Raw genomic sequence first — 57,671 nt, 5'->3', positions numbered from 1 at the left:
CAGTTGATCGGCATTCAAACCACCCGCTTCATCAGCAGCTTCTTCCAATAATGTTTCCAGGTCTGAGATGGCAAAGGGTTTGTGCAAAGATCCCGCCATCTCCAACTGAAATTCCCGGCCCAGCCGCATGGCGGACGCCACAACTTTATTGTCAAAACCACTGATAATGACAATGCGCGCCTGACAACCGCGCTGCCCCAGGAAGCGCAGGATTTCGACACCATCCCCGCCGGGCATCGCCAGATCCAGGGTGATGAAGTTGGGTTGGAATTCATCATAGACCGCCTGGAAATCAGAGACTTCATCGACCCTACGCACCTGATACCCCAGATCCTCTGCCAGGCCACCGATCAAATCCAGCATACCAACCGTATCATCCAGTACAATTAGGCGTTTCTGTTTCATCTCAATCGGCCTCCATCCGCTCTTCGACATCAGATTGCCCCAGCAATGACAGTAACTTTGAAACCAACAGATTGTCGGGACAGGGCTTTAATACCAGCTCAAAGGGCGCATCCTCCTCCAACACGGCGGCACGCGGATATCCTGACGCCAAAAGAATGGGCAGGCCTGGCCGCAATTTCACCGCCTCCCCCGCCAATTGTATCCCGCTAAGGCCCCCTGGCATCACCACATCACTGAACAGAATATCAATGGCCGCGTCCGATTTCAGAATCTCGATCGCCTCCGGCCCGTTGGCGGCCTGGATGATCTCGAAACCGCTATCCTCCAACAGCATCACATGCATTTGGCGCACTTCCGGCTCATCTTCGACCACCAAGACCGTCTGGCCGCTGCCCTGCAGGCGCTCGGGCGCTTCTTCAACCACCTTGGTCTCGGTCGCATCCCGGTTGACCGGCAAAAAGATCTGGAAGGTGGTGCCTTCATTCACTTCGCTATAGACCCTGACATGCCCCTTGGATTGGCGGACAAAGCCATAGACCATACTGAGGCCCAGCCCGGTACCTTTGCCGACATCCTTGGTGGTGAAGAAAGGATCGAATATCTGGGCCTGCACATCCTTCGGGATGCCCGGCCCGTTATCAGTCACAGATACAAGAATATACTCCCCAATCTCAACCTCTGGATGTTGCTTGGCATATCGTTCATCCAGCGAGGTATTTTCCGTGCTCAGCAATAGCTTGCCACCGTTTGGCATGGCATCGCGGGCATTGACTGCCAGATTGAGCAGGGCGGATTCCAACTGGGTTTGATCCACCAGGATCGGGGCGGCATTGTCACAAAGCGTGGTATCGATCTCGATATGTTCGCCCAAGGTGCGGCGGAACAGCGCGATCAATCCTTCCACCAGTTCATTGATGTCCGTCGCTACCGGGGTCAGTTGCTGTTTGCGGGCAAAAACCAGCAATTGCCGGGTCAGGTCCGCGCCCCGACCGGTGGCTTTAAGCGCGCTTTCAATCAGTGGCGAAACCCGTTCATTATCATTGGACCGGCGCTGGATCAGCTGCAAGTTGCCCATGATAACCGCCAACAGGTTATTGAAATCATGGGCAATGCCCCCGGTCAGCTGGCCAATGGCCTCCACTTTCTGGACCTGGAGAAGCTCATTTTCCACCCGCTTTTTATCCGTGATATCCAGCACCACGCCGAGAGAACGGAAATTCCCTTCTTCATCTTCATCCGACACGGCGGAAAGCGCCACATCCATGGCACTGCCGTCTTTTTTCAGGAAGGTATATTCAATATCGTCAATATACCCTTCCTGATAAAAACGCGGCAGGATCTCTTCTTCGGCTTTTTTCGCGGAATCCTGTTCCATGAAAGAGATCAGCCGGCGACCCAGCACCTCCTCTCGGCCAAATCCCATCGCGCGCAGCCAATAGTCACTGACCGAAATCAAACGCCCCTCTTCATTCACCGAATGCAGCATGACGGGGGTGGAATTATAAAGATGCCGAAACCGGGCCTCGCTACGGCGCAGGTTTTCAACAGAATTGATCTGCTCGGTCACGTCATTGATCACCCCAACGAAATTGATCAGGCGCCCACGGCTGTCCCGTACGGGCGAGATGGAAACCTCATTCCAGAACGGGACGCCGTCTTTCCGGTAATTCTGGAGACGGACCTTGACCGGCTCTTCATTCTTCACCGCTTTTTCCAGTACCATGACCATATCGGGATCGGTCTCATCCCCTTGCAGGAACCGGCAGTTCATCCCCAGCACCTCGGCCGCCTCGTAGCCGGTGATCCGCTCAAAGGCCGGATTGACATATTGCAAACCGTTATCGGCCGAAACCGCATCGGTGATGATGATACCGCAACTGGCGGATTCGATTGCCCGGGTCAGAAGATGCAGCCTTTCTTGCGCCTGTTTCCGCTCGGTGATCACTTCCGTATACATAATGATGCCGCCAATGGCGCCGTCGGATTCATACCAAGGATGGATTTCCCAGCGCAGCCAGACATCAACACCATTCTGGCGGATGAAATGATCCTCTTCACAGCGCTCCGTCGCGCCTTTCATACCTCTGGCGTGGCTTTCCTTCCATTCATCCGGCATATCGGGCAGCACATCATAATGGCATTGCCCGATGATGTTTTGATCGGTCAGGCCAAAATCGCGGCACCATCGGTCGCTGTGCAGGATATAGCGCATTTTGCGGTCGAACATAGCCACCGCCGCCGGGGTGTGGCGGACGAAACTGACCAGCTTTTCATGGCCGGCGGCGAGATCCCGTATCATTTGTTTGCGAGCGGAGATATCCCGGACTACGCCGATATAGACTTTTTCACCGCCCAGCATCATTTCACCGATAGCCAGATCCAGTGGCAAAGGCGCCCCGTTCGAATGCTGGCCGGTAATCTCGCGGGACCCTTTACCGATGATTTTGTTTTCCTTACCCGCGGCACGATTGCGCAAATAGCCATCATGCAAGGAGCGATGCGGGTCCGGCATCAGAACCTTCACATTCTGGCCGATCACCTGTATTTCCGAATAGCCGAAAATCTCCTCTGCCGCCTTGTTGAAGGTGCGGATGCTGCCATGCCTGTCAATCGTGATCACGCCATCGGGCACATTCCGGCTTATTCCTTCCAGGGCCTCCTGTTCGGTTTCAACCCGCTCGGCCAGCGGCCTCAGGCTAAAGCGCCAGACCAGCAAAAGAAGAGCCAGCAAAGCCCCCAGGGACAGCCATTCCCATCTCTTCATCCCCTGCACCAGGCGCTGGTTTTCCTGGGAAAATTCTCCGGTCAGGGCATCAAGCGCCCGGACCAGATGGTTCCGTTCCTGCCAGAGGCCGGTCAGCCGGGCCTGGATATCGGCCCGATCGATAGCGCCTTCCGCGATCATTTCCCGAATGGTGGCGAGATAGGTCTCGATGCGACGGTCCAGGTCGTGGGGGGCCTGGAAATAGATCTCCTTAACCTTGGGATTCTCGCTGGCCATGAGGTCGTATTTCCCGCCGCCATTCAGCAGGGCATCATGCACATGCCCCAATTCATCGGCCACATCCTTGATCTCGCTGACAACGGCGCGGCGGTCTGCCTCGGCCTGTTCAATGGCCAGCCTGGTCATCAACGCATCTATGCGGGTGGTCAGCATGCGTTGACGGCCGGAATAGTCGATGGTTTTTCCGGCTGTTTCCGCCTCGTTTAATATATATTCAAGGGTAAGTCCGCCCGCGAGCACGGGCACGAACAAAATGAAAAGAGATAATAATAACCGCGCGCGCAGCCATGACAGCATGACACAGACCTTTTTAAAGCCTGCCTCAAACCCGCAATGCATCGAACATCTCCGGATTCACCAATCCACTGGCTTAGAGATTACACGGGAAAATCTTGAAATTTCATTAACACCGGTGATCCGTCCGCCTCAGACCACCTGCAGATGGCCCATCATACCGGAAACCTGATGTTCGATGATATGACAATGGAACATCCAGTGACCCGGATTGTCGGCCACGAAGGCCGCCCGGACCCGTTCATCCGGGCGCAGCAACACTGTGTCCGTATGAAAGGGATCGACCGCCCGCTTGTTCGATTCCAGTATCTTAAAGGTCAGGCCATGAATATGAATGGGATGGGTATGGGGGGTATGATTGGCCAATTCGAAGATATAGCTCCGCCCCATTTCAAGAACATCCAACGGCGGCGGCAATATTGCATATTCCGGCCAAGCGATCCCGTTGATGGTCCAGAAGGTCGGCACCTTTTCGTGAATGCCGCCACAGATCGCATAACCGTCCCCCACACCGCTGTCGAAGCGATAGGTAATTTCCTTTGCCGCGGCCAGATCCGGTTCCGGGATCGGGTTCAAGGGCAGCCGGGGCATGGCGCGCCTGACATCCACATCATCCGCACGTTCCGCCTGGAAACGGCACATCTCCCAGGGTTTTGAAGAGGAGGTATTGCGGAAGGCAAAGACAGCACCAGGACGATCCGGCACTTTCACAGCAACATCCAGACGCTGTCCCGGACCGATATGTTCCCGCCCAAAGGGGCTGGGGCTGGCGATCGGATTGCCGTCAACCGCGATCACAAAGGCTTCGGGCATTTCCACCGCATCCAGGATGATCTTGTAGACCCGTGTCAGATCCACATTGATCAAACGAAGGCGCACCCAGCCACCGGCTGGAACATGATAGAGCGGGTTTATCTGGTGATTGACCGTCCGGATATTGCCGAACGTGCCGGCACGCGACATGCCGCGCTTGCTGGTGATCCGGCCAAATTCACCGGTATCCGTTAACACCCAATCCTTGAGCATCAAAGGTAAATCCAGGTCAAATCCAGGATCCTCGCGCTCTTCCACGATCAATACCCCGTTTAAGCCGCGCGCCATCTGATCCAGGCTGTCAAAATGCGGATGGAACCAAAAGGAACCAGCATCCGGCGGCGTGAATTCATAATGAAAACTGCTGCCCGGCGCCACCGGATCCTGGGTCAGGAAAGGCACGCCGTCCATGGCGTTATCGAGGCGTATTCCATGCCAATGAATGGTGGTCGGTTTTTCCAGATCATTGCGAAATCGAACCGTGAACCGCTCCCCCTGGCGGGCCCGCAAAATAACCGGCCCCGGACTATTGGCATAGTCAAAAACCTCGGTTACCGCCCCATTGGCCAGTAGCTGTTTCTTGGCGCTCCTTGCCGTCAAATCCACCACACGGGAATTCAGGCCGTTGGCATAACAGCCCCCCAGCAACGGCAAGACGCTGCCGGCGGCAAGTCCTTTAATAAACTGGCGACGGTTCGCAGGCATGATTTCCTTAGCCCCTTCTCAACAATGGAGGTTTGAGATAACTGATATAGATAATCAATTGCAAGAAATCGCTGATCTGAATCAAGCTTGACCTGGATGTTCGATCCACTAAGCTGAGGCTCTTCTGATATATCAAGCAGCGATACAATAAGGGGCCAGGGGCTTGGGCACGGAACAGATGCGCGGCATATTCTATATGCTCGCGGCGATGGCGGTGATCTCCGTCCAGGAAACATTGGCGAAATATCTTGGCCAGTATCTGCCGGTGATGATGGTGCTTTGGGCACGGTATCTGGGCCATCTGATCTTGATGGTGATCCTGCTGTGGCCCAAGCACGGCACCAGTCTGTTCCGCGCCAGCCGCCCGATGATGCAGGCCGGCCGATCCCTAATCCTCATGATTGACAGCCTGCTATTTTTTACCGGCCTGACCATGATCGGCCTGGCGGAGGCCACCGCCATTTTCTTTACCGTGCCCATGTTGGTGGTGGTGCTCTCGATCCCGATTCTGGGCGAGCGGGTTGGCTGGCGATCATTATGCGCGACCTTGGTCGGCTTCATCGGCACCCTGGTGATCGTGCGTCCCGATATCGGCGGTACTGACATGGAGGGGCTTGGCACCGGCGCGCTATTTATCCTGGCTGCCGCTTTTTGCATGGCGACCTTCAATGTCACGACACGGAAACTGGCGAACAGTGACCCGATGCCGGTGACCCTGTTTTATACCGCCTTGATCGGCGCCGTTGCCTCCAGCCTGGCGGTACCGTTTTTCTGGCAAATGCCGGAAGGAACCAATGTCTGGCTGGCGCTTGTTGCCATCGGCCTGTTTGGCGGGCTGGCCCACAGTCTGATCATCGCGGCCCATAAATATGCCGCAGCCACCACAGTGGCCCCCTTCATGTACAGCCAGATTTTCTGGGCGCTGCTGTTAGGCTGGGCGATGTTTGATTCGCTGCCCGATATCTATGCCTGGGTCGGTGGTGGCATCGTGATTTTGAGCGGGCTCTATCTGATCCACCGGGGGCGTGTGGATGGGAAATCACCGGCCCCCTGATCAGACCAGTTCCTGATAAAGCTCCATGGTCTCCGCCGCGATGATCGTATCGGCAAACTCAGTTTCTGCGGCATTCCGTGCGGCCGCCCCCATGGCGCGTCGCAGATCTGGGCTGTTCGCCAGTTTCTCCAGGGCGTCGGCCAGTTCCACCGTTGATTTTAGAGGCACCAGCAGGCCTGTTTCCCCTTCGCGGCAAACCTCGCGGCAGCCCGGCACATCGGTTGCCACCATCGGACGGCCGCAGGCCGCCGCCTCCAGCAAGGATTTAGGCAGCCCCTCCCGGTAGGAGGGCAGCACCGCGATATGGGCATCTGCGTAAACAGCGGCGATGTCATTGGATGGCCCCAACACCTCAACAACGCCTTCTGCGGCCCATCGGTCCAATACCCCTTGCGGGATCGATGCCGGGTTATCATCAGTTGGCCCGACGAGCCGGATGGTGACTGGCGCATTGCGTTTCCGGAGGATCCGGGCCGCCTCAACCAATTCCCCAATGCCTTTGTCCCACAGCATGCGGCTGACACAGACCGCAACCGGGGTACCGACCGGTTCAGGCCTGACCGAAAACCGGGCCAGATCCACACCGGACCCGCGAATGACGCGGATATGATCCGGCCTGACCCCCATTTCCCGCATGAACAGTTTTTTGTCATCGCCGTTCTGCAGGATCAGACGGCTGCATCTCCGATTATTGAGCAGGCGAAAAGCCAGCTTGATCACCGGGCGCAGGATTTTCACCTTCGGGCTGTCAGAAATGAACATAAAGCCCATGCCAGCCATGGCATTCACCACTGCAGGCACTCCGGCCCGCCAAGCAGCAATCGCGCCATAAAGTGCAGGTTTCAGCGCTACGTGATGCACCAGATTTGGTTGGACCTGCCGGTAGAGCCGCAAAACAGCCATGAGGGTTTTGGAATCCCTCACCGGGTTCAAACCGCTTCGGTCAAAGGGGATGTCGGCCAACTCAAATCCCTCTGCCCGGATGCGATCACCATGATCATTGACCCTGGTGGCAACAACAACCCGCGCACCAGCCTGCTTGGCCGCCCGGGCAACCGGCAGGCGATGGGACCAGAAATACCAGTCCTCGGTAACCAGATAAAGGATTGTCTTTCCACGTAAACTCACATTGTCACCCATGACATTTCAGACCCTGTAGATTGGTCCAGAAGATACCCTTCCCCCCCCCTTTCGTCACGGGTTCATTACCCAATAGCCGGGCAATTCATCTGCTTGGCACATCTGACAATTGTTCATCGGTGGTATTCTGATAATAATATTAACAAATGATTAACAATTGAACCTAATGTAGTATCATAGCGACCAAACCAATTGAACAGTTCTATCCATGATATTGGATCTTAGACTGATCTGTTCGGAAAATCGGCTTTGACGAAGGTGTTGTTGCAACCATGAATAATGCTTTTAATAGCTTTATCACATTTGTTTTTCTCTTTTAAGGAGAATCCCAGAGAAAAATCAGCATATTCCTGACCTGAGAGCGGTTTTTCACCGAGGCATGTGCTGATATAGTTGAATCAACCGGTGGATGGTTTCGATGAGGCGTATCGGAGCCACGGCTCGCAGGAAAAAGACAAGAGCTGGGGGCAGCTTTAATACTGATTGGGGACCTTAAGTTGAGCTATCCCATCTTCCAGCATTTCAGTCCTATTTGGAAAGAGTTGGTCACGGCAAACACGGTTGATGAAACTAAATCAGCCATTGTTCATATCTGTGAAACCCTTGGTGCTCTCAGAGTCAGCTGGACCGACAGGCATTTCAATTTGGGCGATAAAGGCAGCATGTCCGTTGTCCGGCACCATCACAATCATGCCTGCCTCGACAAAGAAACCGATGAAATGCTGGTGGAGCATTATATAGACTCCCCCCTGCCGCCACCCGACTATCGCAATCCAGACAATTATTACGGCCGGGCACTGCGCAAGGACAATCTCTTGCGCCACACACTCATGCCAACGGACAATCGGCATTTCCACGATCGTCTATTATATAACTATCAATCCATGGCGCATTGGAACGTCAAAGAAATGATCCTGGTGCCCCTGCCGGGGCTGGATCTTCAGGACAATATTTCGACGGTTAACTTCGTACTCGACAATGTACCGGAACCCGGCATGGAAGAGAGTTTCCGGCTGGCTTCGCAAATGCTGCGGACGGCCTGGAATCTTAATCATACCCAGCGGGTGAAACGGTCGGTTCAGCTATCCCAGAAGGAATGGCGCGTAGCGACATGGGCCATAGCCGGCAAGACTTTGGAAGAGATATCAATCATCACATCCATTCCAGCCCGAACCGTGCGGCATTATCTCTATAGCGTGCGGGACCGCTACGGATATGCCACCGTTCAACAGATGCTGATCCGGGTCGCCAAGGATTACAATATCGACCCCTGATATCTGCCTTTCGGAGCCAGACGCGCCGACGGTGCCCGAAAGGCGAGAGAATAACTCAGCCCAGGGAAAAGAACAGAATTGTCCCCCAGAAAATCACGGAAAAGAACAAGGCCACCAAAAGCCCCTTCATGACTTCAAAAGAGTTATCCTTTTCATCATGCTGCAGATGCCCCGAAGAAAGGCTCTGTTGTTCACGCCCATAGATATTCTGCCGGGGGTATTTGTCACATTTTGTCAGCCTAGACATAACTTTCTCCAAGCGCCCGCCATCCAGTATTGGAAAAAAACCTTCCTACCCCTCAGAAGGACTGGGAATTCTTGCCCGGAATTGCTCTGCGGTCCTGCAAATGCTCCAGCAGCCGGTAGAGCGCGTGTATCAAATCACCGTCAACGGGTTCACTCACCCGTTCGCGCTCATTGAGCATTTTGGAAAGCTTGTCCGGCTCCTGGCTGGCTTGCCGGCGGTCGTCGAAGGAACGGAACTGATAGCGGCGCTGGCTCCAGCCAACGGATTGGCGCCCTCCACCTTCACCACGCCGGTCGCGTCCACAGCGGCGGTCAATGAAAAGATTAGAGTTTTGAGCACAGAGGCCTGTAGCCAATAAGACAAGATCATCCTTGCGATTCATGATACATACCCTTTCACCGTGCATGCCCCGTTAATAACTTGTTAACAATACTGCCTCATCCCGCTTTCACCGGCAATTGTCATATCCGTCAAGGTGACTTCAAGTCATTGATATACAAACAACTAACGTCCATTTTATACTCACATCAGGACTCAAGAATCGTCACACTATCCCCTTCTTTGACACCTTCCATCACCACATAGGAATGCGTGGTCAACACGCCCGTCAGACTGGTCAATTGCTCGCCCAGGAAATGCCGGAAAGCGGTCATGTCCCGGACCCGGATCTTCAGCAGGTAATCAAAACCACCCGCCACCATATGGCACTCCACAACCTCTGGCAGTTCACGCACCTTATCCCGGAAGAGATCAAAGACATCAGGCGTGGTCCGGTCCAGGGTCATCTGAACAAAAACGGTGAGGGCCTGCCCCAGCTTGGCCGGCTCCAAGATGGCTTTATAACCTTTAATGAACCCATCACGCTCTAACCGTCGGACACGCTCTAAACAGGGCGTCGGGCTGAGATTCACCATCTTGGCCAAATCCACATTGGATAGCCGGCCGAAGTCCTGCAACGTGCGTAAAATCTTCCGGTCGATCCGGTCCAGTTCCCTTACTTCCGACGCCATAACAGAATATTCCACTATAGTTTTCAAAAATTGATGGCGATAATATCGTCAATTATCGCAAATCAGAAGCACATTCTGCTATTCATTTGATATCATCGCCCCGACAGCCAGTTTGCGCTGAATTGTTGTGGAGTGCTGCCACCGCATAGGGTCCAAGTCCCACAGTGGCATGTTTGGAGAGACAAAAATGATTTTCGATCAGCCCCTGAAAGAAGCCGGTGCGCTTCGTCAGAAAATCCGTGATGCCTATCGTATGGATGAAACGGAATGTTTGAAGGAACGCCTGGCCCAGGCTGACCTGCCCGCCGAACAGCGCGACAGGATCGAAGCCAAGGCCCGCAAACTGGTCACCACAGTCCGCAAGGACCGCGTAAAATCGTCGGGCATTGATGCCTTCATGCATGAATATGAGCTGAGCAGCCAGGAAGGCGTCGTCTTAATGTGCCTGGCAGAAGCCCTGTTGCGCATTCCCGATGCCGATACCGCAGACGCCTTGATCAAGGACAAGATCGGCGGCGCGAACTGGGAACAGCATCTTGGCCATTCGGAATCCTTGTTCGTCAACGCCTCCACATGGGCGCTGATGCTGACCGGGCGGGTTGTGAACCTGAATAAACAAGCGGAAGGCGGCGAATGGGGCGGTGTGCTGAAACGCCTCGTTCAGCGATCCGGCGAACCGGTGATCCGTCAGGCCGTGATGAAGGGCATGAAAATCCTCGGCCGCCAATTTGTCATGGGCCGGACCATCAATGAAGCCCTGAAACGCGCCAAGGACAAGGAAGCCCTCGGCTATCGCTATTCCTATGACATGCTGGGCGAGGCCGCCCGCACCATGGAGGACGCGGAACGCTATTTCGAGGAATATGCCAATGCGATCCATGCCATCGGCAAGGCCGCCAATGGCCGCGGCTGCATTGAGGCGCCGGGTGTTTCGGTCAAGCTTTCCGCCCTGCATCCGCGCTATGAATTCGGCCAGGAAGAACGGGTGCGCAAAGAATTGCTGCCGCGCCTGATCGAGCTGTGCCAGCTGGCGGCGGATTACGATATCGGCCTTTGTATTGATGCCGAGGAAGCGGACCGCCTTGACCTCTCCCTCGACCTGATCGAAGCGGTCGCGGAACATTCCTCGCTTAAAAACTGGCAGGGGTTGGGACTTGCCATCCAGGCCTATCAGAAGCGCTGTGCCCCGCTGATCGACTGGTTGACCGAACTGGCACGGCGAACCAAGCGGCGCCTGATGGTGCGCTTGGTGAAAGGGGCCTATTGGGATACCGAGATAAAGCGCGCCCAGGAAATGGGCCTGGACGGCTATCCGGTTTTCACACGCAAGGTGAACACGGATGTTTCCTACCTGGCCTGTGCCAAAAAACTTCTGTCCGCGCCGGAAGCTTTCTACCCCTGTTTTGCCACCCATAACGCCCATACCCTGGCCGCGATCATGGAAATGGCCGGTACCAACGGCGCCTTTGAATTCCAACGCCTGCACGGCATGGGCGATGCACTCTACGACCAGGTGGTGGGTAAGGAAGGCAAAGGCTATCCGGTACGTATTTATGCGCCGGTCGGCAGCCACGAGGACCTGCTGGCCTATCTGGTGCGCCGCCTGTTGGAAAACGGGGCCAACAGTTCTTTCGTCAACCGGATTGTGGACGAAAGCGCGCCGATCCGCGAAATCATCGCCGACCCGCTCGCCGAAGCGCCGCGCAACATGCCAAGCTATCATCCGCGCATTCCCCTGCCCGCCGATCTTTTTGGCAAGAACCGGCGCAATGCCGCAGGCTATGATGTAACCAGCCCGGATGAACTCTCCCCGCTGAAAGCGGAAATGGAGGAAGAAGTCGCCGAGACCTTCCGCGCCTGCCCGCTGATCGGCGGTGCGGAGATGCGTGGCCATGAAAGCAAGATCCTCAATCCGGCCAACCATGCGGAAGTGGTCGGCATCGTCCAGGAAGCGGATGCGGATCAGGCGGTCGACGCCCTGAACCGGGCCTTGAAGGCCAAACCGCATTGGGATGACAAAGGGGCGGACGCACGCGCCGACATCTTGAATACCGCGGCGGATCTGTTTGAAAAACAGGGACCGCGCCTGATGGCTCTGACCATGAAGGAAGCAGGCAAAACCCTGAATGACGCCGTGGCGGAACTGCGCGAAGCGGTCGACTTCCTGCGCTATTACGCCAACCGGGCGCGGGCCGATTTCGCTGCCCCCATGCCGCTTCCGGGACCAACCGGAGAAGAAAACCGCATCAGCCTGCATGGCCGCGGGGTCTTCCTGTGCATTTCGCCCTGGAACTTCCCGCTTGCGATTTTCACCGGCCAGGTCGCAGCCGCCCTGGCGGCTGGCAATGCGGTTCTCGCCAAGCCTGCGGAACAGACCCCGTTGATAGCCTATGAAGCGGTCAAGATCCTGTTGCAAGCCGGTGTGCCGGGCGAGATTTTGCACCTGTTGCCAGGTGATGGCCCGACCATCGGCAATGCCCTGCTCTCCGACCCGCGTCTGGGCGGTGTTGCTTTCACCGGCTCCACCGAGACCGCGCGTCTGATCAACCGCAAACTGGCCGAGCGGGACGGACCGATTGTGCCGCTGATCGCCGAAACCGGCGGCCAGAACGCCATGATCGTGGATTCCTCTGCCCTGCCGGAACAGGTGACCCGCGATGTTCTGATCTCATCCTTCCAAAGCGCGGGCCAACGTTGTTCGGCGCTGCGCATCCTCTTTGTCCAGGATGATATCGCCGACAAGCTGATCGAGATGATCAAGGGCGCCATGGAGGAGTTGCATGTCAATGACCCGCAATATCTGTCCAGCGATATCGGTCCGGTCATTGATGCCGATGCCCGGGACATCCTGGTCAAACATGCGGAACGGATGGACAAGGAAGCCAAACTGCTCAAGGCGGTTGCCGCGCCCAAGAATCGTCCAGAAGGCACCTATTTCGAGCCGCGCATGTATGAGATCGAAAGCCTGTCCCAACTGCAGCGGGAAGTATTCGGCCCGATCCTGCATGTGGTTCGCTTCAAGGCCAGCCAGCTGGACAAGGTCATTGAGGATATCAACGCCACCGGCTACGGCCTGACTTTTGCGATCCACAGCCGGATCGAGGAAAAGGTCGCCTATATCTGCAAGAATCTGCATGTGGGCAATGCCTATGTAAACCGGAACCAGATCGGCGCCATCGTCGGCGTTCAGCCCTTTGGTGGTGAAGGTCTGTCCGGCACCGGCCCGAAAGCAGGCGGCCCGCGCTATCTGCACCGTTTTGCGGCCGAACGCACCATCAGTATCGACACCACCGCCGCAGGCGGTAATGCCAGCCTGATGTCCCTGGAAGCTTAATACCTGCCTGCTTCACAAACTCTGTCCACCGTCATGGGTTCTCTGTCCCCATGACGGTGGTTTTTCCGGAATGAGTTCCACAATGACATTGACCATGCATAATCCGAGTCCGGACCCCGCTTTGACTATCGGCATCCTATTGCTGGACGGGTTCAATCTGACCTCTTTTTCCAACATCATCGATGTGTTGCGCCTGGCCGGTGACAAAGGTCTTGGCGGTCGTCAGCGCAATTGCCGCTGGACTCTTTTGGCCCCTGGAAACAGCCGCATCAGGTCCAGTTGCGGTATCGACATCGCCGTCGAGAAATATCCACCCGCCCCCACGCATTTCGATTACCTGATTGTCTTTGGCAATACGCCGGGCGAGGATTATTTTGTTGAGAAACAAGTCCGTGCCTATCTAAAGACAGCGCATGCCGAACGCGTGGTGCTGGCCGGCATTGGTGGCGGTGCAGCCGCCCTTGTGGCAACCGGGGTCACCGGCCGCATCCCTGTCTGCGTTCATTGGTATCATCAAGACGATTATCTGAGGACCTTCGGTGCCATACCAATTGACGCCGAGAGCCTCTTTCGGGAAGAAGCGGGTGTCATCACCTGTGCCGGAGGCGCCGCCGCCACGGACCTGGCAATATCGCTGGTTGGGCGGCATCTCGGACCGGCCTGGGCGGACAAATGCCAACGCATGATGTTGCTGGACCAGGTCCGAAAGCCCGATCATATCCAATCTGTGCCGGTCTACCAGGGGGAAATAGCCTGCCCGGTCACCAAACGGGCTGTTCGCAAAATCGAACATCAATTGACCATGCCGATCAATATTGATGACCTTGCCAAAAGTCTCAATATCGGACGACGGCAACTGGAACGGAAATTCCGCGCAATCCTGGGCAAAGGCATCCATGAATTGATCCGAGAAATGCGCCTTCATATGGCCATTGAAAACATCCGCAACAGTGATCGCACAATTTTAGATATCGCGCTCAGCTGCGGCTTTCCCACGGTTGAGCATTTCAACTCAGTCTTCAAGGCCCATTACGGCCATACACCGACCCAAATTCGCCAGCAAACCCTAGAACACCCCCCCTGCAAGAGCACAGAGGCATATCAAGGATTGACCCAGGCCTGATCCCACCCAATATTTGGTCGGGATCAGTATACTCAAGGCCAGGGGCAACAGAGATGCAAAACGCACAGAAATCCATTTTCACCGAAGGTTTCCGTCATCACTACGCATTGGAATTGAAACTGCGCCAGGGGGCTTCCGACCAGGATTTCCTGCTGGCCTTGAGAACAGCGCTTTCCAACGGTTTGGACAATCCGCCACAATGCGCAGTCGGCTTCGGGCCGGACCTCTGGAAACGCCTCTCCCCAGACCAGGTTCCGGCTGACCTGACCTCCTTCCAGGCAATCAAAAGTCCGGTCACGGTGGATGCGCCAGCATCCCAGGGTGATCTCTGGCTCTGGTTCAAGAATAACGATCCAAGCTCAGTCTTCGACGCGGCCTTGATCGCCCGCAATGCCCTGATCGATACCTGCGAGGTGATCCTCTCCCAACCAGGCTTCATCTATTATGAATCCATGGACCTGATGGGGTTTGAAGATGGCACCGCCAACCCGAAGGAAGACGACCGTTTCCCCGCTGCGCTGGTGGCATCGCACCAGCCCGGTGCTGATGGTTCCATCGTCTTCACCCAGAAATGGGTTCACAATCTGCCGAAATTCAACGCGCTTGATGACGATGAACAGGGCCGGGTAATCGGACGGACGAAATATGACAATGAAGAGCTGGAAGGCGATGACATGCCGGACGATTCCCATGTCAGCCGGACCGATGTGAAAATTGACGGTGTCGCCCAAAAAATCTGGCGTCAGAGCTTCCCCTTTGGCACGACGGAAGAACACGGTCTCTATTTCCTGAGCTTTGCCTGCGAGACCCAGCGCATCCAGGTCCAGCTGGACCGTATGTTCGGTATCGCAGATGACGGGCTCTATGACCGGATCACGGAATTTTCCACGCCCGTCACCGGAGCTTATTGGTTCGCGCCATCACAATCCGCTCTGGACCGCCTGATACGCCCATAATCAATAGAGGTAATTGCCTTTCAGAATGTCCTGCATACGGCCGCTGTCGCGCAGGATTTTCAAACCGGCATTAAAAGCCGCCACTTTAGCTTCCGGATCGTCGGTTTTCTTAGATACCGCCAGCCATTGCCCCTGAGTCACCAATGCAGGCTCCATGAACGTAATCTGGTCGCGCAGATCCACCAGATCACGGTTCAGCTGATATTCCGCGAAATACCGGTCGGACAGGATGACATCCGCCCGGTCGTCCGCCAGCATCCTGATCAACGCGATATCATTATTGGCGACCACGATGGATTGGAATTTTTCCTTCTGCTCGTCAAAACCGCCGCCATAGGCATACCCCCGCACGATCCCGATCCGATAGGGGAAGAGATCATCCATCTTTTGATAAGCGATGGGCCGATCCACCCGTCGGAAAAAACCCCATTCCAGAGAGGGAAGCGGATCGGAGATGACATAATCGCGCTCCCGTTCTTCATTGATCGTTCCGAAAGTGAAGATCCCGTCAAAACCCTGCGCGTCCTTGGCCAGAATCACCGCCCGCTTCCAAGGGAAGAACTTCACCTCCATCTGATAGCCTTGTGTCTTGTAGGCTTCCCGGATGATCTGGGTAAAAAAACCTCCGCCGGAGGATTGCTCATCCAGATAGGGGGGATAGTGGGTTGTTGTGAAACGGACAACCCGGGCATCCTGCGCCAGAGCAGATGTCAGCAAAGTCATCCAGAAGCCGAATGCCGCAATGAATGCAGACAATTTCATGGCAATCTCCCAATCGGCGATTTCCGGGCTCGATTGGGATCATTCTAGCATGAATACCTTCACATTGTGGCAACAAAGATAAAAGGGGATGGCGGAGCGCTTCCACACCATCCCCTTCACAGGCCAGATCCACCGGGAATAGGCGGCGATAATGTCGGTCAGGAACCATCATCGTATATCCGCCAAACAGATCCGGCCCCTGCCCCCACAGCAGTCAGGGACAAACCGTAAAAGGGAAATGCCGGAAGGGGTTCAGGTTACTTCCGGCATTTCCCGCAACCGAACCTTCTAGAGGAAAAGGTCCGGCAGCAACTTGTTGCCAGGCACCACCGCATATTGTTCAAAATCGGTGACTCCGGCCTCGCCCAGAACCTCTTCATCGATGAAGAAGTTGCCGCTGCAATCACGTGACGGACGGTTCAGAATCTCATAGGCCGCGTCCGCAACAATGGCCGGTGTGCGGCAATATTCAGGCTTCACGGCACCGCCCAGCATGGCCAGCGCAGCAGTGTGAATCACCGTTTTCGGCCAGAGCGCGTTGATCGCGATTCCCTCATCCTCGAACTCTTCCGCCATCCCCAAAACACACATGCTCATGCCATATTTCGCCATGGTGTAGGCCACATGGTTGCCAAACCAGTGGGGCTGCATGTTCAGGGGCGGCGACAGGGTCAGGATATGCGGGTTTTCCGCCTGTTTCAGGAAAGGAATACAGGCCTGGGACACACAGAAAGTTCCCCGGGCATTCACCCCATGCATCAGGTCAAACCGCTTCATCGGGGTTTCCAGCGTGCCGGTCAGGTTAATGGCACTGGCATTGTTGATCAGGATATCGATCCCACCGAAGGTGTCGGCGGTTTCCTTGACCGCGGCCGCCACCTGATCCTCGTCCCGGATATCCACCTGCAGGGCCAGGGCCTTGCCGCCTGCTTCCTCAATTTCGCCGGCTGCTGTATGAATGGTACCCGGCAGTTTCGGATGCGGTTCTGCGGTTTTTGCGGCTATGGCGATATTGGCGCCGTCCGCAGCCGCCCGCTTGGCAATCTCCAGACCGATGCCCCGGCTGCCGCCGGTGATAAAGATCGTCTTCCCGTTTAGATTTCCCATAAATCGCGCTCCTGTTATTCTTTGTAGATCTATTCTGCGGCAATCGCCGATTTCATGTCATGGCGCACGCCGTTTTCCAGTGCATTCCAATGATCGATATAGTCCGGCAGGGCCAGCAGGTCGAAACCGACGCCCAGCCCTTCCGTAATTTCCCGGATCGGCACTGTATGCCGGCCCAGCTTAAAGGCGCCCTTGGCCAGGGCAATGGCATAGACATCCCCTTTATGGATGAATTTCTGCTCCATATAGAACCATTTATCATCCCATCCCAGCAGCCGGCTGTGCAGTTCATATTTGGCAAAGGGCAGCAGCGACCGGCGGTAACGGATATTGGAGGAGGACAGAACCGGCATCCATTTATTCCTGAACACCAGTTTGCCCAGGCCCATCCGGATGGTGAGGTCGAACCGCCCCAGATCCATCATGGTCAGATAGCGCCCGTTATTCATATGAATGTTGGTATCCAGGTCGTTGGGCCAGACTCGGAAATGCAGGACGGATGTCTGATCCGGCTCCAAACGCTTTCCGAGCCAGCCCTTCGCCAGCACTTTGATCAGTCGGATAAAGGGATACATATTCAGTCCCCAGATCGATCCGAGCGAGACCCTGCGATAGCTTTCGTCCTGGACGAAATCCCAATCATCAGAAGGCATCCTCATCCATTGCCATCAGGGTGTCACCCCCAGCCATAAGGGTTGAGAACAAGGCCCCGGTCTGCGGTAGGATTTTGGCGGTGAAGAAGCGCGCCGTATCCAGCTTGGCCTGATAGAAGGCTTTATCCTCATCCAGCTTATCAAGCGCGACGGTTGCCGCCTTGCACCACATATAGCTCATCGCGACCAGGCCGAAGAGACGCAGGTAATCGGTTGCCGTGGAGGCGGCCTCTTCCTGATTGCTCATGCCTTTTTGCGCCAAAGCAGCGGTTGCCTGCTGCAGGCGGACGAAAGCCTTGGCCAGCGGCTGGACAAATTCGGCCAGACGCTCATCCGCAATATTGGCTTCGATATAGCTCTGCACCGGATGGAAGAAACGGCGCAAATAGCGGCCCGCATGGGCCGGCAGCTTGCGGCCAATCAAGTCCAGTGCTTGGATGCCGTTAGTGCCCTCATAAATCTGGGCGATGCGGCAGTCACGGACATATTGCTCCATGCCATGTTCGCGGATGAAACCATGGCCGCCCAGCACCTGCATGCCGATATTGGCGCTCTCGTAGCCCATATCGGTGAACAGCGCCTTGACGATCGGCGTCATCAGCTGGACAAAATCGTCCGCTTCCTCCCGGCGGGCCGCGTCAGAATGCTTATGCGAGATATCCAGCTCTTTCGCGACCCAGGCGCCCAGCGCCCGGCAGCCTTCCGCATAGGCACGTTGGGTCAACAGCATGCGCCGGACATCGGGGTGCACAATGATCGGATCGGCAGACTTATCCGGATGCTTGACCCCACTCAAAGAGCGGCCCTGGGTGCGTTCCTTGGCATATGCCACAGCGCCTTGATAAGAAACGCTCCCAAGGCCAAGTCCCTGAATGCCGACCAAAAGGCGGGCTTCGTTCATCATGGTGAACATGGCACGCATGCCTTTGTTCAGGCTGCCGACCAGCCAGCCTTTTGCCCCATCGAAATTCATCACACAGGTGGACGAGGCCTTGATGCCCATCTTATGTTCGATCGCACCGCACATGACGCCATTGCGCGCACCCGGCGTCCCATCCGGATTGGGCAGGAATTTAGGTACCAGGAAAAGGCTGATACCCTTAATGCCCTTTGGCGCATCCGGCGTGCGGGCCAGGACCAAATGCAGGATGTTATCCGTCAGGTCATGTTCACCGGCCGAGATGAAGATCTTGGTGCCGGTAATGTCATAGGATCCGTCTTCCAGCGGTTCTGCCTTGGTCCGGCAAAGGCCAAGGTCCGTGCCGCAATGAGGCTCGGTCAGGCACATGGTGCCAGACCAGGTCCCGTCCACCAGTTTCGGCAGATAGGTTTCCTTCAATTCATCCGTGCCATATTTGGCGAGTGCCGAATAGGCACCGTGGGAGAGGCCCGGATACATGCCAAAGGACAGGTTCGCCGAACAGATCATTTCACTGACCATCAGGCTCACCGTATGAGGCAGGCCCTGGCCGCCAAAGGCCGGATCACAATTCAGGCTGGGCCAACCGCCTTCAACAAAGGCACTGTAGGCTTCCTTGAAACCGCTGGGGGTGCGGACAACACCATTTTCATAAACGCAGCCTTCTTCATCGCCGGAGCGGTTCAGCGGGAAAAGCACGTTTTCAGTTACTTTTCCAGCCTCTTCCAACACCGCATCGATCAGGTCTGGCGTTGCATCCTCATAGCCTTCCAGTTTGGCCAGGTCTTCGACGGACATCAGCTCGTGCAGAACGAAGCGCATATCCCGAATCGGGGCTTGATAAACAGCCATTTCTCTTATTCCTCGCTTCCTTAGTTCCGCAGGGGTTTGCCTTTGAGCAGCATATGCTCGACCCGGGCCAGGGTGCCGGACTTGCGCGCAAGCCGCATGAAGGCGTCCCGCTCCAGTTCCAGCACATCATCTTCGGACAGTTCTTCGGTGACATCCGTGTCACCGCCTGAGAGAACAGCGCCCAGCTCCCCGGCAACCACGCGGTCATAATCCGTGGCCTTGCCCATCCGGTGGAACCCGTCGACCGCCATTTCAAAGGCAACCTTGGCGCTTTCACCCGGCAGGCGATAGGTGCTTTCCTCAGGTGCTTCATACCCGTCCACCAATTCCAGCGCATAGGCCTTGGCATCGGCCAACAGGCGATAGCGGTTCATGGTGATCCGGTCATGGTCGCGGAAGAAAAGATGGGTCTTGGCTTCTTCCGCCGATTTGGCAACAGTCGCGGTTGAGATGATCTCAAACGCCTTGCCAACCGGCGCCATGGCTCCATTGGGCCATTTCGGGTTCTTGGTCCAGCGGTCGATCAGCTCCTTGCAGCCGCCCCAGGCGGGCACCAGGCCGACACCGCATTCAACCAAGCCGATATAGGTTTCCAGATGGGCCTGGACCGCATCGCAATGGAGCAGGATCTCGCACCCGCCGCCCAGGGCCATGCCGCTTGGCGCACCGACCACAGGGAAGGGGGCGTATTTGAGCGCCTTATAAGCTTCCTGGCCGGTTTCCACGATATTCTCGATCTCCGGCCAGGCTGCGATATTGGCTGCAAACAATGCTAGGCCCAAATTGGCCCCTGCGGAGAAGTTGGAACCTTCGTTATAAACCACCAGCGCCTTATAATCTTTTTGCACCAGGCGCACCGTCTTTTTGATCAGGCCCAGGATCTCCGCATCCAGGGAATTCATCTTGGAGGTGAATTCGAAACAGAGCACCCCGTCGCCAATATCCCAAACACTGGCCGAACCGTTTTTCAAGACCGGTTGCTGGCCGCGTTTTATGTCTTCCAGCATGATCACACCTTCCGGGCGCGCCCGGTCGGCATAATCGCCATCAACGGTCAGGTATTGGACCTTGTTACCCTCAATCCGGTAGAAACTCTTGCCGGAGGCGATCTTCAAAAGTCCCGGCACATCCATGCCGTCTTTTTCCAGCGCTTCTGCAAACCAGTCCGCGCCCATCATATCGATCAGTTCGAACGGGCCAAATTTCCAGTTATAGCCAAGGCGCATGGCCTCATCGACGGCAACGATATCATCGGCGGCCTCCGGCACCAGGTTGGCGGCATAAGACAAGGTTTTGGCCAGAACCTTCCAGGCAAATTGGCCGCCCTTATCTTCATGGGTGACAAGGTCGCGCAGTTTCTGCGGTTTCAGCTTGGCACTTTCCAGGCTGGCCCGGATCGACGGGCGGAATTCACCGGTCTTAAGGTCAATGCCTTCCTTAACCTTCTGCCCGCCTTCCCGGTTCAGGCGATAGAAACCGCCCTTGCCTTTGCGACCGGTATAACCATCCGCGATCAGCTTTTCGATCAGCGGGTTGGGTTTATGACCGGTGACGAAGGGATCATCTTTCGGCAGGGCATCCAGCATGGAGCCCACCACATGGGGCATCAGGTCGAGGCCGACCAGATCCATCAATGCAAAGACACCGGTTTTCGGCACACCACACGGTCTGCCCGCAACCGCATCGGCCTCTTCAATGGTCAATCCCTGATCCATGGCTTCCTGGATCGCCGTTGCCACCCAATAGATGCCAAGACGGTTGGCGATGAAACCCGGACGGTCCTTGCAGGTCACAATGGACTTGCCCAATTTATGGTCCGAGAATGCGCTGACCCGCGCAACAGCATCGGCGGAGGTTTTCTCACCTGACACCACTTCCAGAAGGCGCATATAGCGCGGCGGGTTGAAGAAATGGGTGATCAGGAAATTTTCCTGCATGGAAGCCGACATTTTCGCGGTCAGCTGTTCCAGCGGAATGGTGGAGGTGTTGGAAGAAACCACCGCGTCCGGTTTGCGTACCGCGTCAATCTTCTCATAGAGCGATTGTTTGATATCCAGCCGCTCGATCACCGCTTCGATGATCCAGTCGCATTCAGACAGGGCATCGAGGTTATCCTCGATATTGCCCGGCATGATGCGTTTGGCATTGCGCTTATGGCTGAGCGGGGCCGGATCAGCCTTCAGCAATTTGGCAATCGCGCCCTTGGCAATACCGGACCTGTCTTCCGCACCGTCCGGCACAATGTCAAGCAGCAGCACCTCGTGGCCGGCATTGGCGACATGGGCGGCGATACCGGCCCCCATGACACCGGCACCGATCACGGCAACCTTGTTAATTTCCGCCATCAGATCGCCTCCAGGATCGTGGCAATACCCTGGCCGCCGCCGATGCACTGGCTGGCCAGCGCATATTTGCCGCCTTCCCGCTTAAGCAAGCTTGCCGCTTTGCCAACGATGCGCGCACCGGTCGCGCCCAACGGATGACCCAGCGCGATCGCGCCGCCGTCGAGATTAATCTTGCCCTGGTCCAAACCAAGGTCACTGATGCAGGCCAGTGCCTGGGAGGCAAAGGCTTCGTTCAATTCCACAACATCAAGATCCGCCGCCTTGATACCGGCACGCTCAAGCGCCTTTTTGGAGGCTCCGACCGGGCCGATCCCCATGACTTCCGGGGCACAGCCGGAAACGGCAACGGATTTGATCCGAGCGATCTTGTCCAGACCGTGTTTGTCCGCATAGTCTTCCGAACAAACCAGCACCGCGGAAGCACCGTCCGTCAGCGGCGAGGATGTGCCTGCCGTCACCGAACCGTTTTCATTAAATGCCGGCTTCAAATCAGCCAGGCCTTCCATGGAGGCATCGCCGCGAATACAGCCATCAGCCTCAACGCCTTCAATGGTGACGATTTCCGGCTTGAGCTTGCCATCCGCCTGGGCCTTGGCCGCTTTCTGATGGCTGGCGACGGCAAACTCTTCCATGGCTTTGCGCGAGATGCCGTACTTATCGGCAACATTCTCGGCCGTGTCGCCCATGCCGATATAGGCATTCGGGTTTGATTTATAGAGGCCCGGATGCGGCAGCGGGTTGAAGCCCATCATCGGAACCCGGCTCATGCTCTCAACACCGGCACAGATAAAGGCTTCGCCGGCATTCAGTTGAATGGCACCGGCCGCCTGATGAATGGATTGCATGGAGGAACCGCAGAACCGGTTGACAGTGACGCCGCCAATCGATTGCGGCAGATCGGCCAGAAAAGCGACCAGGCGGGCCATATTCAGCCCCTGCTCACCTTCCGGGAAAGCACAGCCCAGGATCAGGTCTTCCAGGTCATCCGGATTAACGCCTGTGCGTTCCACCAGGGATTTGACCACTTGGGCCGCCAATTCATCAGGACGCACCTTTGCCAAATCGCCTTTCTTGGCGAAATGGAAAGGGGACCGGGCATAGCCCGCAATAACCACATTCCGCATGTTCTGTTCGCTCCTTGTTTAACTCCGGAGCGCCCAGCATGCTTCCTGCGATACCACGCGCTCCAATTATGTCGTGGGGATTTCCGCCCCCTTCTCGCTCAGGGCATCGACACATTGCTGTTCGATATCCCTCAATTCCACTAGGACTGTCTCCAGTGCCTTGCGCTGCTCTTCCAGATCCGACACCCGTTCCCGGACTTTGGTGACCAGCATCTGAATTTGGCTGATTTGGGTGGTGTCCACGTCATAGAGCTCAAGAAATTCGGAGATTTCGGCGAGCGTGAAGCCCAACCTTTTCCCACGCAGGATCACGATCAGACGGGCACGATCCCGTTTGGTGTATATCCTCGTATTCCCTGCCCGCTGCGGCTGTAACAGTCCTTTCGTCTCATAAAACCGGATCGCCCTGGGGGTGATCCCGAATTCTTTCGCCAGTTCCGGCACCGTGTAAAAATCACTGCTGGAGTCGGCCATTATTTTTTGAACGCTCATCTAACCTAACCGTTATTGTAATTACGTATACGTCACTTTCAAGGAAAAAAGTCACTTTAATCTCGCACAGAGTGAACAATGACGCAAAGGTTAGATAATTATCAAAGGCGTTTTTTATGAAAAATCAGGCTGTTTGCTGATTTTTCCCGGCTTCCTCCTCGACAAGCTCCTTCTTGGACAGCTTCCCGATCAGGGTTTTCGGCAATTCATCTCTGAATTCGATATCGCTCGGCATTTCGATTCGCGAAATCTTATCCTTCAGGAAATCCTTTAGTTCTTCCTTGTTAAGCGACTTGCCATCCGCCAGCTTGATAAAGGCTTTAGGTGCCTGACCACGATAGTCATCGGGGATGCCGATCACCGTGACCTCGGCCACATTGGGATGCAGATAGATCGCCTCTTCGATATTGCGCGGATAGACGTTATAACCACCGCACAGGATAATATCCTTCATCCGGTCCACCAGATAAATATATCCTTCCGGATCCCGATAGCCGACATCACCGGTCCGCAAATAACCATCCGGTGTAAAGACATCAGCTGTAGCCTCGACATTATTCCAATAGCCCTGCATCACCTGCGGACCTTTTGCACAAACTTCACCCTTTTCGCCCTGCGCAACCTCCTCGGTGAGATTGTCAGGATTTCGGATCTGCACATCAGTCTCGCCCAGCTGCACACCAATGGACCCTGGATGGGGGGCCGCCAGAAACGGATTCGCGGTTAAAACAGGCGAGGATTCGCTCAAACCATAGCCTTCGACAAGCTTGCAGCCGGTATTCTCTTCAAATTCCTTCTTGACCTCCACCGGCAGCGGCGCCCCGCCCGACAAGCAGAATTTCAAGGAGGACAAATCAAATTTCTTGAGGTTTTCCGCACCATTGATCGCGGTATAGATGGTCGGCACACCGGGGAAGAAAGTGGGCTTCTTCTTGGCAATGACTTTCAGACATTGTTCAAGTTCAAACCGCGGCAGCAAAATCAGCTCCGCCCCGATCGCCAGGCCTACATTCATCACAACCGTCATCGCAAAAACATGGAAGAATGGCAGGATGGCCAACACCCGCTCATTGCCGAAATCCGTGCTCGGCTTCCAATTACAAAGCTGATTGGTATTGGCCGCCAAATTCCTGTGCGTCAGCATTGCGCCTTTAGGCACCCCTGTCGTGCCACCGGTATATTGTAACACCGCCAGGTCTTGTTCCGGATCAATGGATTCGGCTTTGAATTCCCCACTTGTATTGGTCAAACGGGTGAAGGACAAATGCTGGGGATCACGCGGAAAGTCGATCAATTCCGAGCGTTTTAAAACATTAAACAGAACACTTTTGACCGGTGGCAGAATCTCGTCCATCGCGCAAACCACAATGCGCTTAAGGCATGTGGTCTTCAGACAGCTGTTCACCTTAGGGAAAATCTGTTTCAGATCCAACGTCACCATGATCTCGGTACCGGAATCATTGATCTGATATTCCAATTCCCGCTCCGCATAGAGCGGATTGAAATTCACCAGAGTGGCGCCAATCTTCAACGCCGCAAAATAACAAATGACGTAGTATGGGGTATTCGGCAGGCAAAGACCTATCCGGCTGCCTTTGCCAAGCCCCAGTTGCTGAAATCCATGAGCGGCCCTTGCCACAAGCGCATCAATTTCCGCATATGTATATTTCTTGCCGAGGAAATCAACGCAGGGCCGGTCGGCATAATTCCGAACGGAGCAGTCAAACATCTCGATCAACGAAGTAAAATTCGCCCAATCACCCGGAGGATGAATACTGCCCAAAACGTCGTCACCTATGGTTGTGCTTTGATCCATAGGCAATTTTATCGCAGAACTACTCATGGCACACGACCCAATCTTTCATCAGTTTGAGAAACCGGCGAAGCGGTGCCAATTGGCCCGATCGCCCCGCCGGAAGCTAATTCAACGTCAGTGCAGACGTCAGAATTTCATTGCAAAATTCACAGCCAAAATATCAACAGAGGAATCATAGGTACCTGTCACCTGCCCATTGGGCACTGTCGAGGCATTTGTTTCATCCTCAGTCACGGTCACATCATCAGCAAAGATATGAGTGTAACCGAGATTCAAGGAGGTATCCTCCGAGAATTGATAACCAATACCGGCAGAAACCCAGAGACGGTCCGCATCAGGAATGCGGAAGGTCAGATCCTTTTGCGAAACAGCAGATTGGTCATATGCAACACCAAATTGCAAATTCAAGGCATCATTCACCTGATATTCCGTACCGATTGACAAAAAGAGGGTATCTTCCCAGTTTTCATCCACCAATTCACGCTGAGTGCCACTATCATCAATCACACGCAGCTCATTGAAAACGGACCAGTTAGTATAGGCCACATCCCCCATGACAGCCCACTGGTCGTTGACCTTGTGATAAACACCAAGAGACGCAATATCAGGCGTTTTCACATCCGCATGCGCGCGCGCATCCTTAAACTGTTGGGATGAGGAAAAGGCGCCGGGAACCGTCCCTTGAATATCGATATTCCCTTTCAGGCGATGGTCGACGCTAGAGCGATAGGAGAAACCGATTCGGGTGTCATTGGAATAATCATATTGGAAGCCTGCCGAAAACCCATATCCGATATCGTCCGCCGACAGGATAGACTTACCGTCACTGCCGCCAGCGACTGAAAAGTTGATATTCTTGGAAAGTTCACCTTCAATATACTGCACCAGCGGACCACCGCCGATTGAGAGCTTGTCATTCACTTTATAGGAGAAGACCGGATTGATGGTGACCGTCATCAATTCCGACTTCAAAGCGTGATAACGACCAACCCAGCCATCTTCATATTCGGTTTTAAGACCAAAAGGTGTATTGATCGCAATCCCGACATTCCATTCGTCATTGATATCCCACATGGCATAAGTTGACGGCACCACCGCAACATCACCGGCGTCACCACCATTGCCACTGGTCGACAACTGGCCGTTACCGCCACTCACCGACTCTAGCGAAAATTCCGCATGGGTGCTGATCACGCTGGCATTGACTTCAAACTGATTGCCCTCAAGTTGAGCCATACCGGCCGGATTGAAGAACAAAGTGCTCATATCCCCGCCTTTAGCCGTAGCACCGGCGAAAGACGTCCCCTGCAAAGCAGCTCCCTGTTCCTTCAGTTGGTAGCCCGCCGCATGGGCGAAATTTGACGCAACAAGAACAGCGCCGATGACGGCAGTGGCCGCCCCCCACTTCAACATATTTTGTGACATTTAACCCTCCCTAATTATAACCATCTCATCCCCACGGACTTGTTTTGACACAGATATATCCGTTGCCGACCGGCTTCACCGGCAGACCTAAACCACCCCGACTCCCGGCGGGCTGGCCTTCTGGGAAATCTATTTCTTGGGAACTATTCGAAGAATTTAGTTAGCTTCATCGCCACGCCCATATCACCCTTCACTTTGAGCTTCCCCATCGTGAAAGCGAGCATTGGATCCAGCTTGCCATCCATCATTTTTACAAGATCGGTTGACTTCACTTTGACCGTACAGTCAGCTGGACCATCTTCGTGGGCAATACCGGATACCTCTTCTGTTGACTCCACAACCAAAATGCCTCCGTCCTTGAACTCAAACTTTATCGTCGCGTTCAACGGCGCATTCTTGGCCATGAGATCCGAAATCCGGCTCTCTACAGACTCGATTGTCATTTTTTACTCGTCCCCTGTTCGTATGACAGTCCACTTATAACGTCATGTTACCTATAGGTAAACTAAAAACATCAAAGGTAACAATACCTTCCAATTGTGCAACGTAGCGAAAATGCAATCTTTGCGGATTATTCAATTTAATTTCAAAGTTTTATCTGAAGCCGACCTCTGGTTGTTCCATTGAATTTTTTCTGGAAATCAGCCCCTTTTCAGGGGCTTCGGACCACCATTCAACGGCAGTTGTTTCAAACTTCCGGATCATCAGAACAAAAAAACACCCCGGCAGATGCCAGGGTGCTTCACATATCGGATTGAGAGTCCCGATCGTTCGGGAAAACAGCCGGGTTCAGCCGACAAATGCCTTCTCAATGACGAATTGAGCAGGTGTCGCATTAGAACCTTCCGTCAACCCGGCCTTTTCAACCAGGTCTTTGGTATCCTGCAACATCGCGGTTGACCCGCAGATCATCACGCGGTCAGTTTCCGGGTTTAGTGCCGGAACACCTAACTCTTCAAACAGTCGCCCATTTTCAATCAAAGTCGTGATCCGCCCTTCAACCGGATGAGAATCACGGGTCAGACTGGAGAAATAGCGCAGCTTGCCCTCAACCATTTCCCCCACAAGCGGGTCGGCAATCAGACTATCGACCATCTGTTTGCCATATTCCAACTCATCCTTGAAGCGGCATGTATGGGTCACGATCACTTCGTCATAACGCTCATAGGTTTCCGGGTCGCGGATCAGGCTTGCAAAGGGCGCAAATCCGGTTCCGGTAGAGAACATGTAAAGCCTCTTGCCAGGCAGCAACGCATCCAGAACCAAGGTGCCTGTCGGTTTCTTGCCCAACAACACATAATCGCCTTCCTGAATTTTCTGCAGGCGCGATGTCAGGGGACCATTCTCAACCTTGATCGAGAAAAACTCCAATTTGTCATCCCAGGACGGGCTGGCGATGGAATAGGCACGCAGCAGCGGCTTGGTATCATTCATCAGACCAATCATGACAAATTCGCCTGACCGGAAACGAAAAGCCGACGGACGAGAGATCTGGAAAGAAAACAGGCTGTCTGTCCAGTGTTTCACGGACAAAACAGATTCGGCCGTTACGGATTTGGGCAGGGCAGAGAGATCAAAAGGCATAATTCGGTCTCGACTATCACATTGTTCAAAACGCGGCGGTTACGGTTCGGCGGCCATGGCGCTGACCGGCATCCCGATCCCCTATGCACCGATATATCTCATGGTGCATTCCGCCCAATTCGCAACTGGTCATCAATTGCATTTCACCGAAAAAATTCGGCAGTGGTCGCATTCAGCGCAAGGGATAATCTCCATATGAGCGCTACAGTCAAGAGACTTTTTGCCGCATCGCAGCAAACCCCTTTACCCGCACGCCGCCGGATCATTCCAAAACGCCCAAGGCATCCCGACAAAACGGTATATAAGAGATGGGTTTGCTGAAATCAAGATAATAACACACAAATGCGAGCAAAATATTGCTTCCACACAATTTGAATGTTTATTACGCCTCTACCGAATGTTAGATTTTTCCAAATCCGCCGCTGTTATATTCCCGGATTGCTTCTTCGATTTCGGCCTCACTATTCATGACAAACGGACCATAGCCGACAACCGGTTCACCAATCGGTTCTCCGGTCATCACCAGGATGTCTGACCGCTCCTCCGCCTGGATGACGACTTTGTCCTCTTCACCGGTAAGCAGTCCGATCCGGGCCTCTTGCAGCCGGGTATCCCCAATGGTGATGCTGCCAGATAACAAAGCCACCATCACATTATGCCCGACCGGCAGATCAAGGGCTGTTTCAGCCGCTTTTTCCAATCGGAGATCCCACAGATTGATGGGCGTGAATGTCGCCGCGGGCCCTGCTGTGCCTTCATAGTCACCGGCAATAACCCGCAAACGCCCGTCCGCTATCTGAACCTCGGGAATCTGATCCGCGCCAATAGCCTGATAGGACGGTTCAGTCATTTTATCTTGTGCCCGAAGATTAACCCAAAGCTGCACCATGCGAAAAGGCCCGCCCGCAAGACAATAATCATTCGAATGGAATTCCTCGTGAATAATTCCCCGGCCGGCCGTCATCCATTGAACGTCACCCGCCCGGATGGTCCCGCCTCCACCACTGCTGTCCTGGTGGCTAACCTCGCCTTCATAGACAATTGTGACCGTCTCGAACCCTTTATGAGGATGCGCCCCGACACCGCGCGGCTTACCCTGATGTGGTTCAAAAACATAGGGACCGGCATAATCAAACAGCAGAAAAGGACTGACGGCCAATGCATCATCCTGATAACTCAGAAGCGAACGCACGGGAAAACCATCACCAACCCAATGGCCCCTATCCCCGCTGAATATCCGGCTGATCTGTTTCATGCGGCCCCGTGATAAAAATGTATTGTTCCTGAGCCGGATATTTGGCCTACAGTCAACAATTACAAGGGCAATCAGCCATTTTGCAGCTGCCAGAGATGAGCATATTGGCCGTCACGCGCCAACAGCTCCTCATGGGTGCCCTCTTCGATGATATGCCCCTTATCCATGACGATCACCTTGTCACAAAGCCGCATGGCATTCAGCCGGTGAGCGATCATGATCGTTGTGCGATCTTTACAGATCTCCGGCAGGCAATTGATGATCTCGGCTTCGGTCTCATAATCCAACGCACTGGTCGCCTCATCGAAAATCAGAATCGAAGGATCCGCCGCAAGCGCGCGGGCAATGGCGATTCTTTGGCGCTGACCGCCGGACAACGATCCACCACGCTCACCCACTTGGGTGTCATACCCATCAGAAAGGTCGGCGATGAATTTAGCGGCACCCGACAATTCCGCCGCCCGATGGATTGCGGCTTCATCCACGGTGCCGCAACCAAGGGCAATGTTTTCATAAATTGTGCCGTTAAAGAGGAAGTTATCCTGCAAGACCACGCCCAGCCGGCGGCGCAACAGGCTGGGATCAGCCATGGCCAGATCCACCCCATCGACCAGGACCTGCCCCGATTGCGGGACATAGAGCTTTTGGATCAGCTTGGTAATGGTGCTTTTGCCAGACCCGCTCAGCCCGGTGATACCAATGGTCTGTCCGGCGTCGATTTTCAGATCCAACTGACGCAGGACTTCCTTACCGTCATCGGTATAGCGGAAAGTCACTTTGCGCAGCTCGATATCGCCGTTCACCTTCTCCAGGGACGACCGCCCGCCCTTGGACACGGTTTCCGTCGCTTCATTCAAGATGTCGCCAATACGACGGATCGAAATATTGGTATGTTGGAAATCCTGCCAGACCTGGGCCATGCGCAAAATCGGCATCGTCACATGGCTGGTCAGCATGTTGAAGGCCACCAGCTCGCCCACGGTGATATCGCCTTCCATCACCAGCTTGACCCCGAACCACAGCAAGATCGCGCTGGTGATCTTTTGCACCAAACCGATGGTTCCGCCCGCCCAGTTCCCCAGCATGGACGCCCGGAAGGATGATTTCAAATAACTGGCCAGCCGGTTCTCCCATTCCCGGTTGAACCGTTCAGACACACCAAGCGACTTGATGGTTTCAATGCCCGTGATGCTCTCGGTCAAAAAAGCAGTATTAGCGGCATTATGTTCGAACTGTCGCTCCACCCGCTTGCGCAGGAACGGCCCGAACGCCAGCCAGAACAGGAAATAGACCGCCAGGGATCCGATCACGATGCCTGCCAGCTCGGGCGCATAGGAAAACATGATGGCAATGAAGACCCCGACAAACATCAGGTCGATCACCAGCATCAAGGCCGAACCGGTCAGGAAGTTTCGGATATGGTCCAGCTCGCGCACGCGGGCGATTATGTCGCCGGCCTTGCGCGCCTGGAAATAATTCAGCGGCAGATGGACCAAGTGCCGGAACAGGCGGGAGGACAATTCCGAATTCACGCAACTGGCCATATGTGAATAGATCAACCCTCGGAAGAAATTCATGATCGGGTCGAAAAAGGCAATGGCCAGCAATCCGATCGCCAGCACATCCAGGCTCTGCAGGCCGCGGCTGACAAGGACCTTGTCAATCACCACCTGGAACAACTTTGGCGAGGCAATGGCAAAAAGCTGGATGAAGAGGGAGGCGATAATCACCCGGCGGAACCGGGCGGCATGTTTGACAATGGACGGCAGGAACCAGGCAAAACCAAACTTGCCTTTCCCGCCCAAAGGCTCTTCCGCCAGGGTAAAACAGATCGCCTCACTCGCAAAGGCCGCCGCCAATTCACCAGCAGTGGCAAGCCGGGTTACCCCCATCACCGGATCTAGCAGCCTGCCACCTTCATGACTGACCTCTGTCAGGATAAAATACGCACCGCTATCCTTGCGCTGAACAATCATTGGCGTCGGCGCCAGCGCCAGCCGTTCATGCCGGATAGAAGTGGTCCGACCATTCAGGCCCAGATCACGGGCGCTGCGCAGGATATCGATCTGCTCCGCGGGCACATCCCCTTTCCCCAGATTATGGTGGATCTGGGCCGGATCAGCCGGAATGTCAAACCGCTTCAGGACCTCGACAAGGGACAGCAGACCGCTGTCGGATTTCGGGTCATATTCCCCCTCCGGCAACTGGGTCCAACTGGTTTCCTGTAATGTCTCAACAGCGCTTGTCATATCGAAGCCTTCCCTATCAACGCGGCGACAACGCTTCGGAAGCATATTCCTTGAGCGGATCAAGCAGGAAATCGATCACCCGGCGTTCACCGGTCTTGATCTCCGCCGTCACCCGCATCCCGGCGGTCAGGGGAACCTGTTTGCCCTCAACATTGATGAAAAGCTGGCTCATTTTCACACGCGAGAAAAAGACATCCCCCAAATCCTCATCCTTCGTGGCATCATTGGATTTGTGCAGCACCTCGCCCTTGATGGTGCCATATTTGGTATAAGGAAAACTATCCACCTTCACTTCTACCGATTGCCCGGCGATCACATGGCCCGCGTCTTTGTTCAATACCTTGATCTCCGCCTCCAGATCCGCCTCTTCCGGGACGACCTTCATTAATTCCTGGCCCGGAGTGACCACACCGCCGATGGTATGAACAGACAATTCCTGGACGCGACCATCCGTGGGCGCCAGAATAATTTGCAAGCGACCGATTTCCATGGCTTTCACCAATTCCTGTTCATAATCGATCAGCGACCGCCGTTCTTCATCAAGACGGGTCAGCAAAGATCGGCGCCATTCGGCATGGGACTGCCCCATCTGTGCCTTCAATGTCCTGGCCTCGCCTTCCAGCTGTTTCAAACTGCTCTGCTGCTCCTCAAGCTCGCGCTTTTGTTCCAGCATCTCCTTTTCAAGCTCGAGAAGCTGCAATTTCGGATAATTGCCCTTTTCTGCCAGCTTGCTAAAGCGCTCGAACCTTTCTTGGACATTGGAAAGAAGGGACGCAGTATTCGCAATCACCCGCTCCGTGGTTTCACGCTTGGCTTCATTTTCACTGAGTTGGGCTTTGAAGGTGAGCAGTTTCGCCTGGGCTTCGCGATATTCGCCCATCATGTAGGCATAGGCCAGCTTCACCCGTTCCGGATCAGCCCCTTGGGGAGGGTTAAAACTGTTTTCGGGATCATCACTAACCAGCGCGGTCAATCTTGCAACCTCAAGCCCGGAATGACCGATCTGCTGGCGCAGCCGCAATATCTCAGCCTGGGCCTGGATCGGGTTCAGCCGGATCAATGCATCCCCTTTTTTTACGATTTGACCGTCGCGAACCAGGATCGCTGTAATTTCACCATTTTCCGGCGCCTGAATGGTTTTTGATCCGCCGCCGATCACCAATTGGCCCGGTGACGAGGCAATGATATCGACCTTGCCCAGGATCGACCAGGTCAATGCAATCACACAAAGCAGCATGATGGAAAAAACGAAAAGACGGGCCACATTGGACGGCGGCCGCTCCATGATTTCCAGATAGGCCGGAAGGAAGTCCAGCTCCTCCGACTTTTTCTTGGCGGGTTTTTCTTCCGATGACTGAAGATTAAGCGCTTGCCTGATGGCCTCTATATGCTTGCCGATCATGACGTTTATTCCTTTATCGAACCAAGGGCCAAACCGCCCTGGACCGGGGGTGAGGCCGGTTGTTCCTCTTCCAGCTCCATGTTTGATTGCAATGCCCACAATCTTGCATATGCCGCCCCTTTGGCCAGCAATTCATCATGGGGGCCACCCTCAACAATCTGGCCTTTTTCCAGCACAAAGATGAAATCGCAATCCCGCACGGTGGAAAGCCGGTGCGCGATAATAATCACTGTCCGGTCCTCGCTGATGGCCGGCATATTCTGCTGAATGATATTTTGGGAATGATCATCAAGCGCGCTGGTCGCCTCGTCAAAAATCAGGATGGACGGATCATTCATCAACGCACGTGCAATGGCGACACGCTGCCGCTGACCACCAGAGAGCGAAGAGCCCCCTTCCGCCAGGACCGTATCGTAACCATCTGTCAGTTCCAGGATGAATTCATGCGCGCCGGCAATCTTGGAGGCCTCAATCACCCGGCTCAACGGTGCGGCCGGATCGGTTAGCGCGATATTTTCCCGAACGGACCGGTTGAACAGATAATTTTCCTGCAAAACGATGCTCATGCGCTGGCGCAGGGCGACCGCATCCAATTCGGCCATATTCCGGCCGTCAATCTGGACTTCACCGCTTTCAGGCACATAGAGTTTTTGGATCAGTTTCGCGATCGTGCTTTTCCCGGACCCGGACGCTCCAACAAAGGCGACCTTCTTGCCAGCCGGGATGTTCAGACTGAAATTCTCCAGGACCGGTGGCAGATTGGGCGCATAGCGGAAAGTTACGTTTTGCAGGGTAATCCGGCCCTTAAGCTCTGCACCGGGATCCACCTGCCCACTTTCCATCTCGGTCGGCGTGTTCAGAACATCCCCCAACCGATCAATCGAAACCCGGCTCTGGATATAGTTCCGATATAGTTCCGCCAAACGGATGATCGGCTGGCTGACATGGTTGGCCATCATGTTAAAGGCAATGAGCTGACCGATGGACAGTTCCAGGTCAATCACCATGCGGGCCCCGAACCACAAGATCAGGATCATCGTGACCTTCTGGATGATCTGAACCCCCTGCGACGACAGCTGCATCAGGCGCTGAACTTCAAAGTTGGAGCCGACAAATTTCTCGGTCTGGCCCTCCCACCGCTGGGTCATCTTCGGTTCCAGCGCCAATGCCTTCACCGTTTCGACCCCGTTTAATGCTTCGTTCAGGAACGAGTTATTCACCGCGCCATCGCGATACATAGCCTCGATCCGGACCTGGAGCGGCCCGGTGATGAAATAGGAAAGAGCCGCATAAAACGGGATCGCGCCCAGCACGATCATCGTCAGGAAGGGCGAATAATAATACATCACCCCGAAGAAGACGAAGGTGAAGGTCAGATCAATGATCAGAGTGTTGGCCGCACCGGTTAGAAACTCGCGAATGGAATCCAGCTCACGCACACGCATCACCGTGATACCGACCGAACGCGCCTTGAAATAGGAGAGAGGCAGATCCACCAGCCGCCGGAACAGCTTGCCGCCCAACCGGCCATCCACCCTAAGGGCCGTGTGGGTCGCCACATATTGCCGCAGGGTTTTCAAGCCCACTTCCAGAACGGAAACGATGACAAGAACCGTAACCAGCACATCCAATGTGGACAGGGCATTATGCACCAGCACCTTGTCCATCACCACCTGGAAGAAAAGCGGCGAGACCAGGGCCAGTGTCTCTAGGAAGAAAGAGGCCGCAAGCACTTCCCAGGCCAACCCCTTGAATCGCAAGAACTCCGGAATGAACCAGGTCACATCAAAAGGGCGGGTATCCCCAGAGGTGCGGTTCTGGCCCCGGCAGGTCATCACCATGCCAGACCACAGTTTTTCCAACTGTTCCAGGGTCACCATATCGGGCTGAGGCTGACCAGGTCTCTGGATTAGGGCACCATCATCCGACAATTTTGCCAGCACAAACCACAATCCGCTCTCGGTGCGCGCCGCCATGGGCAACTGGGTTTCGGAAATCCGCCCCAGATCCGCCTTGCGCATCTTGGTTTTCATGCCAAAGGTCTTGGCAAAGCCCTTCAGCGCCAGTTTGGGTTCCTGGTCCAGGAAACCTTCTGCCGCTTCGGCTGCTTCTTTCTGATCCGGGATCTCTTTGAAGATCATCCCCAGGATGATCGCACAACTCAACAAAGTGGTTGTTTCAGGATTCCCCTTATGGGGTTCTTCCATACTGATTAATCCGCCCCACGCACAAAATTCACGGATCCATATCCGCACCAATCTCAATTCCGAACAGCTTGCCTCAACAAGCTCCTACCCGTCCGGAAGGCCGCACTATAGTTGTTACCGGTTCAGCTCACAACTCCTGACGTTAAAACGCGCGCCCTGTTTGTCGCAACTGTCATTGTTCGTTCGCGTAATATTGTGAAAGTAATTTTGCAATTTATTCGCAATTGCATTTATATCCAGGAAATGATAATCGTCCGACAGATATTTTTCGGGAAGGAGTTACGCCATGAACAGTTGGGATATCATTGCCATGTCTCCCGCCATCGCCCTGATCAATACGGCAGGGCCGGTCGGCTGGATCCTGGTCGCCATGTCCCTGCTCGTCATGATCGTTTTCTTCTACAAAATACTGGTATTCTGGCGCAGTGGCCTTTGGCAGCGCAATCCGCTCCGTGCCCTCAAACCTATGCTTGAAAAAGGCCAGGTTGCCGAGGCGTTTTCGCACGCAAAAGGCGGCCGCCATCCAGCCAGACAGCTGGTCAGGCAGGCGATCGAACGCCATTCGGTTCCGGGCCTTACCTCATCCACCCTTCTGTCAGAGTTGGAACAGGCATCGCTGGATGCCCTGGATCGACTGAGATCCGGTCTGAAAATAATCGCAGCCATTGCCGCATTGAGCCCACTTTTGGGGCTTTTGGGCACCGTGCTGGGCATGATCGAAGCCTTTCGGCAGATGGAGGCAGCCGGCAGCCAGGTTGATCCCGCGATCCTCTCCGGCGGGATCTGGCTGGCCCTGTTAACCACGGCGATCGGCTTGATTGTCGCCATTCCAGCAACAGCAATCCATCTGTGGCTGAGCGCCGTTGTCGCCCGAACCGGTCGACAGTTGGAAGCCGCCGGCACCAAGGTCCTATCGGCCCTGGAAATCCAATCCAGGATCCGGGCCGACAATCCATCCGCCTCTTATCCGGCTGCGGCGAAATAACGATCGGGCCCTGACACCGCCGTCACACAGAGCCAAGATAAGCGTCATATTCCACATCGGATACCTGTTTGGCCATCTCCGCCATTTCATGGCGCTTCAGATTGGCCATCATGACATAGAGCCGTTCATCAAAGACACGCCGGACCGTTTCACCGTCGGCAAAGAGGTCAATTGCTGTGGACCATTCGGTCGGCAACTGTGGATGATCCTCTTCATAAGACCAGCCGTCGATCGGGGCCCCAGGCCTGATCTCCTGTTCGATCCCTTCAAGGGCCGCCCCCAGATGGGCTGCCAACACCAGATAGGGATTGGCGTCGGCCCCAGCCACCCGATGTTCGATTCGGCGCGCCTCGGCCGGACCACCCGGTATGCGGATTGCCGCCGTCCGGTTATCATAGCCCCAGGAGACATGAACCGGGGCCAGCGCATGCGGCTTGAGACGGCGGTAGGAATTGAGATGCGGCGCATAGATCAGCGTCATTTCCGGCAATGCCCGCAACATGCCCCCCACCGCATGTTTCATCAACATGGACCCTTTTTCCGGGCCATCATCAAACAAGTTCTTACCCGCTTCATCAATCAGGCTGAAATGTACATGCATGCTGCTGCCGGCCTGGTCGCCATAGGGCTTGGCCATGAAAGTGGCGCCACAACCGAATTTCTGCGCGATCCCTCGGACAAGGCGTTTAAAGAATAGCGCATCATCCGCAGCCCTCAAGGGATCGGCCACATGGCAGAGATTGACCTCATACTGGCCCGCGCCATTTTCTGAAATAGCCGTATCAGCGGGGATACCCTGGGCGGCGCATGCCTCATAGACTGCGTTGAAAAAACCTTCCAGCTGTTCCAACTGATCCAGCCCTAGGACCGAACAGACATCCGTGCGCCCGGCGCGTCCCGGCTGGCGGGGCGGCAGGGGTTTGCCGTTTTCCAGGCTGTAGAGATAAAATTCCAGCTCCATCGCCACCACGGGCCGCAGCCCTTTTTCTGCGTAACGTTCCTGAACGGCAGCCAGGCTGCCGCGCGGGTCGCCCTTAAAGGGCTTTCCTGCGTCATCCAATAACCAGAGCGGCAGGAAAACATGCGGGACCGTCGTCCAGCCAACGGGCAGGATTCCGCGTCCGGTATAACTGCACATACTGTCCGCGTCACCGGAATCGAGCGCCCAGCTATTCTCCCAGACGTCCTGGCCCCAAATGTCGCTATGCAGCACTGTTTCAGGCATGCGCGCAGGTTCCGAAAGGATCTTCTTCGCCTGTTCCACCGGATAGCGTTTACCACGCAGGATACCATTCAGATCGCAGACACCTGCAGTCACATGATTAACGTCCGGATTGGCTTCCAGCCACTTCAATTCCAGGGAACTCATCTCTCACCTGTTAGAAAATTTGTGATCACAAGCAAGGTACCGGATCCGGCGGCGGGCTGGGAACACTGGACACGTCCCGGATTTTATGCTCTTTGTACACCTACAGCATAAAATGGCATAAAAATGACTGAAAACCTGACCGAGAACCTGCGATTGCTCTGCAGTTACGGAAAATCCACATCCGATATCTGTCGGCGCGCGGGCATCAACCGACAACAATTCAGCAAATATCTGAACGGCCATACCCAGCCCTCCCTGGCGACCCTGCGCATCCTCTGCGATTTTTTCGGGGTGGAGGAAAGCGAGCTGTTCCTGCCCGCGCCAGAGTTTCGGAAAATCGTCCAGCTGCGCCCGCCACGATTTGAAAAACGGGAAAGCCATTTCGATAAAATTATGAATCATATGACCGATAGCAATCCAACAGGGCGCGACATGCTGCAACGCCATGAGGGCTACTATCACTCCTACCTCAAATCCTACCCGCAACAGGAATTGGCGGTGCGCGCGCTTTCACATATCTACAAACGGGAAGACCGATGGTTCATCAAAACCATTGAACGGCGGCTGGATGAGCAATTCCTGCTGCCCTCCACTTTGAAATATGAAGGCTATGTCAGTGAGGGCTGCAACCGGATCTGCATTCAGGAGCGCGAGTGCGGCACCGGACGCAGCATTGGAACCACCTTTTTATATCCAAGCGAGCATGCCCGGCCGACCTATCTCAGCGGTGTGATGGTCGGTTTTTCAACCGAAGGCTCCCAGGACATAACATGCTCGCGAACCATATGGCATTATCTCGGCCCCAAACCGAATCTGCGCCAGGCCCTGAATGCCTGCGGCGTCGTTGATCCCGATCAGGAACAGCTCCCCGACTTTGTCCGGTACGGCATCAGCAATGACCTGGAAGAAGGAGAAACCGTCTTGATGCCCCGCTATTAATGCCGGAGAACCCTTCATCCGATTGCTCCCAAGGGCATCCTGATGTAACAGTTTTAAGGATATCCCGTTGATTTCATCCTGAAATCCGATACTGGAAAGTGAAATTGCCAATATGACAACCGGTGCCGCTAAAAAGGATAAATCCGCCACAAGTTCGCGCATCCAGGCTGAACGTCGCAAACAGTTGATCGAGGCCACCATGACCGTGATCGCGGATCACGGCCTATCCAACGTAACCCTGGCAAAAGTGGCCGGGGAAGCCGGCTTGACGGCAGCCATGGTCAATTTTCATTTCTCCAATAAGGACAGCCTGTTGCTGGAAACGTTGAAATTCGTCTCAGACGAATTCAATGAGCAGCATGACAAAGCCATTCAAAATGCCAAGGGTGATCCCATTCAGGCGCTCAATGATGTGATTGACGTCCAGTTTGACGACCGTCTTTCCGATCCGCGCAGACTGACTGTCTGGTATGCCTTCTGGGGAGAAAGCCAAGCACGGGAGGAATATCAGCAGGTTTGCGGTGAATCCGACCGCGCCGATGAAGCGGCCTTCCTGGAGCTGTTCCGGGCCTTAATCCGTTTGGAGGGCAAGCCGGAGCTTGACCCTGAAGCGCTCAGCCTCGCCTTCCAGGGCATGCTGGATTATTTGTGGCAGGGCCTCCTGGTGACACAGGAACAAAACTCGCGGGAAATGCGCAAACAACAATGCCGCGCCTTCCTGGCCAGTATTTTCCCAAAAAGCTTTGGCAAACCCAAGAGCGCGCCCAAGCCGACACAGCCCGCCGCCCAGCCGCAGACCGGTAAATGGCATTGCCTGGCCCATCTGGAAGACGTGCAAGAGAATAACGGCAGTTGGACCGACAAAGATGTCGGCGGCAAGGCGGTGCATTTGCAGCTCTCCCCTGACGGTCAATGCCTGGCGACAAGCCTTCCGGACAATCAACCATTGCCGGTGAGGACCGCCGAGGGACTGATCTTCGTTCGGGTTTAAGCTACCCCCCACGAATAAAGAAAAGAGCGGGCGTGATGACACACGCCCGCCCAGTACGAAGGAAGACGGCCATGGTAGGTGTGCTTAGGGTCGGCCGCTTCCCTTCGGGAGCTAAACTTTAATAAATGGCTCAGCCGCTCAGGCTGCGGGCCGCCAAAGGCCTTCGGCGATCACATCAGCCATGGTGGCCTCGATGCCCTCGCGCAAAATCGCCATCATGTCGTCAATCTGGTCCTTGGTGATGGTCAGGGGCGGCGACATCACGCACATATTGATGATCGGGCGCACGAGAAGGCCGCGTTTCTGGCAATGGGCGTCGATGCGATTGCCAATATCGTAGTCCATGGCCAACACTTCACCACCACCACCGCTGCCGTCGCTGATCAGACATTCGACACAGCCCATCAGGCCCATGCCGCGCACGTCGGAGACAATCGGGATATCTCGCATTTCCTGCAATTTTTCTTGAAAATAGGGACCGACCTCGCGCACATGTTCGAAGATCTTGTCCCGCTCCATAATCTCCAGGTTTTTCATGCCCGCGACCGCGGCCACCGGATGACCGGAATAGGTATAGCCATTGGCATACATGGCCCCGCCTTTGTCCTTGTCGAAGGCACTGATGATCCGATCGGAAACCAACATCGCGCCCATGGGCACATAGGCCGAGGTCAGGCCTTTTGCCGTGGTGATGATATCCGGCACGATGCCAAAAACATCTTCCGACGCAAACAGATGGCCTAGCCGCCCGAAAGAGGTCACCACTTCGTCAGAGACATAGAGCACATCATATTTGCGACAGACCTCCAGACAGCGCTTGTGATAGCCTGTTGGCGGCACGATCACGCCACCTGATGCCAGGATCGGCTCAGCAACGAAGGCCGCGACCTTGTCCGGCCCGATTTCCAGGATCATGTTTTCCAGATCCGCCACCGTCTTATCCAGATAATCCGCATCAGACATGTCCGCCGGTTTGTCCAGGGGGTCCGGACAGGGGATGTGGTGGAAGAGATCCGTCTCGAAATCCAGGAAATCCTTGTCCCGGATTTTGCCCGACAAGCTGGATGAGATATAGGTGCTGCCGTGATAGCCCTTTTCCCGGGCAATGAAATGCTTCTTCTCCGGACGGCCCAGATAGTTGTTATAAAACTGGATCAGGCGCACGGCCGCATCTACGGCCGTGGAACCGCCGGTGGTGAAAAAGACATTGTTCAAATCACCCGGCGCGCGCTTGGCCAGTTGATGGGCAAACTCCGCCGCCGGACCGCTGGTGGTGGACCAAGGGGAATTATAGGTGATCCGCATGATCTGCTGTGAGATGGCGTCGGCCATTTCCTGTCGGCCATGGCCGATATTCACACACCACATGCCCCCCGGCCCGTCGATCAGACGGTTGCCCTCGCTGTCATAGAGATAGATGCCCTCGGCTTCTGCGGTAACTGTGCGCTTGTTGGAGCCAACTTCCTCCATCAATTCCCAGGGATGAAGGAAACGATTGTCCTTCCGCTGGATTTCCTCTGTGTCATACAGGCGGTTGCGCAGCTTCTGAACAGTCATGAAAACACTCCTTGTTTCTATTACGTCTTGTCTTCTGCTTGCGGCTCAGCTGAACCGGAACCAGGCGGCTTTTGCCTGGGTGTAGCTGAGCAGGCTTTCAAAACATTTATCCTTGGCGTTACCGGATTGTTTGAAGCCGCCAAACGGCTGTGTCATGTCACCTTCGTCATAGGAATTAACAAAGACCGTGCCCGCTTCGATATCGCGCACGAACTGGTGCGCCAGATTCAAATCATTGGTCCAGACCGCCGCGGCCAGGCCATAGATGCTGTCATTGGCGATGGAGAGCGCCTCATCCAATCCATTGAACGGGATCATGCTGGCCACCGGACCAAAGGTTTCCGCGCGTGCGATGGTCATGGTGTTGTTCACGCCAGAGAACAGGGTCGGGTTCACATAGGCACCGGCCGACAAATCACCACCCGGTGTATCACCGCCAAATTCCAGGGTCGCGCCCTCAACTTTTGCCTGGGCGACCGCGCCCAGCACCCGGTCCTGGGACTGATGATCAACCAGCGGCCCCATATTACAGCCCGGATCCAGCGGGTTGCCCGGCTTATAGAGATCCTTGCCCTTTTCCTTGAAGGCCTCCAGGAAATCTCCATGGATTTTCTGGTCCACCAGGATACGGGACCCGGCGGAGCAAACCTCACCCATATTGAGATAGATCGCATGGGCGGCGGCTTCCGCCGCCTGCTCCAGCTTGTCGCCAACCAGATCACCCAGGAAGATATTCGGGCTCTTGCCGCCGCATTCCAGGCTGACCTTTTTCATGTTGGACTGGCCGGCATAAATCAGCATCAGCTTGCCCACCTCGGTCGAGCCGGTGAAGCTCACCTTGGAGACATCCATATGCAGCGCCAGCGCTTTGCCCGCTTCCTCCCCCAGGCCCGGCACCACGTTCAGGACACCGGCGGGGCCACCCGCCTCCATGAACAACTTCGCCAGTTTCAGGCAGCTCATCGGGGATTGTTCCGCGGGTTTCAATACCGTCGAGTTCCCCGCCGCCAGCGCAGGCGCCACCTTCCAGGCCGCCATGAGGAGCGGGAAGTTCCAGGGCGAGATCGCGCCAACCACACCGATCGGCTGGCGCAGGATCAGGCTGAGCACATCATTTTCGGTATTGGTGATCGAGCCTTCGATTTTATCAATACATTCGGCAAAATACCGGAAGGTATCGGCGACGAAGGGGATATCCATGGTCAAGCAGTCATTGATGGGTTTGCCCATGTCGAGCGTTTCCATCAGCGCCAGTTCTTTTGCATTTTCATCGACCAGATCCGCCAGACGGTAGAGCACATTCATCCGGTCGCGCGGGGCCATCTTGGACCAGACACCGGTTTTGAAGGAAACCTTGGCCGCCGCCACCGCGCGGTCGATATCCTTTTCATTGCCCGCAGAGAATGCCGCCACCACAGAGCGGTCGGCCGGATTGATGCTTTCGAACCGGTTGCCCTCAACGGCATCCACATAGTCGCCATCGATGAAGAGGCGGGTTTCCGGCCGGAATGAATCCGCGCGGGACTGCCAATCAGCCAATGTCAAATCAGTCATCTCAATTATCCTCCCAGATCAATAATCCGCCGGCGGCGTCTGATTTTTGCGCGCAGGCGCAAAGAAGGGCGTAGAAACGATCCTGGCCCGGGCCATGACCCGTTCCCATTTCATTTCCTTATCCACATAGATTTCGACCCAGATGTCTTCTTTCTGATCAATGCCGAACGGGCGTTTCAATTCCGCCAGCGCAATATTGGTCTTTAGGGTCGGAGACCACATGGCCGACGTGATCCGGCCGATCTCCTTCTTCTGGCGGTGATAGATCAGTGCCGCATGGGCTGGTTTGTTGCCCTCGATATCCAGCCCCACCAGACAATATTTCGACGTCCCCTGCTGTTTCTCCTTCAACAGCGCCCGACGGCCGTTGAAATGGCCCTTGGTGAAATCCACCTGCCATTCCATCCCGATTTCGAACGGGCTGCGGCGTCGGCTGTGGCGCAGGGTAAACTCGGCGGACTGGAAATCCACATTCGGCTGCAGCAGGCCAGCCTCCATTCGGGCAAGATCCAGCGCGTGGCTGCCGATCGGGCGGATATCGTAATGCCGCCCCGCCTCAAAGAGCGTATCCCATAGATCCAGCGCCTGTTCCGGATCAATCCACAATTCATATCCCAGATCCCCGGTAAAGCCGGTGCGGGAAACCGAAAGGGTGCCCTTGCCAAACGGGAATTCGCGAATGTCGAACGGCTTCATTTCCTCAACACCAGCAAGACCCAGATTTTTCAGGATTCGACAGGTTGTCGGTCCCTGGAACGCCAGCGCCGCGATATCATCCGTCACATCCTGGATCTCAACATTCAGGCCAATGGCATTGTCAGTCAGCCAGTCATATTGCCGTTCCTGACAGCAGAGCCGGTATTCGGTGTTCGAATATTTGAAGACCGTGCCATCATCCAGCATATGGCCTTCATCATCGCACCAGATCACATAGGAAACCCGGTTGTCGCGCATCTTTCGAATGTCACGGGTGACCAGGCGGTTGAGGAACAGCTCGGCCTCCGGCCCGGAAACCCGGTATTTGCACATCGGCGTGATGTCAAAGACCGTAGCCGAGTTGCGGATTGCAAAATATTCCTGCTCGACCACATCCAGGCTGCCGGGCGAGGTGTAACCCGCCCATAAAAGCCAGTCATTGGTGATGGTCCAGTCCATCTGCCGCGGATAAAACGGCGTCTGGCGCATGCCCAGTTTCCTGGAATCAAACGGTTTTGGTTGCATCGCGGTCATCGATCAAGCCTCCATCGCCAGAATTCGTTTTGCGGCATTCATGCCCGGCGCCCCTGTGACGGAGCCCCCCGGATGCGCGCCCGCACCACAGAGATAAAGTCCCGGCATCGGGGTCTGATATTGCGCGGATCCGTGAACGGGGCGCATCATCAGCATCTGATCGATCTGCATTTCCACATGGTGCCAATGGCCACCGGTGATGTGATAGCGGGCCTCAATATCGGCCGGGGTCAGGAGCTCGCTCTCGCGGATATGGTCACGGATTCCCGGTGCATAGCGGTCCAGCTGATCCAGCGCCTTTTCCAAAAACGCGGTCCGGGCCTCGTCAGTCCAGCCGCCTTTCAGGTGATAGGGCGCATATTGCACCAGGGCCGACAGGGTCGGTTCAGCGCCCTCGGGGAAGACGATCTCCATGGCCGGTTGGTTGCTGAACTCACCATATTTCGCCTGGTTGAAGGCTTCCTCCAGATAGAGAATATCCGGTGCGATCAACAGGCGGTTCTTAAGATCGCTGCGGGCCAGGCCGGTGAATTCCGGCAGGGAATTCAGCTTCAGGGTCAAACGCGCCGTATTCCCGTTGGTCCGGGTTTTTGAAATCCGGCGGACAAAGCCCGCATCCAGATGCCGGGCCCCCAGAAGATTGAGAAAGGTGCGTTTCGGGTCGGCATTGGAAATCACCAGATTGGCGGTGATTATCTCGCCACCGGCCAGTTGCACGCCGCAGGCCCGGTCGTTTTCCACCAGGATCTGCTCAACGGCAGCACCTGTGCGAATATCGACACCATTACTGGCAGCCGCTGCCACCAGCGCATCAACCACAGCGCCCATGCCGCCGGCAGGAAGCGCCAGCGCCCCCTGGCGGCCGTTAATCGCACCGGACAGACGATAAAAGAGCGACAAAACAGTGCCCGGAGACCGGGGTGCCAGATGGGTGCCCCAGACAGAATCCACCGCGATCGCGCCTTGCAGCAGTTTGTTCTCCACCGCATCCTCAACCAGGTCAGCGGCATTCATAAGGGCAATGCGCAAAAAATCCTGCATGTCGCGCTTGCCCAGCATGCGAATGGAAAGCCCCAGTTTACCCAGCGTGATTTTGTCTTCCAGGTCCTGGTTCTTCAGCCGGGGCGGCTTCTTGCCCCATACCGGCCCCAGCAGGTTGGAGAATTTATGCAGGCTGCGCATCATCTTGTTAAAGGAAACGCGATCTTCCTCCGACAGCGCCGCCCCATTGAGGGCCGAGACACGGGTGCCTTCGATCTTGAGATGCTCCCCGCCTTCACCCAACGCAATGGTCGCCAGGTTGGTATCGGTGTATTTCAGGCCATGCTTGGTCAGTTCCAGATCATTGGCGACCGCACCATTCAGCTGGTTGATAATATGGGCACAGCCCGGAGCCGCACCGCCCAGCTGGTCGTTTGCTTCCAGCACCAGAACCTTGCGGCCCGCCTTTGCCAGATAACTGGCACAGACCAGCCCGTTATGCCCGCCGCCAATGATAACGGCATCATAATTATCTTTCATACTCATGCTGCCTGCCTCCCGGTTTGACGGCCCGCGCCCATGTCGCGCAGAATCTCGCGTGCGGCATTCGCGCCCGGCGCGCCCATAACGCCCCCGCCCGGATGGGTCGAGGAACCGCACATATAAAGCCCCTTCACCGGCGAACGATATTGCGCATAACCCGGCACCGGCCGGTTAAAAAGCAACTGGTCAAAAGTCAGCTCTCCCTGGAAGATATTGCCTTCCGTCAGGCCTGCCTTTTCCTCAATATCCAGCGGCGTGCGCACTTCCTTATGCAGGATCAGATCGCGGAAGTTGGGGCTGTATTTGGAAATCAGGGAGATGGTCGATTCTGCAAAAGCTTCACGGTTCTTGTCATCCCAGACCTCGCCATCGGCCAGGTCATAGGGGGCATATTGGACGAAGACCGTCATGTAATGCTTGCCCTCCGGGGCCATTGTGGGATCGATTTGGGTCGGGATCAGCACATCCAGATAAGGATCCTTGGACCAGGTACCGCGTTTCCAGTCGTCATAGGCCCGTTCCATCCGCTCGACGGAATCCGTGAAATGGAAATCACCGCGGGTGACCTGGGACCCTTCCGGCAGTTGCGGGAATTCGGGCAGGCCATCGAGCGCGATATTAAGCTTGCCAGACGAACCACGGATCTTGAACCGTTTCACCTGGCGGACAAAATCATCCGGCAGATGTTTGGTTTCCATGGTCTTCAGGAAGGTGCGCTTAACATCCATGCCGGAAATGATGGTGTCAGAATAAAACTCATCGCCATTTTCCAGCGCGACACCGACCGCCCGGCCATTCTTGACCAGGATGTTTTCAACACCCGACCCGGCACGGATCTCACCGCCCTTATCCTTCAAGCAATCGGCCAGCGCCTTGGTGATGGAGCCCATGCCGCCACGGGCAAAGCCCCAGGCACCGATATTGCCGTCGACCTCACCCATGTAATGATGCAGCAAGACATAGGCCGTGCCAGGCGAACAGGGACCAAGCGCGGTGCCGATGATCCCGGTGCCGGCGATCCAGGCCTTCATCACATCGCTTTCGAAATATTCGTCCAGGAACTCGACCACGCTCATGGTCCAGAAACGGGCCATCTCATACATTTCCGGCTCGCTAAGCCCGTGGAACCTCTTGCCCAGATACAAGAGTTCCTGAAGATCGCGTGGCTTGAAGGAGGTTGGATCCGGCGCGGTCCGCATCAGCAGAGGTTTGATGAATTTACACTGGCGCATCAGATTCGCGCTGTAGCGGTCGTAAGCTTCCGAATCCTTCTTAGAATGACGCGCTATTTCCTGCCGGGCGGCATCATGATCGGACAGGGCCGCCAGATGGTCACCATTTTCCATCAGCACGCCGCCACCACCATAGGGGATCACCTGCAGGCCGTATTTATACAGCTCCAGATCCCGGGAAATCTCCGGGCGGAATAGGCTGCAGACATAGGAACAGTTGGAATATTTCCAGCCGTCATACAGTTCCAGGCTGACAGCCGCACCACCGATATAGTCATGTTTCTCGACCACCAAGACATCGAGGCCCGACTTGGCGAGATAACAGGCAGTGACCAGGCCGTTATGACCAGCTCCCACCACAATCGCATCATACTTTTTCATCATTTTACTCCCTACGGTCAGGCCGTGAGCTTCCTTCGCCCCGTTCATCCGCAGTCAGATCGACAGCTTTTCAAAATTTTTTCGGGATCTCATTCACACAGCGTCGTGACAGTCGCCTTGAAATGGTCGTTGTTTTTCTTCTGCGTGCGCATGAATTCATACCGTTTTTGTGTTAATAACGTCCCGGAGGCTGGCACAGGATTTTATCGATGTCTACAAAAATTGAATAAACGCTCAATTAATTTTGTTAAATAAGCTATTAACAAAAATGAATTTTTGGGCTATAGAAATATTATTGAAACATATAAATATCGAAGGCATACTCAATTAAATGGCTATCACAGAACGAAAATCTCCGCGCCGGAGCCGAGCCGCAAACAAGGTCTTCCGACGGCAGCAATTGATCGATGCCACCATCGACTGTATCGACAAGCTGGGATTCTCGGACACCACCATCGCCAAGGTGGCGGAGCGGGCAGGTGTTTCGCAGGGGATTGTGATTTTCCATTTCAAGACCAAGGACGGATTGCTGCTGGAGACGCTGCAATATCTGACCGAGGAATATATGAATGTGTACCGGCAGAAGCTGGATGAGGCGGGCCCAACTCCGATCGATAAAATCGCCGCCCTAATCCACACGGATTTCGACCCCTTGGTCTGCAACCGCAAGAAAATCGGTGTCTGGTATGCCTTCTGGGGCGAAGCCAAGACCCGGCCGACCTATCTGAAGGTTTGCGACCAGCGCGATGCGGAGCGCTATGAATATATGCGCCAGTTCTGCACCCAGGCCTGTGAGGCCGAAGGCGGCATCCTGAAAGGGGATGCGGCGGCCATGGGCATTGACGGCGCGCTGGACGGCATGTGGATGCGGGTCCTGCTGAATAACAGGGGCGGCATCCAGGATGACAAAACCATGGTCTTCAACCTGTTTGAATCGCTCTTCCCCTCGCAAGCGGAGCAGATCCGCCTATTGGCGCAGAGAAAATAACTTTCGAAAGCCAAGGAAAGGCACAAGAGATGCTGTTCGAGCTGACATCAAAAGCCCAAGCATGGCGGGAGAGGATGAAAAGATTCGTCGTTGGCGAATTGATCCCTCCTGAGGTGGCAGCGGAAATAAATAACGGCGCAAACAGCAGGCGCAGCTATCGCCGAGACAATGTCGCCGGACGGTTTTTCAGAGAATTTCGTGTCGACAGAATTTGGAAGGGCACCAGTGAAAACCAGAGACTGATCATCGCAGGTATTTTGAACAAGCGCGGCTTTGACGGCCTGGTAGGAGGCTTGTCGCGCTGATCGCCGGGCCACCCCCGGCACAATGGGTAAATGCTTAGGGAAAATCGTTGTGGCGCAAGCCATTTATATAACTGTGGGAATTGCACATAAGATATAATGAGTGCCAGCCAATAGGCACATAATCAGGCAAGGACTGCAAAACACGCATTTCAGGGAGGCATTCGATGAAAGCCTTAAAGCATGTTTTGAAGAAAGTACTGGCAGGTTCAGCCGTTATTGCGGCCATGTGGGCCAGTGCGGGTTCCGCGGAGGAAAACGTCCTCTATGTCTATAACTGGGCCGACTATATCGGCGAGACCACCATCGCCGACTTCGAAAAGGAAACCGGCATCAAGGTGGTTTACGACACCTACGACGCCTCGGAAACCGTGGATGCCAAGCTTTTGGCCGGCCGATCCGGTTATGATGTCGTTTTGCATGCGGGATCCTTCCTGCCCCCGCTGATCCAGGCCGGGATTTTCGAGCAGATCGACAAAAGCAAGCTTAAGAACTATTCCCATCTCGACAGCGGCATCCTGAAAATCCTGGAAAACTGGGATGAAGGCAACCAATATGGCGTACCCTATATGTGGGGCACCACCGGACTGACCTATAATGTCGACATGGTGAAAGAGCGCCTGCCCAATGCGCCGCTTGATTCCGCCGAAATCCTTTTTAATCCGGACATGGTTTCCAAACTGGCCGATTGCGGTGTGACCATCCTGGATTCCCCGGTCGACGTGATCCCGATGGCTTTATCCTATCTGGGCCTGGACCCGTCCTCGACCAACAAAGACGACTATAAGAAGGTCGAGGATTTGATGTCGAAGGTGCGCCCGCATATCCGCACATTTGATTCCTCCTCTTATCTGAATTCGCTCCCCAACCAGGAGATTTGCATGGCCATGACCTGGTCCGGTGACTATGCAGTGGCCGCCGGCCGTGCCGCGGAAGCGGGCAAGGATGTGAACCTGGCCTACAACATCCCCAAGGAAGGGGCCGGGGCCTGGTTTGATGTCTGGGTCATCCCGGAAGACGCACCGCACAAAGAAGCCGCCTATAAATGGATGGATTACATGATGCGGCCCGAAGTGATCGCAGCAGCCACCAACTACACTTGGTATGCCAACGCGAACAAGGATGCGACCCCCATGGTGGTGGAAGATGTCCGCAACGATCCTGCGGTCTATCCGGATAACACCGTTAAGGCCCGCCTCTTCACCCAAAAAGTTCTGCCTCCGAAGGTGAAACGGGTCATGACCCGCACCTGGAGCAAGATCAAAACAGGCCGTTAAGCCCCCTTGTGACCGGGCGGGGGCACTGCCCCCGCCCATCCAATTTGTTGTGACATTTTTTTCGGGAGGCGCATCGCCATGCAGCAACCCTTTGTAACCGGAACATCCTGTAAACCCTGTGCGCCCAATCCCTGGGAAGTGCCAGGCGCCAAACCCTTCATCCAGATTGAAGGGGTGGTAAAGAGATTTGGGGCCTTCACTGCAGTGAACAAAATCGACCTGGATATCTACCAAGGTGAGCTATTCTCTCTTCTCGGCGGATCCGGCTGTGGTAAGACGACCCTGCTGCGTATGCTGGCCGGCTTTGACAATCCAACGGAGGGCCGCATCCTGATCGACGGCCAGGACATGACCGGGGTTCCGGCCTATGACCGGCCCGTCAATATGATGTTCCAGTCCTACGCCCTGTTTCCGCATATGACGGTTGAAAACAATGTGGCATACGGCCTGAAGCGCGAAGGTCTTCCGAAGCGAGAAATCCGCGAGCGGGTCAACGCAATGCTGAAAATGGTGGAACTGGACAGCTTCGCCAAACGCAAGCCCCACCAGCTGTCCGGTGGACAGCGCCAGAGGGTGGCCCTGGCGCGTGCCCTGGTCAAACAGCCGAAGGTTTTGCTGTTGGATGAGCCGCTGGGCGCCCTTGACAAGCGCCTGCGTGAACATACCCAATTCGAGCTGATGGACATCCAGGACCGCCTCGGCGTGACCTTTGTCGTCGTGACCCATGATCAGGAAGAGGCCATGACGCTCTCCACCCGGATTGCGGTTATGAACCAGGGGGAAATCCTCCAGATCGACACGCCGACCAATATCTATGAATATCCCAACAGCCGGTTTGCCGCTGAATTCATCGGTTCCGCCAACATGTTTGAAGGTCAGGTCCAGCGCAACGGTAAGGGATCGACATTTCATGCCGACGGCCTCTCCTCCGAAATCCGGCTTGGCGACAAGACCGAGGTCGATCATGGCACGGCGGTTACCGTTGCGATCCGGCCGGAGAAAATCTTCATCAGCCGGACCCAGCCCGAGAACGCAGAAAGCATGAACATCTTGCCCGGCCGGATCAATGATATCGGCTATATGGGGAAATATTCCATATACCGCGTCGATATTGGCGGCGGACGCATCATGGAGGTTAGCGCGCAAAACCGGCAGCGCCACCACGAGTCCGAACGCACCCTGGATTGGGACGATACTGTTTATCTCTCCTGGCTGCCCTCCAGCTCCGTGGTGCTGACGAAATGAGTGCAGATACAAACATGGATACCGGGCTGGAGATGGGGAAAGATGCCCCCCTTCAAAGCCGGGGTGGCCTGCGCCAACTGGGCAACCGCCTGCAATCACAATGGAAGCGCCTGGTGATCGCCCTGCCCTATCTCTGGCTGTTCATCTTTTTCCTGGTGCCTTTTGCGATCATTTTGAAGATCAGCCTGGCCGAGGCCATTATCGCCCGACCGCCTTTCACGGATCTCCTGGAATGGACCGAAGGGGAATTCCTGCCCTCGATCTATGTCACCCTGGAGAACTTCCAGTATTTGCTGGAAGATGACCTCTATTGGCTCTCTTATCTCAACTCCCTGAAACTGGCGACCATCTCGACCCTTTTATGCCTGTTGGTCGGCTATCCCATGGCCTATGGCATTGCCCGGTCCAGCCAGACCATGAAAAACATCCTGCTGTTGTTGGTGATCTTACCTTTCTGGACATCCTTCCTGTTGCGGGTCTATGCCTGGATGGGGATCCTGAACACCCATGGCCTGCTCAACAACATGCTTGAAGTGGCCTGGAATATCGGCATGGCCCTAGGCCTAACCGATGCGCCCTTTGAGCCGCTCCAGATCATGTATACGGAAACAGCGCTCTATATCGGCATCATCTATTCTTATCTGCCGTTCATGATCCTGCCGCTCTACGCCAACCTGGAAAAGATGGATTTCCAGTTGCATGAGGCGGCCCAGGACCTGGGCAGCAAACCAGCAACCGTCTTCCTGACCGTGACATTACCGCTTTCCATGCCAGGCATCATCGCAGGCAGTCTGCTGGTCTTCATTCCAGCGACCGGTGAATATGTCATCCCGGCCCTGCTGGGCGAGCCTGACACCCTGATGATCGGCCGCGTTCTCTTTGACGAGTTTTTCGTCAACCGGGATTGGCCCGTAGCCTCTTCCGTCGCGATTGCCCTGCTGGTCTTCCTGGTGGTGCCCATGATGGTTTATCAGCATTTCCAATCCAAGGCGGAGGTCATGTGATGCAGCAAAAACGAAACAGCACCTTCATCATTTCCGTTCTCTGCTTCGGGTTTGCTTTTCTCTATGTGCCAATCTTCTATCTGATCGCCTATTCCTTCAATAGTTCCAAACTGGTGACGGTATGGGGCGGCTTCTCCACCAAATGGTATGGCGCCCTGTTGCAAAATGAGCAGATATTGGAAGCGGCCCTGCTGAGCCTGCGCATTGCCGCCATCTCGGCCACCTTCGCCGTATTGTTCGGCACCCTGGCCGGCCTGGCGCTGGCCCGGTTCCGGGGTTTTCGGGGACGCACCCTGTTTTCCGGCATGATCACGGCTCCTCTGGTCATGCCGGAAGTGATCACCGGCCTGTCACTGCTGTTGTTATTCATCTCGCTGGAAGAATTCATCGGATGGCCGGCGGGCCGCGGGGTAAGCACCATCACCATCGCCCATATCACTTTCTCCATGGCTTATGTGGCAGTCATCATTCAGGGCCGCCTGTCCGGGGTGGATGAGTCCCTTGAGGAAGCGGCCACCGATCTTGGGGCCAAACCCTTCCGGGTCCTGTGGGATATCACCCTGCCCATCGTGTCACCCGCCATGATCTCCGGTTGGCTGCTGGCCTTCACCATGTCGCTGGATGATCTGGTGATTGCCAGTTTCGTCTCCGGCCCCGGCTCAAGCACCCTGCCCATGGTCATTTATTCCAAAGTCAAGCTGGGCGTCAGCCCGGACATCAATGCCCTTGCCACCATTATCATCGGGCTTGTGACCGTTGGTGTCATCTGCGCGGCAGTCTTGATGTTCCGGCAGGAAAACCAGCGGGCACGCGACATGCAGATGGCCGCATCCGAATAACCGCCACAAAACCTAAACCATGATTTAGGGCCAGTCGCCTTCCAGCGGCTGGCCTTATGTTTTCTAAATGAACATTTCATATTAATTAAATGTTCGTTGCATTTTATCAATGAAAATGCTAAACAACCATTTAGATACAACAAAACCAGGACGGAGGCATTCATGCTCGATACTTTCCCCACAACCGGCGCTGACAGCCGCTTCACCCAGAAACCGCTTTTCCCCTGGGTATATAGCAGCAAAGAGCTGCTGGATCTGGAGCATGAGGAATATTACCGCAAGAACTGGATCCTGGTCTGCCATATCAGCGATGTTAAGGAACCCGGCGATTTCATCGTGCTGGATTTCTATCGCGAAAGCCTGGTGGTCACGCGAGCCAAAAACGGTTCCCTCTATGCCATGAAAAACCATTGCCGCCACCGCGCCGCGCGTCTGTTGGATGGCCAAGGCAACTGCAAGACCCGCATTCAATGCCCCTATCATGGCTGGAGCTATGACCTGAACGGCGATTTGAAGGCAATCCCGAAAGAACCGATCTTCCCGGAAGCCAAAAAAGAATGCCTGGGGCTGCACAAGCTGCAACTGGAAGAATTCAACAGCTGGGTCTTTGTCAAAATTGAAGGCGAGGGCCCGTCTGTTGCCGAGATGTGGGGAGATTATGCCGAAAATCTCGCCCCCTATCGGATGGAGGAAATGGTGCCGCTCGCCCCGATCAAAACCAAGATCTGGGATGCCAACTGGAAAATCGCCTGGGACAATTACCTGGAATCCTATCATGTACCGGTGGGCCACCCGGGCTTTAACCGGATCTGTGAGGAGAATCTCGACGAGCTGGAAGTGCTTGACCGGGGTGTTTCCCGCGGCACTTTCACCGTGCGCACCAAACTGTCCAAAGAGGCCGATGAGGCGCGTTATCAGGAACTGATCGGCGAATGCAATCAACATCTGCCGGAAGAGCTGCGCAGGCTCTGGGATCAATATGGCATGGCGCCGGGCCTGGGCTTTGATATCTATCCGGAACTGGTGGATATCTTCCAGATTTTCCCACTCAATGAAAACCAGACCATGATCCGCTATGGCGTCTATGGCCTGCCCAGCGACGACCCGAAGCTCAACGAATTGCGCCAGCTTAACTTTAAGATCATGGATCAGGTCGATAACGAGGATAAGGAAATCACGCTGCGCGTTCAGGAAGGCATGAATTCCAAGGATTATACACCCGGTCCCCTGGCGCTGGAAGAAGTGGGGATCGCCCAGTTCCACGACCATCTGCGTGACATCATCCCAGCCATCGGCCTGGAACAGGCACCGGAGCCGGGCAGCCTGCGCCGGATCAATGAGGAAATGAAAAGCCAGGACCGAGAGTAACCTGTATGACGACCAATCCCCGTTACGAGATCCTGTTTGAACCGGTCCAAATCGGACCGGTCACCGCCCCCAACCGCTTTTACCAGGTTCCCCATTGCACCGGCATGGGGGTCCAACGGCCCCATTTCCAAGCCGCCATGCGCGGCGTGAAGGCCGAAGGCGGCTGGGGTGTGGTCTGCACGGAATATTGCTCGATCCACGAGACATCCGATGATGTGCCTTTCCCCTTTGCCAGCCTTTGGGATGAAAGCGATGTCCGGGCGCTCCATAAAATGAGTTCGGCCGTACATGAACATGGGGCTCTGGCGGGGGTTGAATTGTGGCATGGCGGCAGCCTGATTTCCAACAATCAAAGCCGCAAACCGACCTTTGGTTCGGAAAGCCGCCCGCATTTCTTCGATCCCGTGCAGAGCCGCAAGATGGATGCCCAGGATATCCGGGATTTCCGACGCTGGCACCGGGAGGCGGCCTTGCGGGCAAAGAAGGCCGAGTTCGATATTGTCTATGTCTATCTCAACCACAATTATCTGATGTGGGAATTCATGGACCCTGCCCTCAACCACCGGGAGGATGAATATGGCGGATCGCTGGATAACCGCCTGCGCCTTGCCCGCGAGCTGATTGAGGATACCAAAGAGGCAGTCGGCGACAGCTGCGCGGTTGCTGTGCGCTATTCCCTGACCGGCAATCTGGAAAACGGCCAGCTGGTCCGCGATGATTATTGCGAGATGCTGGAACGGATCGCCGACCTGCCCGACCTGTGGGACATCACCATCCATGATTATCCAACAGAGATGGGCAGCTCTCGCTTTGTCAAAGAAGCCGCCCAGGAACAGGTGGTTTCTTTTGTCAAATCGGTTTCCAGCAAACCGGTTGTCGGGGTCGGACGTTTCACCTCCCCCGACACAATGGTCCGCCAGATCAAGAAAGGTATATTGGATTTTGTCGGCGCTGCCAGGCCGTCCATTGCCGATCCCTTCATTCCAACCAAGATCCGCGAAGACCGGCTGGAGGATATCCGCGAATGTATCGGCTGCAATATCTGTTACGCCCATAATTCCAGGGGCGCAGCAATCCGCTGCACACAAAACCCGACCATGGGCGAGGAATGGCGGTCCGGCTGGCACCCGGAAAAAGTCCCGCCCCGCCACGCCGATGAAACGGTCCTGATTGTCGGCGGCGGACCGGCCGGGCTGGAAGCCGCACGCACCCTCGGGCAACGCGGCTATACCGTTACCCTGGCCGAAGCCGGGACCGAACTTGGCGGCCGCGTCACACGGGAGTGCAAACTGCCGGGCCTGGCCGAATGGGCGCGGGTGCGTGACTGGCGCCTCGAGCAGTTGAACAAGCTGGCCAACGTCGCCCTCTACCTGGACAGCGATCTTGGTGCCAATGACGTTTTAGATTTCGAAGCCGACCATGTCCTGGTGGCAACCGGTGCCAAATGGCGGGCCGACGGGGTCGGCTTTAACCGCCTGTCGCCTATTTCCCTGGCGGACGGCATCCGGGCATACACACCCGATGACATCATGGCAGGCGATTTGCCGGACGGGCCGGTCATCCTGTTTGACGATGACAGTTATTATATGAGCGCCTGTAGCGCACTCGTCCTGCGCCGGGCCGGGAGGGCGGTTTCCATCATCAGCACCCACAGCGTGATCGGCCCCTGGACCCAGCATACGGAAGAACTGTCCTTCACAAACGCCCAGCTTATGACCGAAGGGGTGGCCCTGCACCATAATGAAGTGGTCCAGGCCTTTGACGGCAACGAGGTCATCAGCCATTGCCTGTTCACGGGAGAAGAAAAGCGGCGTCCCGCCACCGGCCTGGTCACTGTGACCGCGCGCCAGCCCCGGGACCGGCTTTTCTTTGAACTTGCAGACCACATTGAGGCCCAAGGCAGCGGCCCCAGCATCACCCGCATCGGAGACTGCAACGCGCCAGGCATCATCGCCCATGCAGTCTATGCCGGCCATGCCGCCGCCCGAGCGATCGGACAGGAAACCCAGGTGAAAAAACGGGAAGTTTCATGCCTGCATCAGGACTGATACGAAGTTGATGGCCCCATTCCAAGGAAAATTATTTTAGTTCATCAAATGCTGAACACTTTCAGATTCTCAATTTTGGCCCAGGCACAGGAGACAGCCTCTTCCGGCTTCACTCCATTGCCCAAATCATTCGTATATTGTTCTGTGCTTGTCTGCCTCCCAGACTTGGACCAAACACTCCTCATCACGACCCAACGGGACGGAGAATTCATCCATCCCGATAACGTTTTTTGCTCTTAATTCCGAAACCAGGCCCTCGCTCAGATAGAGCGTGTTGCGATCTCCACGGATGTGCCATATCGGCAATTTTGATAGTTTTTCCTTAAGCTCCGGATTTGTCTCGATCGTCCCTAGCACCTGCTTTTCCGTATATGTCATCTGATAGGGTGGCTTAATCTCTGGAGGCTTGCCCGCCTCGAATTGCACATAGCGGCGAATATTGATTAGGTAGAACTGCCGCTCGGTCAATTCGACATCTTCATGGTTGAACATCCGGCATTTCTGGAATTGATGAGGGAAATCATCAAAGGCTTCGATCACTTCACGCACTTTTTCCGACACTATGTTTTGATGAGTACGGAAGGTAATGATGTCCGGAATTTTGATGGGGTTGGTTCTTTTCTTCTCCAACTTAAAATCATAGCCATATTTGACCGGATCTATCTCTGGAGCCTGCATGAGACTAACTTTCAGGTTATCGTCCAAATGCCCAACAGACTGGAAACGGGCTTCAAATTCAGAAGGATCTAGCATCAGCCCTGAACCAAGTGCTCGCGCATTTATCCCGATGCGGTCATGCGTTGCACCGTAGGTTTCCAATCGAAAATACCCCATTCCCCCATTCCTTTCTTAGGCTTCAGTCACAATCATCATGCGTGGATGCTGATCCGTGGTATCAACAAAACGGATCACGAATTTCTCGTCCTCAAATTCCGGGAACATCATACTTATTTTGCTCTACCACAATGACTCATCTCAAACAAAGGCGGTTCAGACATCGCCCGGATCGCGCGCATAGTTGTTCCTGGCATCTGGTCGTTTACTAAACAACGGTCGCTGTCGCCCGGCTGGGTTATGTTTCGTTTCACATCACACGTGTGCAGCGACACATAAGCTGTTCCCATCGAACATCACATATCAAACACTTAGACAAGCACAGCGACAGATAACGTGATCTGAAATGACAGATAAGCGTAAGCGCCCGGTCGGCTGATCAAGCGGCCAGTTTTTCCTGACTGACCCTGAAGTTCCAGGGCAACAGTTCATCAATCCGATTGATCGGATGAT

Annotated in this window: 45 protein-coding genes (1 of these 45 running past the window's edge); 16 read left to right on the top strand and 29 right to left on the bottom strand. The window is 55.2% G+C overall.

Annotation, left to right across the window (positions count from 1 at the left end):
- From DFP90_RS20560 to DFP90_RS20550, 3 genes are all read right to left on the bottom strand, one after another.
- On the bottom strand, positions 1 to 405 hold the start of the coding sequence (locus tag DFP90_RS20560) for an EAL domain-containing response regulator (protein WP_181905482.1). 783 nt of this gene lie to the left of the window's left edge; only the first 405 of its 1,188 coding nucleotides appear in the window; its start codon is at positions 403 to 405; the stop codon falls past the left edge of the window.
- A gap of 1 nt (position 406) precedes the next feature.
- Positions 407 to 3,748, bottom strand: coding sequence for a hybrid sensor histidine kinase/response regulator (locus tag DFP90_RS20555; protein ID WP_115939012.1), 3,342 nt, complete (start codon positions 3,746 to 3,748; stop codon positions 407 to 409).
- Positions 3,749 to 3,835: 87 nt separating this feature from the next.
- Positions 3,836 to 5,221, bottom strand: coding sequence for a multicopper oxidase family protein (locus DFP90_RS20550; RefSeq protein WP_115939010.1), 1,386 nt, complete (start codon positions 5,219 to 5,221; stop codon positions 3,836 to 3,838).
- Positions 5,222 to 5,384: 163 nt separating this feature from the next.
- On the opposite strand from DFP90_RS20550, the gene DFP90_RS20545 reads away from it, so the two are divergent.
- Positions 5,385 to 6,275: a DMT family transporter gene (locus DFP90_RS20545; protein ID WP_115939008.1), complete on the top strand. Its 891-nt coding sequence runs from the start codon at positions 5,385 to 5,387 to the stop codon at positions 6,273 to 6,275.
- On the opposite strand, the gene DFP90_RS20540 is transcribed toward DFP90_RS20545, so the two are convergent.
- Complete coding sequence (locus tag DFP90_RS20540; RefSeq protein WP_115939006.1) at positions 6,276 to 7,415, bottom strand: glycosyltransferase family 4 protein; 1,140 nt, start codon at positions 7,413 to 7,415, stop codon at positions 6,276 to 6,278.
- 497 nt (positions 7,416 to 7,912) lie between these two features.
- Between DFP90_RS20540 and DFP90_RS20535 the strand changes: the two genes are divergently transcribed.
- On the top strand, positions 7,913 to 8,689 hold the full coding sequence (locus DFP90_RS20535) for a helix-turn-helix transcriptional regulator (RefSeq protein ID WP_115939004.1): 777 nt from the start codon (positions 7,913 to 7,915) through the stop codon (positions 8,687 to 8,689).
- Between the two features lie 55 nt (positions 8,690 to 8,744).
- Here DFP90_RS20535 and DFP90_RS20530 read toward each other — a convergent pair whose 3' ends face one another.
- The 3 genes from DFP90_RS20530 to DFP90_RS20520 all read right to left on the bottom strand — a co-directional run bounded on the left by DFP90_RS20530 (position 8,745) and on the right by DFP90_RS20520 (position 9,946).
- Entirely contained in the window at positions 8,745 to 8,936 is a 192-nt protein-coding gene (locus DFP90_RS20530) for a hypothetical protein (RefSeq protein ID WP_115939002.1), read from the bottom strand.
- A gap of 52 nt (positions 8,937 to 8,988) precedes the next feature.
- A complete protein-coding gene (locus DFP90_RS20525; RefSeq protein WP_115939000.1) occupies positions 8,989 to 9,318 on the bottom strand; it encodes a hypothetical protein in 330 nt (109 codons plus the stop codon).
- Between the two features lie 145 nt (positions 9,319 to 9,463).
- Positions 9,464 to 9,946, bottom strand: a complete 483-nt coding sequence (locus DFP90_RS20520) for an Lrp/AsnC ligand binding domain-containing protein (protein ID WP_115938998.1) — start codon at positions 9,944 to 9,946, stop codon at positions 9,464 to 9,466.
- A 187-nt stretch (positions 9,947 to 10,133) separates the two neighbouring features.
- Here DFP90_RS20520 and putA point away from each other — a divergent pair, with 187 nt between their 5' ends.
- The 3 genes from putA to DFP90_RS20505 all read left to right on the top strand — a co-directional run bounded on the left by putA (position 10,134) and on the right by DFP90_RS20505 (position 15,359).
- Positions 10,134 to 13,280, top strand: coding sequence for a bifunctional proline dehydrogenase/L-glutamate gamma-semialdehyde dehydrogenase PutA (gene putA / locus DFP90_RS20515; protein WP_115938996.1), 3,147 nt, complete (start codon positions 10,134 to 10,136; stop codon positions 13,278 to 13,280).
- Positions 13,281 to 13,350: 70 nt separating this feature from the next.
- On the top strand, positions 13,351 to 14,403 hold the full coding sequence (locus tag DFP90_RS20510) for a GlxA family transcriptional regulator (RefSeq protein WP_115938994.1): 1,053 nt from the start codon (positions 13,351 to 13,353) through the stop codon (positions 14,401 to 14,403).
- Positions 14,404 to 14,456: 53 nt separating this feature from the next.
- Complete coding sequence (locus DFP90_RS20505) at positions 14,457 to 15,359, top strand: Dyp-type peroxidase (RefSeq protein ID WP_115938991.1); 903 nt, start codon at positions 14,457 to 14,459, stop codon at positions 15,357 to 15,359.
- Here DFP90_RS20505 and DFP90_RS20500 read toward each other — a convergent pair whose 3' ends face one another.
- The 15 genes from DFP90_RS20500 to DFP90_RS20430 all read right to left on the bottom strand — a co-directional run bounded on the left by DFP90_RS20500 (position 15,360) and on the right by DFP90_RS20430 (position 35,551).
- Positions 15,360 to 16,121 carry a substrate-binding periplasmic protein gene (locus DFP90_RS20500; protein WP_115938989.1) on the bottom strand — a complete coding sequence of 254 codons (762 nt, stop codon included), beginning with the start codon at positions 16,119 to 16,121 and terminating at the stop codon, positions 15,360 to 15,362.
- A gap of 288 nt (positions 16,122 to 16,409) precedes the next feature.
- Positions 16,410 to 17,228 (bottom strand): SDR family oxidoreductase, encoded by an 819-nt coding sequence (locus DFP90_RS20495; protein WP_115938987.1) that lies wholly within the window; start codon positions 17,226 to 17,228, stop codon positions 16,410 to 16,412.
- Between the two features lie 29 nt (positions 17,229 to 17,257).
- Positions 17,258 to 17,881 (bottom strand): thioesterase family protein, encoded by a 624-nt coding sequence (locus DFP90_RS20490; protein WP_218044765.1) that lies wholly within the window; start codon positions 17,879 to 17,881, stop codon positions 17,258 to 17,260.
- A complete protein-coding gene (locus DFP90_RS20485; RefSeq protein ID WP_115938985.1) occupies positions 17,871 to 19,652 on the bottom strand; it encodes an acyl-CoA dehydrogenase C-terminal domain-containing protein in 1,782 nt (593 codons plus the stop codon). Before DFP90_RS20485 ends, DFP90_RS20490 begins: the two co-directional genes overlap by 11 nt.
- Positions 19,653 to 19,672: 20 nt before the next feature.
- The gene (locus DFP90_RS20480; protein ID WP_115938983.1) at positions 19,673 to 21,997 is read right to left on the bottom strand and encodes a 3-hydroxyacyl-CoA dehydrogenase/enoyl-CoA hydratase family protein; all 2,325 of its coding nucleotides are present in this window, start codon (positions 21,995 to 21,997) and stop codon (positions 19,673 to 19,675) included.
- A complete protein-coding gene (locus DFP90_RS20475) occupies positions 21,997 to 23,121 on the bottom strand; it encodes a thiolase family protein (protein WP_115938981.1) in 1,125 nt (374 codons plus the stop codon). Before DFP90_RS20475 ends, DFP90_RS20480 begins: the two co-directional genes overlap by 1 nt.
- Positions 23,122 to 23,187: 66 nt before the next feature.
- Positions 23,188 to 23,613, bottom strand: coding sequence for a MerR family transcriptional regulator (locus DFP90_RS20470; protein WP_245957137.1), 426 nt, complete (start codon positions 23,611 to 23,613; stop codon positions 23,188 to 23,190).
- Between the two features lie 124 nt (positions 23,614 to 23,737).
- Positions 23,738 to 25,456 carry a long-chain-fatty-acid--CoA ligase gene (locus tag DFP90_RS20465; protein ID WP_425452187.1) on the bottom strand — a complete coding sequence of 573 codons (1,719 nt, stop codon included), beginning with the start codon at positions 25,454 to 25,456 and terminating at the stop codon, positions 23,738 to 23,740.
- Between the two features lie 99 nt (positions 25,457 to 25,555).
- On the bottom strand, positions 25,556 to 26,854 hold the full coding sequence (locus tag DFP90_RS20460) for an OmpP1/FadL family transporter (RefSeq protein WP_115938975.1): 1,299 nt from the start codon (positions 26,852 to 26,854) through the stop codon (positions 25,556 to 25,558).
- Between the two features lie 143 nt (positions 26,855 to 26,997).
- Positions 26,998 to 27,297, bottom strand: coding sequence for an SCP2 sterol-binding domain-containing protein (locus DFP90_RS20455; RefSeq protein WP_115938973.1), 300 nt, complete (start codon positions 27,295 to 27,297; stop codon positions 26,998 to 27,000).
- Positions 27,298 to 27,643: 346 nt separating this feature from the next.
- A complete protein-coding gene (locus DFP90_RS20450; protein WP_115938971.1) occupies positions 27,644 to 28,438 on the bottom strand; it encodes a ferredoxin--NADP reductase in 795 nt (264 codons plus the stop codon).
- A gap of 400 nt (positions 28,439 to 28,838) precedes the next feature.
- A complete protein-coding gene (locus DFP90_RS20445; RefSeq protein WP_115938969.1) occupies positions 28,839 to 29,693 on the bottom strand; it encodes a pirin family protein in 855 nt (284 codons plus the stop codon).
- Between the two features lie 71 nt (positions 29,694 to 29,764).
- Complete coding sequence (locus tag DFP90_RS20440) at positions 29,765 to 31,942, bottom strand: type I secretion system permease/ATPase (RefSeq protein WP_115938967.1); 2,178 nt, start codon at positions 31,940 to 31,942, stop codon at positions 29,765 to 29,767.
- Between the two features lie 16 nt (positions 31,943 to 31,958).
- On the bottom strand, positions 31,959 to 33,344 hold the full coding sequence (locus DFP90_RS20435) for an HlyD family type I secretion periplasmic adaptor subunit (protein WP_115938965.1): 1,386 nt from the start codon (positions 33,342 to 33,344) through the stop codon (positions 31,959 to 31,961).
- A gap of 5 nt (positions 33,345 to 33,349) precedes the next feature.
- On the bottom strand, positions 33,350 to 35,551 hold the full coding sequence (locus DFP90_RS20430; RefSeq protein WP_115938963.1) for a type I secretion system permease/ATPase: 2,202 nt from the start codon (positions 35,549 to 35,551) through the stop codon (positions 33,350 to 33,352).
- Between the two features lie 286 nt (positions 35,552 to 35,837).
- On the opposite strand from DFP90_RS20430, the gene DFP90_RS20425 reads away from it, so the two are divergent.
- Entirely contained in the window at positions 35,838 to 36,536 is a 699-nt protein-coding gene (locus DFP90_RS20425; RefSeq protein ID WP_115938961.1) for a MotA/TolQ/ExbB proton channel family protein, read from the top strand.
- A 22-nt stretch (positions 36,537 to 36,558) separates the two neighbouring features.
- On the opposite strand, the gene DFP90_RS20420 is transcribed toward DFP90_RS20425, so the two are convergent.
- Positions 36,559 to 37,905 (bottom strand): glutamine synthetase family protein, encoded by a 1,347-nt coding sequence (locus tag DFP90_RS20420; RefSeq protein ID WP_115938959.1) that lies wholly within the window; start codon positions 37,903 to 37,905, stop codon positions 36,559 to 36,561.
- A 123-nt stretch (positions 37,906 to 38,028) separates the two neighbouring features.
- Here DFP90_RS20420 and DFP90_RS20415 point away from each other — a divergent pair, with 123 nt between their 5' ends.
- Complete coding sequence (locus DFP90_RS20415; RefSeq protein ID WP_115938957.1) at positions 38,029 to 38,844, top strand: helix-turn-helix transcriptional regulator; 816 nt, start codon at positions 38,029 to 38,031, stop codon at positions 38,842 to 38,844.
- A gap of 112 nt (positions 38,845 to 38,956) precedes the next feature.
- Entirely contained in the window at positions 38,957 to 39,835 is an 879-nt protein-coding gene (locus tag DFP90_RS20410) for a TetR family transcriptional regulator C-terminal domain-containing protein (protein WP_115938955.1), read from the top strand.
- A 138-nt stretch (positions 39,836 to 39,973) separates the two neighbouring features.
- Here the strand turns inward: DFP90_RS20410 and DFP90_RS20405 are convergent, their stop codons facing one another.
- Genes DFP90_RS20405 through DFP90_RS20385 form a run of 5 tightly spaced genes read right to left on the bottom strand, consistent with a single transcriptional unit; the run spans position 39,974 to position 47,316 of the window.
- Positions 39,974 to 41,392, bottom strand: coding sequence for an aminotransferase (locus DFP90_RS20405; RefSeq protein WP_115938953.1), 1,419 nt, complete (start codon positions 41,390 to 41,392; stop codon positions 39,974 to 39,976).
- Positions 41,393 to 41,437: 45 nt separating this feature from the next.
- Entirely contained in the window at positions 41,438 to 42,946 is a 1,509-nt protein-coding gene (locus tag DFP90_RS20400; protein WP_115938951.1) for an aldehyde dehydrogenase family protein, read from the bottom strand.
- An 18-nt stretch (positions 42,947 to 42,964) separates the two neighbouring features.
- Positions 42,965 to 44,176 (bottom strand): aminomethyl transferase family protein, encoded by a 1,212-nt coding sequence (locus DFP90_RS20395; protein WP_115938949.1) that lies wholly within the window; start codon positions 44,174 to 44,176, stop codon positions 42,965 to 42,967.
- 3 nt (positions 44,177 to 44,179) lie between these two features.
- On the bottom strand, positions 44,180 to 45,703 hold the full coding sequence (locus DFP90_RS20390; protein WP_218044764.1) for a phytoene desaturase family protein: 1,524 nt from the start codon (positions 45,701 to 45,703) through the stop codon (positions 44,180 to 44,182).
- Positions 45,700 to 47,316: a phytoene desaturase family protein gene (locus DFP90_RS20385; protein ID WP_218044763.1), complete on the bottom strand. Its 1,617-nt coding sequence runs from the start codon at positions 47,314 to 47,316 to the stop codon at positions 45,700 to 45,702. Before DFP90_RS20385 ends, DFP90_RS20390 begins: the two co-directional genes overlap by 4 nt.
- A gap of 328 nt (positions 47,317 to 47,644) precedes the next feature.
- Here DFP90_RS20385 and DFP90_RS20380 point away from each other — a divergent pair, with 328 nt between their 5' ends.
- The 8 genes from DFP90_RS20380 (at position 47,645) to DFP90_RS20345 (ending at position 56,384) form a co-directional block, all read left to right on the top strand.
- Positions 47,645 to 48,301 carry a TetR family transcriptional regulator gene (locus DFP90_RS20380; RefSeq protein ID WP_115938945.1) on the top strand — a complete coding sequence of 219 codons (657 nt, stop codon included), beginning with the start codon at positions 47,645 to 47,647 and terminating at the stop codon, positions 48,299 to 48,301.
- Between the two features lie 29 nt (positions 48,302 to 48,330).
- Complete coding sequence (locus DFP90_RS20375; protein ID WP_115938943.1) at positions 48,331 to 48,606, top strand: acyl-CoA dehydrogenase family protein; 276 nt, start codon at positions 48,331 to 48,333, stop codon at positions 48,604 to 48,606.
- A 164-nt stretch (positions 48,607 to 48,770) separates the two neighbouring features.
- A complete protein-coding gene (locus DFP90_RS20370) occupies positions 48,771 to 49,880 on the top strand; it encodes a polyamine ABC transporter substrate-binding protein (RefSeq protein WP_181905481.1) in 1,110 nt (369 codons plus the stop codon).
- Between the two features lie 78 nt (positions 49,881 to 49,958).
- Positions 49,959 to 51,125 (top strand): ABC transporter ATP-binding protein, encoded by a 1,167-nt coding sequence (locus DFP90_RS20365; RefSeq protein ID WP_115938941.1) that lies wholly within the window; start codon positions 49,959 to 49,961, stop codon positions 51,123 to 51,125.
- 32 nt (positions 51,126 to 51,157) lie between these two features.
- Positions 51,158 to 52,129 (top strand): ABC transporter permease subunit, encoded by a 972-nt coding sequence (locus DFP90_RS20360; RefSeq protein ID WP_218044766.1) that lies wholly within the window; start codon positions 51,158 to 51,160, stop codon positions 52,127 to 52,129.
- Complete coding sequence (locus DFP90_RS20355) at positions 52,129 to 52,968, top strand: ABC transporter permease subunit (RefSeq protein ID WP_115938939.1); 840 nt, start codon at positions 52,129 to 52,131, stop codon at positions 52,966 to 52,968. Before DFP90_RS20360 ends, DFP90_RS20355 begins: the two co-directional genes overlap by 1 nt.
- Before the next feature lie 162 nt (positions 52,969 to 53,130).
- The gene (locus DFP90_RS20350) at positions 53,131 to 54,336 is read left to right on the top strand and encodes an aromatic ring-hydroxylating oxygenase subunit alpha (RefSeq protein WP_115938937.1); all 1,206 of its coding nucleotides are present in this window, start codon (positions 53,131 to 53,133) and stop codon (positions 54,334 to 54,336) included.
- A gap of 5 nt (positions 54,337 to 54,341) precedes the next feature.
- Positions 54,342 to 56,384 (top strand): oxidoreductase, encoded by a 2,043-nt coding sequence (locus tag DFP90_RS20345; RefSeq protein WP_115938935.1) that lies wholly within the window; start codon positions 54,342 to 54,344, stop codon positions 56,382 to 56,384.
- A gap of 126 nt (positions 56,385 to 56,510) precedes the next feature.
- Here the strand turns inward: DFP90_RS20345 and DFP90_RS20340 are convergent, their stop codons facing one another.
- Complete coding sequence (locus DFP90_RS20340; protein WP_115938933.1) at positions 56,511 to 57,218, bottom strand: imm11 family protein; 708 nt, start codon at positions 57,216 to 57,218, stop codon at positions 56,511 to 56,513.
- Between the last annotated feature and the right edge of the window lie 453 nt (positions 57,219 to 57,671).

This window comes from Aestuariispira insulae (assembly GCF_003385955.1).
In the GTDB taxonomy this organism is placed as follows: Bacteria; Pseudomonadota; Alphaproteobacteria; order UBA8366; family Aestuariispiraceae; genus Aestuariispira; species Aestuariispira insulae.
This window is presented reverse-complemented; position numbering and strand designations above follow the sequence as displayed.

Coding starts and splice junctions, on each gene's coding strand:
- DFP90_RS20490 (WP_218044765.1), bottom strand. CDS start 17,881: ATGCCTTCTGATGATTGGGATTTCGTCCAGGACGAAAGCTATCGCAGG.
- DFP90_RS20465 (WP_425452187.1), bottom strand. CDS start 25,456: ATGAGTAGTTCTGCGATAAAATTGCCTATGGATCAAAGCACAACCATA.
- DFP90_RS20425 (WP_115938961.1), top strand. CDS start 35,838: ATGAACAGTTGGGATATCATTGCCATGTCTCCCGCCATCGCCCTGATC.
- DFP90_RS20340 (WP_115938933.1), bottom strand. CDS start 57,218: ATGGGGTATTTTCGATTGGAAACCTACGGTGCAACGCATGACCGCATC.
- DFP90_RS20510 (WP_115938994.1), top strand. CDS start 13,351: ATGAGTTCCACAATGACATTGACCATGCATAATCCGAGTCCGGACCCC.
- DFP90_RS20420 (WP_115938959.1), bottom strand. CDS start 37,905: ATGAGTTCCCTGGAATTGAAGTGGCTGGAAGCCAATCCGGACGTTAAT.
- DFP90_RS20390 (WP_218044764.1), bottom strand. CDS start 45,703: ATGAGTATGAAAGATAATTATGATGCCGTTATCATTGGCGGCGGGCAT.
- DFP90_RS20350 (WP_115938937.1), top strand. CDS start 53,131: ATGCTCGATACTTTCCCCACAACCGGCGCTGACAGCCGCTTCACCCAG.
- DFP90_RS20480 (WP_115938983.1), bottom strand. CDS start 21,997: ATGGCGGAAATTAACAAGGTTGCCGTGATCGGTGCCGGTGTCATGGGG.
- DFP90_RS20540 (WP_115939006.1), bottom strand. CDS start 7,415: ATGGGTGACAATGTGAGTTTACGTGGAAAGACAATCCTTTATCTGGTT.
- DFP90_RS20475 (WP_115938981.1), bottom strand. CDS start 23,121: ATGCGGAATGTGGTTATTGCGGGCTATGCCCGGTCCCCTTTCCATTTC.
- DFP90_RS20460 (WP_115938975.1), bottom strand. CDS start 26,854: ATGTCACAAAATATGTTGAAGTGGGGGGCGGCCACTGCCGTCATCGGC.
- DFP90_RS20360 (WP_218044766.1), top strand. CDS start 51,158: ATGGGGAAAGATGCCCCCCTTCAAAGCCGGGGTGGCCTGCGCCAACTG.
- DFP90_RS20555 (WP_115939012.1), bottom strand. CDS start 3,748: ATGCATTGCGGGTTTGAGGCAGGCTTTAAAAAGGTCTGTGTCATGCTG.
- DFP90_RS20345 (WP_115938935.1), top strand. CDS start 54,342: ATGACGACCAATCCCCGTTACGAGATCCTGTTTGAACCGGTCCAAATC.
- DFP90_RS20400 (WP_115938951.1), bottom strand. CDS start 42,946: ATGACTGATTTGACATTGGCTGATTGGCAGTCCCGCGCGGATTCATTC.
- DFP90_RS20495 (WP_115938987.1), bottom strand. CDS start 17,228: ATGGGAAATCTAAACGGGAAGACGATCTTTATCACCGGCGGCAGCCGG.
- DFP90_RS20440 (WP_115938967.1), bottom strand. CDS start 31,942: ATGACAAGCGCTGTTGAGACATTACAGGAAACCAGTTGGACCCAGTTG.
- DFP90_RS20380 (WP_115938945.1), top strand. CDS start 47,645: ATGGCTATCACAGAACGAAAATCTCCGCGCCGGAGCCGAGCCGCAAAC.
- DFP90_RS20365 (WP_115938941.1), top strand. CDS start 49,959: ATGCAGCAACCCTTTGTAACCGGAACATCCTGTAAACCCTGTGCGCCC.
- DFP90_RS20550 (WP_115939010.1), bottom strand. CDS start 5,221: ATGCCTGCGAACCGTCGCCAGTTTATTAAAGGACTTGCCGCCGGCAGC.
- DFP90_RS20375 (WP_115938943.1), top strand. CDS start 48,331: ATGCTGTTCGAGCTGACATCAAAAGCCCAAGCATGGCGGGAGAGGATG.
- DFP90_RS20450 (WP_115938971.1), bottom strand. CDS start 28,438: ATGCCTTTTGATCTCTCTGCCCTGCCCAAATCCGTAACGGCCGAATCT.
- putA (WP_115938996.1), top strand. CDS start 10,134: ATGATTTTCGATCAGCCCCTGAAAGAAGCCGGTGCGCTTCGTCAGAAA.
- DFP90_RS20370 (WP_181905481.1), top strand. CDS start 48,771: ATGAAAGCCTTAAAGCATGTTTTGAAGAAAGTACTGGCAGGTTCAGCC.
- DFP90_RS20505 (WP_115938991.1), top strand. CDS start 14,457: ATGCAAAACGCACAGAAATCCATTTTCACCGAAGGTTTCCGTCATCAC.
- DFP90_RS20455 (WP_115938973.1), bottom strand. CDS start 27,297: ATGACAATCGAGTCTGTAGAGAGCCGGATTTCGGATCTCATGGCCAAG.
- DFP90_RS20430 (WP_115938963.1), bottom strand. CDS start 35,551: ATGGAAGAACCCCATAAGGGGAATCCTGAAACAACCACTTTGTTGAGT.
- DFP90_RS20525 (WP_115939000.1), bottom strand. CDS start 9,318: ATGAATCGCAAGGATGATCTTGTCTTATTGGCTACAGGCCTCTGTGCT.
- DFP90_RS20405 (WP_115938953.1), bottom strand. CDS start 41,392: ATGACTGTTCAGAAGCTGCGCAACCGCCTGTATGACACAGAGGAAATC.
- DFP90_RS20385 (WP_218044763.1), bottom strand. CDS start 47,316: ATGATGAAAAAGTATGATGCGATTGTGGTGGGAGCTGGTCATAACGGC.
- DFP90_RS20520 (WP_115938998.1), bottom strand. CDS start 9,946: ATGGCGTCGGAAGTAAGGGAACTGGACCGGATCGACCGGAAGATTTTA.
- DFP90_RS20435 (WP_115938965.1), bottom strand. CDS start 33,344: ATGATCGGCAAGCATATAGAGGCCATCAGGCAAGCGCTTAATCTTCAG.
- DFP90_RS20445 (WP_115938969.1), bottom strand. CDS start 29,693: ATGAAACAGATCAGCCGGATATTCAGCGGGGATAGGGGCCATTGGGTT.
- DFP90_RS20410 (WP_115938955.1), top strand. CDS start 38,957: ATGACAACCGGTGCCGCTAAAAAGGATAAATCCGCCACAAGTTCGCGC.
- DFP90_RS20415 (WP_115938957.1), top strand. CDS start 38,029: ATGACTGAAAACCTGACCGAGAACCTGCGATTGCTCTGCAGTTACGGA.
- DFP90_RS20355 (WP_115938939.1), top strand. CDS start 52,129: ATGCAGCAAAAACGAAACAGCACCTTCATCATTTCCGTTCTCTGCTTC.
- DFP90_RS20485 (WP_115938985.1), bottom strand. CDS start 19,652: ATGGCTGTTTATCAAGCCCCGATTCGGGATATGCGCTTCGTTCTGCAC.
- DFP90_RS20530 (WP_115939002.1), bottom strand. CDS start 8,936: ATGTCTAGGCTGACAAAATGTGACAAATACCCCCGGCAGAATATCTAT.
- DFP90_RS20470 (WP_245957137.1), bottom strand. CDS start 23,613: ATGAGCGTTCAAAAAATAATGGCCGACTCCAGCAGTGATTTTTACACG.
- DFP90_RS20500 (WP_115938989.1), bottom strand. CDS start 16,121: ATGAAATTGTCTGCATTCATTGCGGCATTCGGCTTCTGGATGACTTTG.
- DFP90_RS20395 (WP_115938949.1), bottom strand. CDS start 44,176: ATGACCGCGATGCAACCAAAACCGTTTGATTCCAGGAAACTGGGCATG.